At 53.4% G+C, this 47,751-nt stretch carries 49 protein-coding genes, 2 tRNA genes, 1 rRNA gene, 1 other RNA gene, 1 pseudogene and 1 other annotated feature (2 of these 55 only partly in view); of the genes and pseudogenes, 14 read left to right on the forward strand and 40 right to left on the reverse strand.

Annotated features, from left to right (window positions below; genetic code table 11):
- From ACAF76_RS21225 to ACAF76_RS21260, 8 genes are all read right to left on the reverse strand, one after another.
- Positions 1-452: the 5' portion of a stage 0 sporulation family protein gene (locus ACAF76_RS21225; protein WP_400161767.1), read on the reverse strand. Its footprint begins 364 nt before the window's first position; the window shows 452 of its 816 coding nt (coding positions 1-452); the start codon lies at positions 450-452; its stop codon lies beyond the left edge, outside the window.
- A gap of 3 nt (positions 453-455) precedes the next feature.
- The gene (gene holB / locus ACAF76_RS21230) at positions 456-1,436 is read right to left on the reverse strand and encodes a DNA polymerase III subunit delta' (protein ID WP_400161795.1); all 981 of its coding nucleotides are present in this window, start codon (positions 1,434-1,436) and stop codon (positions 456-458) included.
- Positions 1,437-1,448: 12 nt separating this feature from the next.
- Entirely contained in the window at positions 1,449-1,895 is a 447-nt protein-coding gene (locus ACAF76_RS21235; protein ID WP_400161768.1) for a YaaR family protein, read from the reverse strand.
- A gap of 103 nt (positions 1,896-1,998) precedes the next feature.
- Positions 1,999-2,328 carry a cyclic-di-AMP receptor gene (locus ACAF76_RS21240; protein ID WP_400161769.1) on the reverse strand — a complete coding sequence of 110 codons (330 nt, stop codon included), beginning with the start codon at positions 2,326-2,328 and terminating at the stop codon, positions 1,999-2,001.
- Positions 2,329-2,476: 148 nt separating this feature from the next.
- A complete protein-coding gene (gene tmk, locus ACAF76_RS21245; protein ID WP_400161770.1) occupies positions 2,477-3,118 on the reverse strand; it encodes a dTMP kinase in 642 nt (213 codons plus the stop codon).
- Between the two features lie 33 nt (positions 3,119-3,151).
- Positions 3,152-4,666, reverse strand: coding sequence for an aminotransferase class I/II-fold pyridoxal phosphate-dependent enzyme (locus ACAF76_RS21250; protein WP_400161796.1), 1,515 nt, complete (start codon positions 4,664-4,666; stop codon positions 3,152-3,154).
- Between the two features lie 71 nt (positions 4,667-4,737).
- Positions 4,738-4,920 (reverse strand): sigma factor G inhibitor Gin, encoded by a 183-nt coding sequence (locus ACAF76_RS21255; protein ID WP_400161771.1) that lies wholly within the window; start codon positions 4,918-4,920, stop codon positions 4,738-4,740.
- Positions 4,921-4,981: 61 nt separating this feature from the next.
- Positions 4,982-6,019 carry a hypothetical protein gene (locus tag ACAF76_RS21260; RefSeq protein WP_400161772.1) on the reverse strand — a complete coding sequence of 346 codons (1,038 nt, stop codon included), beginning with the start codon at positions 6,017-6,019 and terminating at the stop codon, positions 4,982-4,984.
- Between the two features lie 121 nt (positions 6,020-6,140).
- Here ACAF76_RS21260 and ACAF76_RS21265 point away from each other — a divergent pair, with 121 nt between their 5' ends.
- Positions 6,141-6,668 (forward strand): hypothetical protein, encoded by a 528-nt coding sequence (locus ACAF76_RS21265; protein WP_400161773.1) that lies wholly within the window; start codon positions 6,141-6,143, stop codon positions 6,666-6,668.
- A 24-nt stretch (positions 6,669-6,692) separates the two neighbouring features.
- On the opposite strand, the gene ACAF76_RS21270 is transcribed toward ACAF76_RS21265, so the two are convergent.
- From ACAF76_RS21270 to ACAF76_RS21280, 3 genes are read right to left on the reverse strand one after another with little or no spacing between them, the layout of a single operon-like run.
- On the reverse strand, positions 6,693-6,959 hold the full coding sequence (locus ACAF76_RS21270; protein ID WP_400161774.1) for a pro-sigmaK processing inhibitor BofA family protein: 267 nt from the start codon (positions 6,957-6,959) through the stop codon (positions 6,693-6,695).
- On the reverse strand, positions 6,941-7,204 hold the full coding sequence (locus ACAF76_RS21275; protein WP_400161775.1) for a DUF2508 family protein: 264 nt from the start codon (positions 7,202-7,204) through the stop codon (positions 6,941-6,943). Before ACAF76_RS21275 ends, ACAF76_RS21270 begins: the two co-directional genes overlap by 19 nt.
- Before the next feature lie 15 nt (positions 7,205-7,219).
- A complete protein-coding gene (locus ACAF76_RS21280; RefSeq protein ID WP_400161776.1) occupies positions 7,220-8,194 on the reverse strand; it encodes a lysostaphin resistance A-like protein in 975 nt (324 codons plus the stop codon).
- A gap of 156 nt (positions 8,195-8,350) precedes the next feature.
- Here ACAF76_RS21280 and ACAF76_RS21285 point away from each other — a divergent pair, with 156 nt between their 5' ends.
- Positions 8,351-9,067: a hypothetical protein gene (locus ACAF76_RS21285; protein WP_400161777.1), complete on the forward strand. Its 717-nt coding sequence runs from the start codon at positions 8,351-8,353 to the stop codon at positions 9,065-9,067.
- A 118-nt stretch (positions 9,068-9,185) separates the two neighbouring features.
- On the opposite strand, the gene recR is transcribed toward ACAF76_RS21285, so the two are convergent.
- From recR to ACAF76_RS21320, 7 genes are all read right to left on the reverse strand, one after another.
- A complete protein-coding gene (recR, locus tag ACAF76_RS21290; protein ID WP_400161778.1) occupies positions 9,186-9,782 on the reverse strand; it encodes a recombination mediator RecR in 597 nt (198 codons plus the stop codon).
- 29 nt (positions 9,783-9,811) lie between these two features.
- Positions 9,812-10,123: a YbaB/EbfC family nucleoid-associated protein gene (locus ACAF76_RS21295; protein WP_400161779.1), complete on the reverse strand. Its 312-nt coding sequence runs from the start codon at positions 10,121-10,123 to the stop codon at positions 9,812-9,814.
- Positions 10,124-10,148: 25 nt separating this feature from the next.
- Entirely contained in the window at positions 10,149-11,861 is a 1,713-nt protein-coding gene (dnaX, locus tag ACAF76_RS21300) for a DNA polymerase III subunit gamma/tau (RefSeq protein ID WP_400161780.1), read from the reverse strand.
- Positions 11,862-11,984: 123 nt separating this feature from the next.
- Positions 11,985-13,418 (reverse strand): ATP-binding protein, encoded by a 1,434-nt coding sequence (locus tag ACAF76_RS21305; RefSeq protein WP_400161781.1) that lies wholly within the window; start codon positions 13,416-13,418, stop codon positions 11,985-11,987.
- A 234-nt stretch (positions 13,419-13,652) separates the two neighbouring features.
- An RNA gene (ffs, locus tag ACAF76_RS21310) (signal recognition particle sRNA large type) lies at positions 13,653-13,917 on the reverse strand.
- Between the two features lie 106 nt (positions 13,918-14,023).
- The gene (locus ACAF76_RS21315) at positions 14,024-15,445 is read right to left on the reverse strand and encodes an HD-GYP domain-containing protein (RefSeq protein ID WP_400161782.1); all 1,422 of its coding nucleotides are present in this window, start codon (positions 15,443-15,445) and stop codon (positions 14,024-14,026) included.
- A gap of 306 nt (positions 15,446-15,751) precedes the next feature.
- Positions 15,752-16,390: a DedA family protein gene (locus ACAF76_RS21320; RefSeq protein WP_400161783.1), complete on the reverse strand. Its 639-nt coding sequence runs from the start codon at positions 16,388-16,390 to the stop codon at positions 15,752-15,754.
- A gap of 234 nt (positions 16,391-16,624) precedes the next feature.
- Between ACAF76_RS21320 and ACAF76_RS21325 the strand changes: the two genes are divergently transcribed.
- Positions 16,625-16,936 carry a DUF4870 domain-containing protein gene (locus tag ACAF76_RS21325; protein ID WP_400161784.1) on the forward strand — a complete coding sequence of 104 codons (312 nt, stop codon included), beginning with the start codon at positions 16,625-16,627 and terminating at the stop codon, positions 16,934-16,936.
- Positions 16,937-17,006: 70 nt separating this feature from the next.
- On the opposite strand, the gene ACAF76_RS21330 is transcribed toward ACAF76_RS21325, so the two are convergent.
- The 5 genes from ACAF76_RS21330 to ACAF76_RS21350 form a co-directional block, all read right to left on the reverse strand.
- The gene (locus ACAF76_RS21330; protein WP_400161785.1) at positions 17,007-17,396 is read right to left on the reverse strand and encodes a rhodanese-like domain-containing protein; all 390 of its coding nucleotides are present in this window, start codon (positions 17,394-17,396) and stop codon (positions 17,007-17,009) included.
- A 97-nt stretch (positions 17,397-17,493) separates the two neighbouring features.
- Positions 17,494-17,943: an arsenate reductase (thioredoxin) gene (arsC, locus tag ACAF76_RS21335; RefSeq protein ID WP_400161786.1), complete on the reverse strand. Its 450-nt coding sequence runs from the start codon at positions 17,941-17,943 to the stop codon at positions 17,494-17,496.
- 36 nt (positions 17,944-17,979) lie between these two features.
- Positions 17,980-19,269, reverse strand: a complete 1,290-nt coding sequence (locus tag ACAF76_RS21340) for an arsenic transporter (RefSeq protein ID WP_400161797.1) — start codon at positions 19,267-19,269, stop codon at positions 17,980-17,982.
- A 34-nt stretch (positions 19,270-19,303) separates the two neighbouring features.
- Positions 19,304-19,627: an ArsR/SmtB family transcription factor gene (locus tag ACAF76_RS21345; RefSeq protein ID WP_400161798.1), complete on the reverse strand. Its 324-nt coding sequence runs from the start codon at positions 19,625-19,627 to the stop codon at positions 19,304-19,306.
- A gap of 174 nt (positions 19,628-19,801) precedes the next feature.
- Entirely contained in the window at positions 19,802-21,169 is a 1,368-nt protein-coding gene (locus ACAF76_RS21350) for an MFS transporter (RefSeq protein ID WP_400161787.1), read from the reverse strand.
- 122 nt (positions 21,170-21,291) lie between these two features.
- On the opposite strand from ACAF76_RS21350, the gene ACAF76_RS21355 reads away from it, so the two are divergent.
- Complete coding sequence (locus ACAF76_RS21355) at positions 21,292-22,164, forward strand: LysR family transcriptional regulator (protein WP_400161788.1); 873 nt, start codon at positions 21,292-21,294, stop codon at positions 22,162-22,164.
- A gap of 70 nt (positions 22,165-22,234) precedes the next feature.
- Here ACAF76_RS21355 and ACAF76_RS21360 read toward each other — a convergent pair.
- Positions 22,235-22,323: transfer RNA gene (locus ACAF76_RS21360), tRNA-Ser, on the reverse strand.
- Positions 22,324-22,477: 154 nt separating this feature from the next.
- Here ACAF76_RS21360 and ACAF76_RS21365 point away from each other — a divergent pair.
- Positions 22,478-23,206: a pseudouridine synthase gene (locus ACAF76_RS21365; protein ID WP_400161789.1), complete on the forward strand. Its 729-nt coding sequence runs from the start codon at positions 22,478-22,480 to the stop codon at positions 23,204-23,206.
- Between the two features lie 60 nt (positions 23,207-23,266).
- Here the strand turns inward: ACAF76_RS21365 and tadA are convergent, their stop codons facing one another.
- Entirely contained in the window at positions 23,267-23,752 is a 486-nt protein-coding gene (tadA, locus tag ACAF76_RS21370; RefSeq protein WP_400161799.1) for a tRNA adenosine(34) deaminase TadA, read from the reverse strand.
- Positions 23,752-24,348 (reverse strand): nitroreductase family protein, encoded by a 597-nt coding sequence (locus tag ACAF76_RS21375; protein ID WP_400161790.1) that lies wholly within the window; start codon positions 24,346-24,348, stop codon positions 23,752-23,754. The genes tadA and ACAF76_RS21375 overlap by 1 nt, the downstream gene beginning before the upstream one ends.
- 170 nt (positions 24,349-24,518) lie before the next feature.
- Between ACAF76_RS21375 and ACAF76_RS21380 the strand changes: the two genes are divergently transcribed.
- The 4 genes from ACAF76_RS21380 to ACAF76_RS21395 all read left to right on the forward strand — a co-directional run bounded on the left by ACAF76_RS21380 (position 24,519) and on the right by ACAF76_RS21395 (position 28,498).
- Positions 24,519-25,016 (forward strand): ribonuclease H-like YkuK family protein, encoded by a 498-nt coding sequence (locus ACAF76_RS21380; RefSeq protein ID WP_400161791.1) that lies wholly within the window; start codon positions 24,519-24,521, stop codon positions 25,014-25,016.
- Positions 25,017-25,447: 431 nt separating this feature from the next.
- A complete protein-coding gene (glcT, locus tag ACAF76_RS21385; RefSeq protein WP_400161792.1) occupies positions 25,448-26,311 on the forward strand; it encodes a glucose PTS transporter transcription antiterminator GlcT in 864 nt (287 codons plus the stop codon).
- Between the two features lie 126 nt (positions 26,312-26,437).
- A complete protein-coding gene (locus ACAF76_RS21390; RefSeq protein WP_400161793.1) occupies positions 26,438-26,932 on the forward strand; it encodes a PTS glucose transporter subunit IIA in 495 nt (164 codons plus the stop codon).
- 126 nt (positions 26,933-27,058) lie between these two features.
- On the forward strand, positions 27,059-28,498 hold the full coding sequence (locus ACAF76_RS21395) for a PTS transporter subunit EIIC (protein ID WP_421617347.1): 1,440 nt from the start codon (positions 27,059-27,061) through the stop codon (positions 28,496-28,498).
- A gap of 55 nt (positions 28,499-28,553) precedes the next feature.
- Here the strand turns inward: ACAF76_RS21395 and ACAF76_RS21400 are convergent, their stop codons facing one another.
- Together ACAF76_RS21400 and ACAF76_RS21405 are read right to left on the reverse strand one after the other, a co-directional pair.
- Positions 28,554-28,751 (reverse strand): hypothetical protein, encoded by a 198-nt coding sequence (locus tag ACAF76_RS21400; protein WP_421617348.1) that lies wholly within the window; start codon positions 28,749-28,751, stop codon positions 28,554-28,556.
- Between the two features lie 37 nt (positions 28,752-28,788).
- Entirely contained in the window at positions 28,789-29,001 is a 213-nt protein-coding gene (locus tag ACAF76_RS21405) for a helix-turn-helix domain-containing protein (RefSeq protein ID WP_421617349.1), read from the reverse strand.
- A 192-nt stretch (positions 29,002-29,193) separates the two neighbouring features.
- On the opposite strand from ACAF76_RS21405, the gene ACAF76_RS21410 reads away from it, so the two are divergent.
- Positions 29,194-29,547 carry a helix-turn-helix domain-containing protein gene (locus ACAF76_RS21410; RefSeq protein WP_421617350.1) on the forward strand — a complete coding sequence of 118 codons (354 nt, stop codon included), beginning with the start codon at positions 29,194-29,196 and terminating at the stop codon, positions 29,545-29,547.
- Between the two features lie 13 nt (positions 29,548-29,560).
- On the opposite strand, the gene ACAF76_RS21415 is transcribed toward ACAF76_RS21410, so the two are convergent.
- Entirely contained in the window at positions 29,561-29,902 is a 342-nt protein-coding gene (locus ACAF76_RS21415; protein ID WP_421617940.1) for a winged helix-turn-helix transcriptional regulator, read from the reverse strand.
- A 185-nt stretch (positions 29,903-30,087) separates the two neighbouring features.
- Between ACAF76_RS21415 and ACAF76_RS21420 the strand changes: the two are divergent.
- The 3 genes and pseudogenes from ACAF76_RS21420 (at position 30,088) to ACAF76_RS21430 (ending at position 32,572) form a co-directional block, all read left to right on the forward strand.
- Positions 30,088-30,492 (forward strand): annotated as a pseudogene (locus ACAF76_RS21420) (DoxX family protein).
- A 198-nt stretch (positions 30,493-30,690) separates the two neighbouring features.
- The gene (locus ACAF76_RS21425; RefSeq protein WP_421617351.1) at positions 30,691-32,076 is read left to right on the forward strand and encodes a PepSY-associated TM helix domain-containing protein; all 1,386 of its coding nucleotides are present in this window, start codon (positions 30,691-30,693) and stop codon (positions 32,074-32,076) included.
- Positions 32,077-32,104: 28 nt separating this feature from the next.
- Entirely contained in the window at positions 32,105-32,572 is a 468-nt protein-coding gene (locus ACAF76_RS21430) for a FixH family protein (protein WP_421617352.1), read from the forward strand.
- Between the two features lie 155 nt (positions 32,573-32,727).
- On the opposite strand, the gene ACAF76_RS21435 is transcribed toward ACAF76_RS21430, so the two are convergent.
- The 10 genes from ACAF76_RS21435 to guaB all read right to left on the reverse strand — a co-directional run bounded on the left by ACAF76_RS21435 (position 32,728) and on the right by guaB (position 44,567).
- Positions 32,728-34,173 carry an IS1182 family transposase gene (locus tag ACAF76_RS21435; RefSeq protein WP_400162161.1) on the reverse strand — a complete coding sequence of 482 codons (1,446 nt, stop codon included), beginning with the start codon at positions 34,171-34,173 and terminating at the stop codon, positions 32,728-32,730.
- Positions 34,174-34,765: 592 nt separating this feature from the next.
- A tRNA-Arg gene (locus ACAF76_RS21440) sits at positions 34,766-34,842 on the reverse strand.
- Between the two features lie 135 nt (positions 34,843-34,977).
- Complete coding sequence (aceA, locus tag ACAF76_RS21445) at positions 34,978-36,267, reverse strand: isocitrate lyase (protein ID WP_400164353.1); 1,290 nt, start codon at positions 36,265-36,267, stop codon at positions 34,978-34,980.
- A gap of 60 nt (positions 36,268-36,327) precedes the next feature.
- Positions 36,328-37,938, reverse strand: coding sequence for a malate synthase A (gene aceB, locus ACAF76_RS21450; protein WP_400164354.1), 1,611 nt, complete (start codon positions 37,936-37,938; stop codon positions 36,328-36,330).
- A gap of 80 nt (positions 37,939-38,018) precedes the next feature.
- Positions 38,019-38,168 carry a hypothetical protein gene (locus ACAF76_RS21455; RefSeq protein WP_400164355.1) on the reverse strand — a complete coding sequence of 50 codons (150 nt, stop codon included), beginning with the start codon at positions 38,166-38,168 and terminating at the stop codon, positions 38,019-38,021.
- Between the two features lie 194 nt (positions 38,169-38,362).
- Complete coding sequence (gene serS / locus ACAF76_RS21460) at positions 38,363-39,643, reverse strand: serine--tRNA ligase (RefSeq protein ID WP_400164356.1); 1,281 nt, start codon at positions 39,641-39,643, stop codon at positions 38,363-38,365.
- A gap of 56 nt (positions 39,644-39,699) precedes the next feature.
- Positions 39,700-39,921: a binding site (T-box leader), on the reverse strand.
- A gap of 97 nt (positions 39,922-40,018) precedes the next feature.
- The gene (pdxT, locus tag ACAF76_RS21465; protein WP_400164357.1) at positions 40,019-40,585 is read right to left on the reverse strand and encodes a pyridoxal 5'-phosphate synthase glutaminase subunit PdxT; all 567 of its coding nucleotides are present in this window, start codon (positions 40,583-40,585) and stop codon (positions 40,019-40,021) included.
- 12 nt (positions 40,586-40,597) lie between these two features.
- Positions 40,598-41,482: a pyridoxal 5'-phosphate synthase lyase subunit PdxS gene (gene pdxS, locus ACAF76_RS21470; RefSeq protein ID WP_400164358.1), complete on the reverse strand. Its 885-nt coding sequence runs from the start codon at positions 41,480-41,482 to the stop codon at positions 40,598-40,600.
- Positions 41,483-41,601: 119 nt separating this feature from the next.
- Positions 41,602-42,900 carry a D-alanyl-D-alanine carboxypeptidase family protein gene (locus ACAF76_RS21475; RefSeq protein ID WP_400164359.1) on the reverse strand — a complete coding sequence of 433 codons (1,299 nt, stop codon included), beginning with the start codon at positions 42,898-42,900 and terminating at the stop codon, positions 41,602-41,604.
- A 206-nt stretch (positions 42,901-43,106) separates the two neighbouring features.
- Positions 43,107-44,567, reverse strand: coding sequence for an IMP dehydrogenase (guaB, locus tag ACAF76_RS21480; RefSeq protein WP_400164360.1), 1,461 nt, complete (start codon positions 44,565-44,567; stop codon positions 43,107-43,109).
- A 165-nt stretch (positions 44,568-44,732) separates the two neighbouring features.
- On the opposite strand from guaB, the gene ACAF76_RS21485 reads away from it, so the two are divergent.
- Positions 44,733-45,749, forward strand: coding sequence for a YaaC family protein (locus tag ACAF76_RS21485; RefSeq protein ID WP_400164361.1), 1,017 nt, complete (start codon positions 44,733-44,735; stop codon positions 45,747-45,749).
- A gap of 107 nt (positions 45,750-45,856) precedes the next feature.
- Here ACAF76_RS21485 and ACAF76_RS21490 read toward each other — a convergent pair.
- Positions 45,857-47,751 (reverse strand): 23S ribosomal RNA (locus ACAF76_RS21490); it runs 1,076 nt beyond the window's last position.

The raw sequence follows: 47,751 nt of genomic DNA on the forward strand, positions 1-47,751 counted from the left end.
TCGTCGCGAACGCCGATCTGACGAAGCTCGATGCGGGTGCGGAAGACAGAAGCGAGGTCCTTGACCAGCTCGCGAAAATCGACCCGCCCGTCAGCCGTAAAGTAGAAGATGATCTTGTTTCGGTCAAACGTATATTCCACATCCACCAGCTTCATGTCCAACTGGTGTTCCTTGATCTTCGTCTGGCAGACGGCAAAGGCGTTTTTCGCTGCCGCCTTGTTCTCTTCCACCTGCTTGGCGTCGCGTTCGTCGGCCATGCGAATGACTTTTTTCAGCGGAAGCACAACATCGGATTCCGCCACCTGCTTCTTCCCGATCACGACCTTGCCGTATTCGACACCGCGTGCAGTCTCCACAATTACGTTGCAATCATGTTCGATCGGCAGCCGGTCCGGGTCGAAGTAATATATTTTGCCCGCTTTTTTAAAGCGGACACCAACAACCTCATACAAGGGTTATCCCTCCTGGATGTGAAGAACCAACCGCTCAAGGGCCAACTGTGCATTGGCATTTCGCTCTATCCGATACTTCGTTTCCATGACCAAGTCGATCCCACGCAAGAGCTCAGCTTTTGTCCATATCAGTGCTTGTCCTTGCAGCACATCCTGTTGGTCGCTGTTGATGAGATGGGCATGCCTGCCTACTTGCACATACAGGATATCGCGCAGCCAAAGGATGAGCAAATCCAAAAAGAGGGGTAGTTCCTCCTTTAATTTGTCGCTCTTTTGCAACATCTCGTGGATGGTCAAGAGCGCAGACGAGTTGCTCTGTTTGCACTCCTTCACCAATTGTATCACTAGGTTCTTTAGCTGTGCAAACGATTCTGATTGGCTCAAAAGCAGTGCTTCTTCCACATTTGTCGTAATGTGGGAAGCGGTCCGCGCCATTCCTTCAGCCACTCCTGAAGCGTGAAGCTGCTTGGCGATCTCGTCTGCAGAGAGCGGAGAAAAGGGGACGATCTGACAGCGGGACAAGATCGTCGGCAGGATCGCATTGCTATGCTCGGTCAACAGTACCGCGAGGACGCCAGCCGGCGGTTCCTCGAGGAATTTGAGCAGGCTGTTGGCAGCCTGGGTCGTCATTTTATCCACGTGCTCGATGATGTATACCTTATGCCGCGACTCGACGGCCCGCATCGCCATCTCCTTTTGCAAGTCGCGAATCTGGTCGATCTTGATCGAAGCGCCGTCCGGAGCCAGAAGCCGCACATCCGGATGGTTGCCGGCATCGATGCGCCGACATGCAAGACAGGCCCCGCAAGCGTCATGCTCCCTTTCCTGACAAAAAAGGGACTTCGCCAGATGCAGGGCCATCTGCTTTTTGCCCGCGCCCTTTGGTCCCGTAAACAGGTAGGCGTGGGCAAGCCGATTGTTTTGCAGACTGTGAGAAAGCAATTCAGAAGCGCGGGGCTGCTGGGTAAATGTTGTCCACATGATGATGTTCTCCTGCTAGAAATAGAGATTGATCAGCATGCCGCGAATTTCGCCAATCCGTGCCAACAGATCAATCATCGGCGCCTGTTCGCTGAGCAGCTCGTCTGTCAGCTTCAACAGTTCCCCGTCCACTTCTTTCACGATCTTGTACAACCGGCTGCGGCCTCGACGGTTCATGCCGCGCCTGTCATCCAGCGCGATGCCGAACTTGACAGCCTCCTCCATAAACTGCTTGACGAGGTTTCTGTAGAGATAAAAGTCACGGATAGAACGCGAGCGGGCCAAAATCTGGCCTTGCTTGTCTATGTTGGTCAGCAATTGCGTAAGCCGCTCTTGCGACATACGGTCGTCTTCACCTTGAATCAACGTCCCGAAGTTCAACCTTTCCGCCTGGGAACTTCTGCGCTGGTCCGCTGTTTTCAACAAGTCCATGTTTGGCCTGAGTCCGTCGCCAATTTTCATACAACCACCTCCGTAGATACCGGTCGGGAGGGGTTCTCCCCCATGCCATCAAGTATATACTACCGTTGCCAAAAAAGAGAGAGAAAACAGCAACAAACCCGGATCAGAACGAGTGGAACGACTCTACATCGAGAACGAAGACGGCAGCACCGCCTACTTGCACTTCTAACGGATATGGCATAAAGGAATCAACCGCATTGCTGAGAGGAGAAACCGGGGTGACCATTTGCTGGCGCGACTTGCAGTTATGCGAAATGATGTCGATTACTTCCGGTACACTTTCGTCAGACGTACCGATTAAAAAAGTCGTGTTGCCAGCCCGCAAGAAGCCTCCCGTACTGGCTAGTTTTGTCGCGCGAAACCCTTTTTTCACCAGTTGTTGAGACAGGCGATTGCTATCTTTGTCCTGTACAACAGCGATTACCATTTTCATCGGCCATCACCCTTTCCTTCGTTTTTGATTCCCGTCTTTTTTCATTTGCTTCATTGTATGATAAACTTCTAGGCAGGTTACGGTCTTGTATGCCTTGCCAGTATATCTTTAGTATACAGCATGTCTTGCACAAAGCGGTACTGTCAGCTTACAATCTTGCGAGCAGAGCTGCAAGCGCGGCCTCGTACACCTCGTTCGGCGACTGTTCTGCGTCGATCACGACGAAACGCTCCGGGTCACGCTCCATCGCCAGCCGATACCCCTCTCGCACCCGCTCGTGAAAATGCAGGTCCTCCAAATCGAGGCGATTCACTTCCCTGTTCTTGGTCGCGTTGATCCGGGCCAGCCCGACTTCCGGCGTCACATCAAACAGCAGCGTCACATCCGGCATGCAATCTTCTACGGCAAAACGGTTGATCGCATACACCGCATCAATCCCCAGACCGCGGGCATGTCCCTGGTAGGCGAGGCTGCTGTCGATAAACCGGTCGCACAGCACGATTCTTCCCGCTTCCAGTGCCGGCAGCACTTTCTCCGCCAAATGCTGGCGACGCGAAGCCGCATACAGCAATGCTTCCGTCCGCTCGTCCATCTGGGTATGCGCCGGGTTCAAGATAATTTCCCGTATTTGCTCGGCAATGTCAATTCCGCCCGGCTCTCTCGTCATCAGCACGTCCATCCCGCGACGAACCAGCTCTTCGTAGAGGCGAGCCAGCACCGTTGACTTGCCCGCACCGTCACCGCCCTCTACCGTAATAAATGTGCCTCGTTTTCCTGTTGCCACACACATGCTCCTCCCACGCCCGTTGTCGGTAGTTCCTGTTTATGATTTGTACGCCAGCACCTGGATTGTCTGAAGCCGCTCATCCTGTACGCCATGAAAACGCGTGCTGCTCGCGCGAAGCTCAAGCAGCATAGACATGCTCTGCTCATCGATTCGTTCGCCCGGCACCAGAATGGGAATACCCGGCGGATACGGAACGACCATTTCCACGACAACCCGGCCCATCGCCTGTTCCAGCGGCAGCGTCTCCCGCGGCAGGTCGACCACCTCGTGCATCGGCAGCACGGTTTCCCTTATATAATGAGAGGATACGGTGCCAGCCTGGATGATGCGCTCTTTGCGCGACTTCACCCCGGGCTCGATCGACTCCAGCAAACGGGCCAGTGCATCGAGGTCGCGCGCGCTCGTCCCGGCGGAGGCTGCCAGCAGAACGTGACTGGTATCGGCCAATTCCGGGAAAATGCCGTGTTCCTCCATCATCTGCTGTACGGCAAATCCATCCAGATCATCCGTGAGCAGGTGCAAAAACAGCTTCAGCGGGTCCAGCGTCGCGTACACGCTGCTTTCCGACAGCACCGGCCACCTCATCCAGGACAGACGCGCCGTGCGCTCGCGCAGCTTGTCCAGCAGCGGCAAAAGCTGATCCCACTCCTGCGGCGCTTGTGTGACCAGATGGCGCCTCGCCAAATCGAGCGAAGCCATCAGCGGGTAAGAAGGACTGGAGGATTGCAGCATTGCCAAATGGCGAAACAGCCGTTCCCGGTCGATGCGCTTCCCCTGCACATGCAGCATCGACGACATGGTCAGCGCTGACACCATCTTGTGCGTCGACTGCACGGCTGCATCGGCCCCTGACTGCATCGCAGACAGGGGAAAGGCGGGATGGAAACCGAAGTGTGCCCCATGTGCCTCGTCGACCAGCAACGGAACGCCGTGGCGATGGACGACGTCGGCCATTTTTTTCAGGTCGATCCCCATTCCGTAGTACGTCGGATTAGTCAAAAACACGGCTTTGGCATCAGGATGGGCGAGCAGTGCCCGCTCCACATCCTCGCGCCGCACACCAGCCGCTGTCCCTGTCGCCAAATCGACGGCCGGGACGAGAAAGACCGGTTTCGCTCGAGCCAGCATGATGCCGTGATACACGGATTTATGGCAATTGCGCTGTACGAGAATCTTTTCCCCGGGGCGGCATACCGCCATGATCAAAGCGAGGTTGCCGACCGTGCTCCCGCCGATGAGAAACCGCGTCTCCTCGGCACCAAAAGCCTCGGCCGCAAGCGCCTGCGCTTCGGCGATTACACCCTGCGGCTGGTGCAGATCGTCCAGCCCGGAAATCTCCGTCATATCCAGCTCCAGAATCCCCTGATAACGATCCCTAGCGCCAGCGTCAAAGCTGTGCCCCATTTTATGTCCAGGAACATGAAACGAGTGTGGTCGGCGCATCGCATGCTGTTCTAGCCGCTCATACAAGGGGGCTCGTTTTTGCCGCTCCCCGAAATAGCTGTCGTTTCCCCTCACGCACGCTTCACGCCCTTTTTCTTTCCTCACGATTTTCCTTCATTTTAACATGAAATGGCACAGACTAAAAAAGGCATCGGCGGGTCCCGACACCTTTTTTGACACTACGCGTCTTTCTGCAACCAGATTCTTCTCATCTGGTGAATAAAGAACGGATACTTTTCATCCTGCACATCGGTCTTCACCATCTCCTGCTCACAGTGCCGACAGATAAACTGTTCACAGATGGCGATTCCGTCCTTTTGTTCCTCATCACAGACGATACAGCGCTGAGCAACTTTTTCCATAGTCGTGAACGCCTTCCCTTTTCCTCAATCTACCAACCATTATACCCCATTATAATCAACATCATTCCCAAATGTTCGTCTTTTCCCCAAATGATCGGTAATAGGTTACGTACAGGTTGGCCTCCCGGAGAGGAAAGCTGGCCGTTGCGTCTACTACGTTGCTTCGCCTCATGCACTGCCTGAGCCGATCCAGATTGAGGCTGGATATGACCGCATCGGCTTCTCCAATCACCAGCAAATCGGCATCCTCCAACGCTTGCTCGATGCTGGAGAAAACGGCGCAGTCGATCCCGTTCGCAAGTGACAGGTTGTTCGGAAATGGCTTGTCCTGCCCGACGTACAGGCGAACCTCCTTGCCCTTCAGCCAGCCTGTCGGCATCTGTTCCCACAAGGACGGTCGACCAAAAAGCGCCACCCGCTGCACGTTCGGCTTTTCCAGGAAGGGGCGAGTCTCGCGGTCCATCCAGCGACTGATGTGGGCTTGCTCCGCGCGCGCAGGATACAGCCACATCTGGCCGACCCGCTTGTCCAGCCCCATTGCCCGGGAAACCACCTGCAAGGAAATGCCCTGTTCATCGCACACGTCGCCCAGCTCGACAAAAAACTTCTCCTTGAGCGTGAGATAGCGCGGCAACTGGCGGCACACCTCGTCCACTTCCCGGCGAGCGCAGACCAGACTCTGCACACCTTGCTCGGCAAGCTGGCGGCGCAGCAGCTCGACGTAAAAACTGCCGGGCGAACCACCGATCAAGGCGCGTTCGTTACCGGCTATCAGCATCATCCGCAGCACTTCCCAGTTCCCTTTCCCTTCCCATACAGCAGCCAGGCGATCTGCCCAGCCATGGGGAAGATCGGCTCCGTAAGCGAGCAGGAGGCGGGGACGATCGGCCTTCAACGCTGCGATCTCTACCCAGTCTGGCAAGTCAGTCGGCCGGGTCAGCACGACTCCCTGGAACAACTCCCTGTCTTCAGCCGTTTCCCATGCGCTGGCAACGATGCCGCAAGCGGCAAGTTCGGCACCGAGCTGCTCAGGGACGGGATCTGTGGCTGCCAAATGAATCTTGTTACGACAGGCGACGTACATGTCTTCATCCTCCATCCGTCATCCTGTCTGTTAGCGTTCCCCAAAAATTGTCTGCCGTTACCCATCTCGCGCCTTTTACGCTGATGACCTGTATGCGATAATGGGACGTAGATCATCAGGTAAGGGAAGTGGCTTTGTGAAAGAATCAGCCAATCAGACCATCTATAGTTACAAGCTGTTGCACCGGTTCAGATGGGGCCTCGTCGGCTACCTGTTTCAATTGCTGCTGATCGGACTCTTGCTGATCGCCATTTCCATTGCTCTTTACACACCGGTCATCCGCCTGGTGGTCACGCTTGCCGTATTGCCGCTTATTGCGATCAGCCACCTGATGCTGTTTCGCCTCTATACTACGGTACGGAAGCTCACTCCGCAGACGACTGCCGATATGCTTGTCTCCCCGTGGTGGGGCTCCGGATACCGCTTTCCTGTATCGCTGTCGGTATACCGCAAAGGCGAGTCCGTCGTCCTGGCGGGCAGCCTGCTTCTGGCGGCAGCCGTTTTCGTCTGGATTCCGCTCGAATACGGGCTGACGCTGATCGGAGGAACCATCATCCTGGCCTTTCCGCGACTGGTTGCCTTGCTCGCATCCTTTCGGCAGTCCGATCCTTGCAAGGTCAAGTATGAAAACCGCGGGATCGCATTTCTGCTGACAAACGTGTAGCTTCCGGCACATATCCGGTCTTCATCACATGATCCATAGTTTGATCACGACCAGCGCAGCCAGCCCGGGCAAGCGCAAAAAGCCCGCCAACAATGCCGTAATCGGGTTGATCGGGATATGAAAGCTGGCCATCTCGCCGACGAGATTGGTGAAAAACAGCAGGATTGCCCCGATCACCATTTGCATGGCGGCAAACCCGACCCAGCGAATCGGCCCTGCCACCGATTTGCTGGCGGCAATGAGCAACAAGATTCCGGCAATCAAGAGTGCAATCACCCATTCTGTTGCCATACACGTCCCCCCCGTGCGTCATGTTCGCGGCTGCGCTCCCGTTTTACTTGCGAGAGCAGGTACATATAGCGTTTTTCCGTCAGTTGCAGATAGTAGATGGCATCGTCCATACTGCTGTCCGGTTCGTTGATCTCCACCAGATAGCGGGCGTGCTGCCAGTCCAGCCTGGCCCGATCGACGGACGCATCCAGCCCTCCCTGATTCCACTCGACGAAGATACGCGACTTTTTCCCCCACCAGCTCATCAGCCCATACACTCCTTACTGAAAATAATAGAGTACGCCAGACAGATTGTTGACGGCATGCAGGACGACAGCACCCCAAATCGACTGGAAATGATGCCGAATCCAGCCCAGCCCGATCCCGATGACCAATAATGGCGCAAAAAAGGCAACGTCCATATGCAGCAGGGCAAACCACAGGCTGCTGAGCAAAATGCCTGCGATCACCCCCAGCCGTTTGACCAGATACGTCTGTACTACGCCGCGGAACAACAGCTCCTCGGCAAACGGGACGAGCAAGCCAATGACCAGGATTGACGCCGCAATCGCCAGCAGGTTGTTTCCTTTTGCCTGGATCAGTTCATTTTCAATTTTCTGCTCTCTCTCCGATGTGAGAGACAGCCCGAACCAGTCGGCGACCGGCTTGGTGACGAGTACATCGAGGAATTGCGCGATCAGCACCAGCAGCACGAGCAGCACGAGGATCATGCGCCACAGCCGTACCGGCCGACGCAATCCGATTGCCTCCCCGCGCCCGCGAAACCAAAGCGGGATCACGACCAAAAGAAACAGTTGGAAGGAAGCAGACTCGAATGCCCCTCCTGCCGTTCCCTCCAGAAAAAAGGGTGTCTCGCGAAGCAACCCGTACACAAACAGCGATACGGCCTGGTAGATGTGCATCCAGGCGACGACATGCACGACGTCGTTGGCGCTCGGCGCATCGTCTTTCCACAGCCAGGAGCGTTCCCTTCGCTCTTGGTACAAGCCGACGAGATAGCGGACGGTGACGACGCAGCTTACGGCACACGTAAGCAGCACCACGAGCGAGAGCCAGACAGCAGGTTGATCGGCGATCGACGGGATCCACCGGCCGTCTGCGCCCTGTTGAAAACGAATCAGGGACATTTCCGCAGCAAACATGATCCAATAGCCGATAAACAGCAAGATTGCCCAAGGTGTCGACCTGCGCCTCGGCACATGGGTTTTCAGAGAGATTCCTGTTCCTGTCTGCATCTCCTCACTCTCCTATCTCCATCTCTATGTCTCGTCCACGAAAAAAAGTCCCGCTACTTTTTGAGGGGGGCGGCACATGCGTTTGCGTTATATAATAGTTGGTATATAATCCCTCCAAAACCGATCATAGGCAGGAAGGGAATGGAGGCGTATGACATGACCTGGTTTAAAGAAATACCAATGCCCCTCGATAACCATAGCCAGCATCGTACCCCGGAGGACTATAGCTATAGAATAAGACCGCTCCAACAGCAAGTCGCTCCCAATCCTCCCGATTATATCAATGATATTGTCTTGCAATGGGTCGTCGTGCCATTTCTTGTTATCGAACATGTGGTTTTCCACATTCCTGTCCATGACGCAGAATTAAAAGAATATACTTTTGCGAATCTGACACATCTCTTTGATCCCGTACGAGGATTTTTTGTCGATGGGGAACTACTTGAAGTTAGACTTGAGGGGTTAAAACAGCATACGAAGGATTTTTTTGTAAAAACTGTAGTCGATACAAATAAACTGGACCCTTTGGTGGCTGACTTTTATTTACGGGAGAACATGGAATTGGAACAACGGATTGACGTCAAACTGTATGAAATCGACATCAAAAAGTTTACCGCAATGACTACCTACCATCCCGAATCGAACCACAGTAGACTGTGGGATTTTCTCATGTGGACACACCCTTATCACGACGAAATCACCTTATTTCCTGTTCATTGGGTTTTTCATGATCTTCTCTTGGAGTCTCCGTTTCTGCTATTTCTATCTCGGTATGCTGATGAAATCGTGCTGACAGTAAACCAACACGATCAACACGTTCGAGCCATTACCTTTACGGGTAAACGTCAGTCAATCGGGGAATTGGTGCGTTAGATGGAATACGAATCACATCCAGAAACAAAAATGACCGCCTCGTCTGCCAAGATCAGAGGCGGTCATTTCTTTTTTGCCAAAGCAATTACGATTGTTGCGACAAGACGATCAGCCCTGGCTACAGCTCGCGCCGCCCCTCCAGCGCCTTGGTCAAGGTGACTTCGTCCGCATACTCCAAATCTCCGCCTACCGGCAAGCCGTGGGCGATTCTGGTGACACGGATGCCAAATGGCTTGATCAGTCGGGAGATGTACATGGCGGTCGCCTCCCCCTCAATGTTGGGGTTGGTGGCCAGGATGACTTCCTTCACCTGTTCGTCGCTGAGACGCTTCAACAGATCGGGAATCTTGATGTCTTCCGGGCCGATGCCATCCATCGGGGAAATGGCACCGTGCAGGACGTGGTAATACCCTTCAAACTCGCGAGTCCGCTCCATGGCCACGACATCCTTCGGCTCCTGCACCACGCAGATGATCGAGCCGTCCCGTTTTTTGTCCCGGCACAGGTGGCACGGGTCCAGATCGGTAATATTGTTGCAGACCGAGCAATAGTGAAGCTGGCGCTTGGCGTTGACCAACGCCTTGGCCAGATCCAGCACGTCATCTTCCTTCATGTTGAGCACATAAAAAGCAAGCCGCCCTGCCGTTTTTTGTCCGATGCCGGGCAGCTTCATAAATCCTTCGATCAATTTGGATACCGGTTCTGGATAGAACATCGATTGTTTACTCCTTCAACCTGCCTGGGTTAGAACAGACCTGGAATCTTCATTCCTCCGGTAAAGCGTCCCATCTCCTGGTTCATCAGTTCATCTGCCTTGCGCATCGCGTCATTGACAGCGGCCAGAACGAGGTCTTGCAGCATGTCTACATCATCAGGATCTACTACTTCCGGCTTGATGACGATGCCTTTTACCTGCTTGTGACCGTCTACTGTGACGAGGACTGCTCCGCCTCCAGCAGAGCCTTCGACCGTTTTTTCCTTCAGGCCTTCCTGGGCTTTTTGCATTTCTTCCTGCATTTTTTTCACTTGCTTCATCATTTGTTGCATGTTCTTCATGGGATTTCCTCCTTTTAGCGATCGTCTAGTCTTTCACTTCCACGAGATCTTCTCCGACCAGCTTGATGGCCTCGGCCAGGAATGGGTCCTGTTGCTTCGCTTCCGGGACCTCGCCTTGGACGGCGTGATTTCCGACAGACTCCCACTCTTCCTCCATTACGGAGAGAAGCTGCAGCGGTCTGCCCAGCACCATTTGCATGACCCGCTCGATGACGCCTTTCAGTTCGGGTTCCATCGTCTTGTCACAGTGTATGGGGCTGGCAAAGGTGACGACCACCGCTTCGCCCCCGGCTGCAACCGGTTTGCCGTTGATCAGCCATGCCTGGTATTGAATCTTGATTTTTTTCAAATCGGCGAGGATTTGGCTCCACGCCCCCTGTACTTGTCTGGTCAGCGCTTCATCCCGCGCCTTGGCGACTTCTCTGACCTTGTTCAGCGGCGTACGCGAGCCGCCACCAGCAGGCACCGACCTTCTCGGCTCCGTCCGTCGGGGCTCCTCCGCCTTGGGAGCTGCCTGTACGGCAACCTGCCCTTGCATGATCTGATTCAGGCGCTCTTCCAGAAAGCGGAGGCGATTGGTCAGGTCAGCCGGCTCCGCGCTCTCCTGCCTTGCGGGAGCAGACGCGGTGCCTTGCGTCATTGCCCCTGTCTGTTCGCCGGACTGACAGAGCTTCACCAGCGTCAGCTCTACCAGCACGCGGGCGTAGGTCGACCATTTCAACTGGGCCAGCGCCTGGTTGCAAATTTCAATTTTCGCGTACAGATCAGGCAGTGAATGTTGCTCTGCCACCTGGCTGAACTGGTCGTCGGTCAGCGTCCGCTCGACGATTTCTTCCAACTGTGGCGCTGTCTTGTAGAGCAGCATATCGCGGTAGTAGTACAGAAAATCATGTAAAAACTGCTCCGGGTCCTTGCCCTGGACCATCACCTGATCAAATTGCTCCATTACCTTGGCTACGTCCTGCTGCAAAATATGACTCGCAAGGATGGAAAAGTACGATTGGGCGATCGTACCGGTAATCTGCATCACATCGGTAGCCCGGACGACATCGCTGCCGTAGCTGATCGCCTGATCGAGCAGGCTGAGCGCATCGCGGGCTCCGCCTTCCGCCATCTTCGCCACCAGGGTGAGGGCTTGTTCCTCGACCTGGACGCCTTGGGACTGACAAATTCGCTGCAGCAGCCCGACCATCACCTGAAGCGGAATACGGTGAAAATCAAAGCGCTGGCAACGAGAGATGATCGTCGCCGGCAGCTTGTGCGGCTCTGTTGTGGCGAGAATAAAGATGACGTGGGCAGGAGGCTCTTCCAATGTTTTCAACAGCGCATTAAACGCCTCCGTCGTCAGCATATGCACTTCGTCGATGATGTACACCTTGTACTTGACGTCGCTCGGGGCGAATTTGACTTTGTCGCGAATGTCGCGAATTTCTTCTACACCGCGGTTGGAGGCCGCATCGATCTCCAGCACATCGGTTACCGATCCGTCTGTAATGGCCCGGCAGGTATCACACTGGTTGCACGGTTCACCATCCTGCGGCTGTTCGCAGTTGACCGCCTTGGACATGATCTTGGCGGCACTGGTTTTGCCCGTACCACGGGGACCATTGAACAAATAGGCGTGGGAAAGCCTGCCTTCGCGCAACGCATTGCGCAAGGTAATCGTCACATGTTCCTGTCCGACGACATCCTCGAACCTCTGTGGTCGGTATACGCGATAGAGCGCGGTATAAGCCATGTTCGTGTGACACTCCCCATCTGCACAGTCCTCTTTCATATCCTATATAGTATACAACATTGCTAGGAATCGCACAAAAAAAACGCCCCACCGAAGTGGGACAAGCGTACCTGTCACGCACACCTACAGATATGGCAGCAGGATGTGAAACGTAGTCCCGTACCCTTTGGAAGAGACGCGGATTTGTCCGCCCAGATCGTGAATGATTTTTTGGCAAACGGAAAGGCCCAGCCCTGTCCCCTCTTCTTTTGTCGTAAAAAACGGATCAAATATCTTGTCGATGATGTACAAGGGGATGCCGGGACCCGTGTCGTGAATGTCGATGCTCATCTTGTCGCCGTCCTGATCGATGTGATGGGAGATTTGCAATGTTCCCTGCTCGCCCATCGCTTCAATGCCGTTTTTGCAAATATTGATAAACACCTGCTTCAGCAATTCATTGTCACCGACGACCAGCGGCAGGTTGCCGCGAGACAAAAACTTCACATCGATGCCATACAGGATGGCCTGCGATTCCACAATGGGGAGAATTTCTTCAAAGACAACATTAAGGTCGACGATGGAATACTGCACGTCACGCGGCTTGCTCAACAGCAAAAACTCGCTGACGAGTGAATTGATCCGGTTGATTTCCGTAAGCATGATCTCGGTATACGTTTTTTCCCGATCCATGCCGCTTTCGCTAAACGACTGCAAAAACATCTGCAAAAACCCTTTGATCGAGGTCAGCGGGTTGCGAATTTCGTGGGCTGTGCCCGCTGCAATCTGACCGATCATGGCGAGCCGCTCGTTTCGTTCGATCTTCTGTTCAAAGGAACGAAGATTCGTGATGTCTTTAAACAGGACAAAGGCCCCGACAGTCTTCCCTGACTCATCCTGTATCGAGTTGGCATCGACGATCAACTCGTAGCGCTGGCTGTCGTTGCTCCAGAAGATCGGGACATTGTGCAACTTTACGCCGTCCAGCCACTCTTTTTTGATCAGCCGATGCTGCTCGGGGATGCCGGCAAACACTTCGTCGACGTGTTTGTTGAGAATGTTCAGGCGATCTGCACCGAGCAGCTTGCAAGCGCTGTGGCTTGCTTCGACGATGGTAGCGTCCGCATCCAGAACAAACAGACCGACGCTTGTATCATGCGTCAATTTGGCTACGATGCGTTCAGCCAGCCCAGCATTTCGCTCCTGTCCCAATTGAAACAGATAGATCAGGTAGTACATGGTCTCTTCCGCTTGCTGGACCTGCATCATCACGGCGGTCGTTCGCTCGACACCGTGCATGTCGCGCCACGTCACCTCAAAAGGGGAGTCGGATTCTGTTTCCTTTTCCAAGATCTCCTCGTACAACTGCTTCAGAGAACCGTTGTACGGCAGAATGACCTGAACAGGGTGACGGAGCAAATGTTCACGGGCATATCCGGTTACACGAAGCAATTGTTCGTTTACTTCCACGATACTACCCGCTTGATTCGCTACTAAAACGGCAGTAGGCAGTTGATGCACGAACCGCTGCACATGTCCGGCCGAACCGACGTGACCGAGCAAAAATGGTTGGCTCACAGCTTGTCCCCCCCTGACCTATGCACTTCATTCGTACAGGAAACACAGTTTTCCTGAATATGTATGAAAGTTCGTGAAAAATAGCAAAAAACCTGCCCTGATTCTGGACAGGTGTACAGGAAATCTTTCGCTAGTTCTCGTCAAAATACTACAAAGTAAAGGGAAACCAAATAAAAAAAGCGGCCTGCTTCCACGAGCGGAAACCAGCCACTTTGTTTACAAATCAATGAGGTACCGTGCACCTATCTTCGATACTCCACATCCGAGCGTTACTTATGGAAACGACTCAGACCAGGCAACCCTGCGGCACACGCGATGATCCACTTATGGCTGCTTCCTTCCGGACCTGACCAGGTTCATGGGTTCACGTTGCACAGGACCCGCTCCTCAACACCGTCGCCATAAGGCAGCCTCACATGAGAAGACCTATGATAGGAATTCAACCCTGCTATTGCGGATTGCAGGTTACAGGGCACCGCAACCTCCCCGTCTAGCACGGCACAATTAAGGATACCAAAGATAGCGATGGTTATCAAGGCGTAAAGCCATCCATTGCAGGGAAACGTCTCCTGTAGCGCGAAAGGAGGCGCGGGCAAGCCCCGTCCTTACCCGATTTCCCGCTCCTGATGCCTGGTGATCGCGCCGTTTTGGTAGGCCATGGCGAACACCGCCACCACATTCGGATCAAACTGGGTACCCGCACACCGCAAAATTTCCTCGAAAGCGACCTGTGCAGGCAAGGCCTTGCGGTACGTACGAGCTGACGTCATGGCGTCAAACGTGTCTGCGACAGCAAGAATCCTGCCGATCAGCGGAATTTCTTCTTCTTTTAGCTGTGCCGGATAGCCCTTGCCATCCCAGCGTTCGTGATGGTACCTGACACCCGGGCTGACGTGGGCGAGATATTCGATCTGCTCGACCAGATCGGCTCCTACCGTCGGGTGGCGCTTGATCAGCTCGTATTCCGCCTCTGTCAGCCTTCCTTCCTTTAAGAGAATGTGATCGGGAACCGCCACTTTGCCAATATCGTGCAGCAACCCGGCGTAACGCAAATCATCACGGGGCAATAGCCGCTTTTGTTCCTCGTCCATTTGATCGTAAATAGCCAGTGCATACTGGGTAACGCGCTCTGTATGACCCGCCGTATAGCGATCCTTCATCTCAACCGCCAGATAGAAGCTGCGAACGATAGCCTCCAGCCCTTCCGGTATCAGCGTATTCTGGGGAGAATCAGCAGACTGCGAAGATTCGCCGTCGCGACCGGCAGACCCGTTCCTCCCTTTTTGGAACCGGACAAACTGGAAGAATACGTAGCCCGCTACACTGAAAACAATGACAGGAATCGCAATCATCAGCAGCCTGAGACTCAGCAGGTCCGCTTTGACAACTGCCCCGGGCGTCAAATTGTAAAAGATGTACCCGTTTTGCGGAGAAACGTATTGAAACGCAATCATCTCGGTGTCCCCCTGTACGAAGGAGGAAATGCCCGCAGCATCGCGATGATTGAAATTCCGCATCATCTCCCGGTATTCAGGAATCTGCTCCACCTGTTTTCCGAGCAGGGTTTCGTCTGTATGATAGATGATTTTCCCGGCAGGTGTAGCGAGCATTTGTTGCTTGTTTTGTTCTGTTGGCCCCAGGCTGAGGAATGTGGATAGCAACGGCAGATTGATTTCCGTCAACAACGTAGCGAACGCCTTTCCGGATTCATTTACGACCCGCTGCGAAATAAAGATGGACGGAAGATCTGATGGGGCAATGTCATATGCCAGCCACAGAGTGTCCTCTCCTTTCAGTTCCAGAGGTTCGATGCGAATTTGCTTCGGCGTCCACTCGGGCTGCTCCCCGTAAGATGTAATGCTTCCGTCGTCCCAGACCAAATGAGCATTGTCCACGACTTGATGCAGCGTACCGATTGGAGCGAGAAGCTGGTGCAGAGCCCTCGCGTCGTCACGGATCGCTTCCGCATGTCGCACAGGAGAGCTTTCCGCCATGATGGTCGTCCCCATTTGCAGTTCCAGAAACAAGTCGGTTACATCATCAGCGTTCAAGGCGAAGGAACTATTTATACTGTCTTGGTAATGGGCGATTACAGCCTTTTCCGCTCTCTCATCCAAGAAAGAATAGATGTACAGAACAGCCAGAAGACTACAAAGTAGAAATAGCCCAAAGAGTCGAAACTTGATTTTGGGTGACACCAGCCTCTTCCTTCTTTCTGTCTGCGCCAGGTGGAGCGGTTTTTTCTCAGCAATGCCGGGAAACCTCTCAATCATTGCATCCTTATTCTATTTCCACTTTTACAAAGAATGTAAACCTGTCATGGCTCGGTTTTTCTATCCTTCGGTCTCCTGTCTCGTCTTCCGCGCCTGCTGTTTGCCTTTCCAAACCTTGTAGCCGTATGCACCCGCTGTCCCGGCAAGCACGACCGCGATGCCGACAACAGCCGCTCCCTGATTGAATACCGAGCGGAATCCTTCCAGAACTTCTACATTGTCTCCAAGCACATAGCCGGCAACGAACAAGACGATGCTCCAGACCAAACCGGTCGTATACGAAAACAGCGCATATTTTCGAAAACTCATTTTCCCGATGCCGACCAGATAGGGGACGACATGTCGGACCACCGGGAAAAAATAGCTGATGCACAAAGCGAAGCTGCCATAGCGGTCCAGCAGTTGCTGGGCGCGTGCCAGATGCTTGTCCATCCCTTTTTTGCGGCTGAGCCAGTTGAGGGCGGGCGCCCCCAGCATCCTTCCCAGCACATACCCTACCGACAGACCGGAGACAACTCCCAGATAGGTGGCGATAAACGCAGGGACAAAGCGCAGCACTCCGAGAGAGGTCAGTACACCGGCAGACAGCACGATCACCTCGTCCGGGATCGGCATCCCGACAATTCCCAGCCACAACAGAAAAAAGAGAGCAGGATATCCGTACTGGCTCACGGAGTCACTTAATAAGTCCAGATCCATATGGTTGTTTTCCTCCTAAGCAGGATGTTAATTCATGTGAACATCCGTGGGCAAATTTTATATGACAATCATAAATACTGTTTTCAGCGGGAATCAATTACTCGTACTTGTTAAAAAATTTTGCAATTCCGTCTCCAGGCGGAGAAAAAAATAAAGCGAATGTTGGTATCTGGACATTGGTTAGATGAGATACAATAAAATCAAATTTCTTCGCCAACGTAAGGAGGACCTTCTATGGATCATAAAGGAGTGAAAGCCATCACGCATGCCAGTGCGTTTTTTGCACCGTTCCTGGTGCCGTTGCTCGTCTGGCTGCTGATGCCGGAACGAGAAATCAAAAACATGGCGCTGCAGGCATTGCTGTTTCACGTGGGAATCGGCATTCTGATTAGTATTTCCGGGATTTTTTCGTATATTTTAATCGGTATTCCATTCTTGATCATCTTTGCACTTGTCGGCATCTACTACCCGATCAAAGGAGTCATCTACTCCCTGCAAGGCCGACCCTTTCACTACCCCATCATCGGCTCCCTGATCGGGCACTAGTGCTTTATAAAAAGACCAGCATCTCTCGCGCGGGACGAAACTCCGTGGAGACTACTGGTCTTTTTTGGTTTTATCTCGATTTCAATTTGCCCTTCCAGGCCGCAATGCCGCCTCGCAGATGGGACAGGTTGGTGTAGCCGTGCCTTCTTAAAATACGCCCCGCCTGTTTGCTGCGGATGCCTGTACGACAATAGAGCAGCACTTCGTTTTTGGGCGATATTTCCTTTACCCGACTGTTTAGCTGAGACAGTGGAATATTGATGGCAGACGGGATGTGCCCGTTCTTGTATTCATGCGGCTCCCTGACATCCACCACCAGTACCCCGCTTCTTTTGCTTGCCTTCTCCTGAAACTGCTCGGCATTGATGGTTTGCAAGCCTTTTACCGGCATAAAGCGGACGGTCAAAAAGTAAGCGAGCAAAGCATATGAGGCAACTAATAGTATCATAACGAAATCCATTCGTGTCCATCCCCTCTCATGCTACGCGCCGATTTCTATGAACAGTATAAACGATCCGGTTTCCATCGAGAAACCCGTTTTTTGCCTTGTCCCGTTTTCAGGAAGTAGCGCGTTTGCTTCCCGCCTCGCTGACAAACTGCTCGATTTTTTGTTTGATCGCATCCCGCACTTCCCGGAAACTGTTCATCACTTGTTCTTCCGTACCGGTCGCCTTTGCCGGGTCGTCAAAGCCCCAATGCTGCTTGATGACCTGCGGGTTGGCGATCACCGGGCAGTGCTCGTCGGCGTGTCCGCACAAGGTAATGACGTAATCAGCCCGGTTCAAGGTGTCCGCATCGATTACATCAGAACTTTGGCTGCGAATGTCGATCCCGGCTTCGCCCATGACTTGCACAGCCCGGGGGTTCAGACCATGAGCTTCCAGACCCGCGCTTTTGACCTCGAAGCAGTCATTGCCCAATGCTTTCAAAAAACCTTCTGCCATTTGGCTGCGGCACGAGTTTCCTGTACAGAGAAAGTAGACGAGCGGGCGTTTGCCATTTTCCATTTCGATTCCTCCTCATTGGTGAAAGATAAGCACAGACTAGCTGACGATGATGAGCCACAGATACAGACCGAGCAAAGTGACCAGCAGAGTCGGAAGCGTCAGGACCACACCCGTCTTGAAGTATTGTCCCCACGTAATCCGCACCCCTTTTCGCGACAGGACATGCAGCCACAAGAGCGTCGCCAGCGAACCGATCGGCGTAATTTTCGGCCCGAGATCACTGCCGATGACGTTGGCGTAGATCAGCGCTTCACGCAAGGCTCCGGCAGTATCCGTACCTTGTATCGCCAGCGCACCGATCATTACGGTCGGCAGATTGTTCATAATCGAAGACAGAATGGCGGCGACAAAGCCCATGCCCACCGTTGCCGCCAACAGGCCCTGGTCGGCAAAGCTCTGGATCAGTTGTCCCAAGGCATCGGTCAACCCGACGTTGCGCAGCCCGTACACGACCACGTACATCCCGATCGAAAAGACGACGATCGACCAGGGTGCTTCCTTCACTACCCTTTTGATCGTGATCGCCTGGCTGTTTCGCGCAGCGAGGAGGAAGAGAATCGCAGCCAGACCCGCCGTAGCCGATACTGGAATCCCCACCATTTCATTCATCAAATACCCGATCAACAGGACGGCGAGAATGACCCAGGAGAGGCGAAACAGGCGGTTGTCCCTGATCGCCTCGCGCGGCTGTCTCAATTGCTTCAGGTCGTAGCTTGCGGGAATCTGTTTTCGATAATACAGGTACAAGACGAGCAAGCTCGCTCCAAGTGCAAAGAAGTTGGGAACAATCATCCGGGAGGCGTACTCCAGAAAGCCGATTCCGAAGAAATCAGCCGAGACGATGTTGACCAGATTGCTGACGATCAGCGGCAAGGAAGTCGTGTCAGCGACAAACCCGCTCGCCATGATAAAAGGCAGAACCATCGATTCCGGCAACTGCAAGGCGCGCACTTGCGCCAGCACGATCGGCGTGAGAATCAGCGCCGCTCCGTCATTGGCAAAAAAGGCGGACACGGCAGCTCCCAACAGTACGACGTATACAAACATCCGCCGCCCGTCTCCTCTGGCCAATCGCGCCATGTGCAAGGCAGACCATTCAAAAAAGCCGATTTCATCCAAAATCAGTGAAATGAAAATAATGCCGACAAATGCCAACGTAGCATTCCAGACAATTCCCGTCACTGTCGCCACGTCTTCCAAGCTGACAACGCCGCACACAAGCGCGAGAATCGCCCCGCCCGTGGCCGACCAGCCAATGCCAAGTCCTTTTGGCTGCCAGATGACGAAGGTAATCGTCAAAACAAAGATGAAAAATGCCAACCACATCAACAAGCAGGTTTCTCTCCTCACATATCTGTCTTTATTCGCAGGTCACAAGCAGTCCTTGTTGGGCCAGCTTTTCAAATTCTCCCGAGTAGTCCGGCAGATTCCCCAGCGCCTCCTGAACTTGCCGGAGCCGCTCGTCGTTCAAGGCGTAAAATACCCACTGCCCCTTCCTGCTCTCCACCACAAGCCCGGCCTGTTTCAGACGGCTCATGTGCTTTGATACCGCAGGCTGGGATATCTCAAAAATCGGCACCAGCTCACAAATGCAGCAGCTTCTGTGGCGCAACAGGCTGACGATTTTCAGCCGGGTAGGGTCGGCCAGCGCCTTTAATGCTGTAACCAACTGTCGGGAATCCATCTGCATGCGATGTCCTCCTTCCTTTTGTACACTCCTTCAAACATAATAATATAGCTATTTGGTTATTTCAAAAGGTTTTTCCACGACTTTTACTGGGAAACTCCTCTTAAAAGACCCGCTGGAACACGAGATCGCTGCTCCGGCGGGCTTGGAAAGCATATGGCGTATAGGAGATCAGACAGTATGTTTGTCGGGGACAGCCTGCCTGTCAAACCGAAGGCGGTACAGCAGCAGCAATCCGATCTGCAGTAAAGCCAGCACAAGGTAGAGGTTGCTGTAGACGGATGCCTCGGGGTACATATGCAGCGGGTTCCAGGCTGTTGCAGCGTCACCTTCCGCAACTCTGCTGTAAATGCCCGTGACGACGGCTCCGGAAAGAAACGTAAGCATCGTCAACAGCCCCATGCCTACACCCGTTTGCTCTTTGGGCAGAGTGCGGGAAATCGCGTTGTTCAAGGAAATCTGCATGAACATTTGCCCCACTGTACCAAAAATCAGAAAAACGGCGATCCATCCGGCCGACACCCCACTATAGATCGAGAACAAGGCAAAACAGAAGACGAGCAATCCGACGGCTACGCTGAACAAAAACCGGTTGCCTTTGGAATCGGCCAATCTGCCGCCGCGTCTCCCCAGTATCGCCGACACGACTGCCGCCGGTACCATGGCAAAGCCGATCAAACCGGACTCTAGCCGATTGACATCAGCGAGCAGCAGCGGTGTCAGGAAGGGGAGAGCGTACCCGATACCCACAGCGAGCACGGAAAGCGACAACCCGAGTGTGTACCGCTTGTTTTCAAACAACTGCAAGGAGACGAACGGTTCGGACGCCGTGCGAATCCGCAAGAAAAAACAGCCTGCGCACAACGCGCCGCCGACCAACAGCAGCCAGGTCCCGTTCGTGACGGACAACATCAAAAACGCTACCGTACCCGCCAACAAAAACGCGCCCCACCAATCAATCGCTCTTCCCTCTCCCCGCTCATCCCCCAAGTATTTTCGGTACAAGGGCAAGGTAAAGAGAATCAGCAGCGGTACACAAAACAGCCAGCGCCAATCGACCAGGCTGACCAAAAGCGCGGATACGACAGGCCCGAGTGCATTGCCCACAGCCAGCCCCGTCGCCGAGATGCCCAGAGCCCGGCCGCGGCTCTCCGGCGGGAAGTAGCGAACCGGAATGAGCATCGCCGTGGCGGGAATGACCGATGCCCCTGCCGCCTGCAAGCTCCGCCCGGCAAGGACCATCCAGAACGTCTGGGCGCTGAGTCCAACCAACGAGCCGACCATAAACAGGCAAAGCCCGAATGTGATCAGATTTTTCAATTTGTAGGAATCCGCCAGTTTGCCGTAGATGACGGACCCGATCGCGTACACCAGGATGTAGCTGGAGGTGACCCAGCTTACTTGCGAATATGATAGCGCGAAATCAACACTGATTTTTGGAAGTACGATATTGAACATCATCGCGCTCATCGAAGAGAGAACCAGTGTGAACGCCAGGACGCGAATCAATTTTTCCCCGACTTGTGGCAATACAGCCATGATTGCCTTCCACTTCCTTTCATTGTTTCTGGAAGTAGTATAGAATCAAAACTAAATAAATGAAAATATATATAAAAATATGAAACGATATACTTCAGTATATGAATAGAGGGGAGAAGCGTATGGAACTTTTGCAATTGCAGTATTTTCAAACGGTTGCCAAACATGAGCATATGACCAGGGCTGCGGAAGAGCTCCGCATTGCCCAGCCTGCCCTGAGCAAGACCATCGCACGGTTGGAGGAGGATTTGGGCGTCCCGCTCTTTGACCGGCAAAATCGGCAAATCCGGCTCAATGCCTATGGAAAAGCGTTTCTGCAAAAGGTGGAAACGGCGCTGACAGCACTGGAGGAAGGAAGGCGGGAAGTCGCAGACCTGGCCGGGGGTGAGCGCGGCAGAATTCATCTGGCGACCAGTACGCTGGAACGGTTGTCCAAGCCGTTGGCCGACTTTCGTGAACAGTACCCGGATGTCCACTTCCGCATCACTCAGGTTGCCCCTGCAGCGATGGAGATAATGCGGCGGCTGCTGGAAAAAGGAGAAGCAGACCTTTGTTTTGCCCCTGTATCCATCCAGCGGGATGGCATACAGGAGCTGCCCGTCCTCAGAACGGAGGTATGTCTGGCTGTCCCGCCCGGTCATTGGCTGGAGGGAAGGGAGAGTATTCATTTGCAGGAAGTCGCGGAGGAATCTTTTATTGAATACAGAGAAGGGCATCCATTCCGCAAAACCAACGACCAGTTTTACCGGGAGGCCGGGATTCAGCCGACGATCGTATGCGAGGTAGAGGAGCCGGCGGCCTTATCCAGCCTCGTGCTCGCTGGGCTGGGGGTGGCGTTTGTGCCCATGTGCGCCAAGGATAACCCGCCTTTTCACGTGCTGCGGATCGACGGCCTCGTCTGCGAGCGCGTCTTCACCGTGGCTTTCCCGGAAAAACGATATCTTTCCCTGGCCGCACGAAGATTTCGGGATTTTCTCGTCGGGTATTTTGACTGAGCACAAAAAAAGCGGCTCCCCTGGTCGCGAACGGACTCAGGAAAGCCACTTGGGTATCCACATATACAAGCGGAGAGAGTGGGATTCGAACCCACGCACGCCTCACGACGCCTAACGCATTTCGAGTGCGTCCCCTTATGACCACTTGGGTATCTCTCCATATGTTTGGCAGAAACATAATTTAGTATAGCAAAACACCTAGAAAAATGCAACCCTTTTTAAGCTGCCCTTGATTTGCTGCCGCCAATAGGCCAAACTAGAATGAGTATGCAAAAAAACAATCCGTATTACGATAAGGAAACGAGGAACATAGATGAAACGTGAACGTCTCGACAAAGTATTGGCCAACATGGGGCTGGGTACGCGCAAGGAAGTAAAGGCCCTCGTCAAGCAGGGAGCCGTCGTGGTCGACGGAGTCGTCGCCAATGATCCGGGCATGCACGTGGTCGCCGAGGAACAGGAGATTCTCGTCGATGGCGAACCGCTCAACTACAAGCGCTGGGTGTACGTTCTGATGAACAAGCCGCCCGGCGTCATTTCCGCGACGGAAGACAGCATGCATGAAACCGTCGTCGATCTGCTGCCTTACGAATGGGCGATCAAAGTCCACCCGGTAGGCCGCCTTGACATCGACACGGAAGGGCTTTTGCTGTTGACCAATGACGGGCAGCTCTCGCACAGCCTGCTTTCCCCAAAAAAGAAGGTCGAAAAGGAATACTTCGCCCGCATCGACGGCAGAGTGACCGAGGAGCACGTCGCGGCATTTGCCAAAGGCGTGGAGCTGGAGGACTTCACAACGCTGCCAGCAAAGCTGGAGATCCTCTCCTCCGGTGAAAACTCGGAAATTCGCGTGACGATCATGGAGGGCAAATTCCACCAGGTAAAACGAATGTTTGCCGCTTTTGGACTGCATGTCAGCTACTTGCAGCGCGTGCGGATGGGCCCGCTCCACCTCGACCCTTCCCTGGAGCCCGGGGAATACCGGGAATTGACCGAGGAAGAGCTGACCATGCTGCAGCAGCACGTAAAAGGAAACCAGTAATCGAAAACACCGCCCTGCACATGCTTCGAGCAAAAGTGCCGGGCGGTTTTTGGTTGCTGTTTATTCAGCAATAGACTCGCTTTGCCGCTTTTTGCGCAAATTCCGGAAAAAATCTTTTAACATTTGTCCGCACTCATCGCCAAGCACGCCTTCGACGACCGGAACCTGGTGGTTAAAGCGCGGTTCGGCGAGCAGATTCATCAAGGTGCCGGCACAGCCTGCCTTCGGGTCGGCCGCTCCGTACACGACCTGCTCAATCCGGCTTTGTACAATGGCGCCGGCGCACATCGGGCATGGCTCCAGCGTCACGTACAGCGTACAGCCGATCAGCCGCCACCCGCCCAGCCGCTCGCTCGCTTCGCGGATCGCGATCATTTCCGCGTGCAAGGTCGGGTCCTTTTGTGTCTCCCGCAAATTGTAACCGCGGCCGACGATTTCCCCGTCACGGACGATAACTGCTCCGATCGGCACTTCCCCGATCGCTGCCGCTTTTTGCGCTTCCTCCATCGCTGCTCTCATAAAAATTTCATGCTCGTGCATCTCCATCACTTTGCCGAAAAAGCCCCTTCGTAGACAAGCTCTGACAACGGGACGCGCTGAGTCGGTTGTTCCCTCTCTTGCAGTGCCTCCGGCAAAGCATCTTTTTCCCCCGGATGCCCGATGGCAATGACGATTTGCGGCTCAAACCCGTCGGGAATTCCCAGCACTTCACGCGCTTTGTCGCGGTCATACCCGCCCATGGCACGCGTGACCAACCCTTTGCGTGTCGCTTCCAGCGCCAGATAGCCCCATGCTGCACCTGCATCAAAGGCGTGTGTGCGAAGAGTCGTCCCGCGGGAGCTGACCGTCTTGGAGACGAGCAGTACAAGGACAGGCGCCTGTTTGCACCAAATCAGGTTGCCTTCGTTAATAAACGAGTAAAAGCGCTCCTTTTCCTCCGCCGTACGGGCGATGACAAACCGCCACGGCTGTTCGTTGTTGCCGGATGGCGCCCAGTGCGCCGCTTCCAGCAAGCTGTAGAGCACGTCGTCAGCTACCGGGTCAGGCCTGTACGAGCGCGCAGACCAGCGATTCAAAAAAAGAGGGTCAATATCATATGCTGCCTTGCGATGTTCCTGGACTTGCGGCAAAACATGTTCCATGTTGCAAAACCTCCCCATGCACAAAAATGAAATATGTATCGGTTTTTTCGGTGTACTTCCCCGCCAGTCGGAAATGTCCCAGGGGGGTCACATACTCTCTGTGAGATTACATACATTAATAGTGTACCTTACAAAAACAACACAGAGATCCTCAATCTGGAGGGATACGAGTGGGATTATCTTCAACCAGCAACTCGTTCGATTCATTTTACAGTCCAACCAGAGGGAAAATCGCGAAAGACGACGTGTTTTCCCAGATCGCACAAACCATTTCGTCTTCACTCGGTCCTTTTGAGGTCATCGTGGGCGCCGATTCCCAATTGAAAAGCCGCGGAACGTATTTTGCACTCGTCATCTCGGTGATCCGGCCCGGACATGGCGGTACGTTTTTTTATCACAAATTCCAGGAGCATCACTACCCGTCCTTGCAGCAGCGCATCTTCCAGGAAGCCATGTATGCAGTCGGACTGGCTACCGAGGTGAGGGAATACCTTCGCGACCGTCAGTATGATACGCCTGTACGGCTCCATTTTGACATCGGCACAAAAGGACCTACCCGCAAGTTTATCCAATCCTTGCTGGCCTTGGCAGAAACCAATCATTTCCGTGCCGAAATCAAGCCAAATTCGTTTTGCGCCTCGACGATTGCCGACCGATTCACGCGCTGATGGGCACGGTCCGCCAGCGATTGCCTCATCGGGACCCCGTCTTCCCTGCTGCCAATGTATTCGCGGCTTCGCCATGAATTCCTCTTCGCTCGTACACTCTGCCAACGGACAGACTGCTTTTCCCTTGCTGTATCAGCTTGCAAAAAAGATTGCGGAAAACTGTCCTGATCCGGTAAGAAGAACCGTCGGCACCACAATGCGGTCGCGCATCCTGACGAGGCTCGCCCGTGGTTTTCTGACAAACAAAGATTCCTTTTTTTATAATGATTGACAAAAATAGAGATCTCACACTATGATCATAAGTAAATTGAAACGCTTTCAAATGGCATGTTACTGGTCATGCAGGCATGAGCCGTGAAAATCTTTTGGATCAAAAGGTTTTTTCGGCTCTTTTTGCTGGATTCGTTTTTGGATGAAGGTGGTGGTCTGGTTTGTTGAGGGCGGAGGATAACCCGTTTACCATTACGCGTGTTCTCAACCATAATGTGATCCTCGTGGAAGAAGCGAGTACGATGCAGGAGGTTGTGCTGTTCGGAAAAGGGATCGGCTTTGGCAAGAAGCCTGGAGAGACGTTTTCCGGACAGGACCCGCGCGTGGAAAAACGATTCCGGTTGGAGGGTGAAAGTCAGCAAAAGCAGTACAAAACATTATTAAACCAGGTAGACCCCGCTGTTGTCGGTATTGCCGAGGAAATTATTGCCCTTGTCGCCAAAGAGTGCCCACTGGCAAATGAGCACATTCATCTCGCCTTGCCCGACCATATCCAGTTTGCCCTGTACCGCCTGCAAAATGGTCTGGAAATCGTAAACCCGTTTTTGTTTGAAATCCAGACTCTCTACCCCAGAGAGTACGAGCTTGCCGCACGTGCTGCCGCCATGATCGCACACACATTCCATTTGCAGGTACCCGACAGTGAAATCGGCTTTTTGGCACTGCATATCCACGCGGCGATTCACGCCACTCCTGTCAACCAAACTGTGCAAGTGACCACCCTGCTGCAAAACCTGGTGGAAATGATCGAGCAAAGGCTGCGTTATCCCATCGCCAGAGGCTCGGTAGACTACATCCGGCTGATCACCCACCTGCGCTTTGCCGTAGAGCGCATCCGTCAGCAAAAGACGATTCAGAACCCGCTGCTCGACCGGATTCAAAGCATTGCGCCGGAAGCCCATCAGTTGGCGGAAGAGCTGGCCACATTCCTGTCCGAGCGGCTCTGCGTCCCTGTGCCAGAGGACGAGGTCGGCTACATGGCCTTGCATCTGTATCGGCTGTTCCAACAGCAAACTATCGAGTAAGAGCATGACCCGCGTGTTACTAGCCCGACTAGGCATGAGCGGATGCGTGCAGCTTTGGCAGATCGCCGATGCTGCCGCAGCCGCCTCATGCCTGTTTTTGTTTGGAACACAACAAAGGAGGAGCTTATGCCAAATTTTTTTACCCGCAACAAAAACCAGCAAGTGACACTTCTTGCCCCTCTGACCGGCAGCGTGATTCCGCTGACCGAGGTGCCCGATCCCGTGTTTTCCCAGAAAATGATGGGCGATGGCATTGCCATTTTGCCGACGGAAGGGCTTCTCGTGGCACCGACAGACGGTGTCGTGAGCCACTTGTTTCCTACCCATCACGCCATTGTCATCAACAGCATCGACGGTCTCGACATTTTGCTGCATATCGGGATCGATACGGTGAACGCCAAAGGAAACGGCTTTCTCCCCCACGTCAGCACCAATAGCCAGGTAAAGGCGGGCGATCCGCTCATCTCGTTTGACCTGGATACGCTGCAAACATTCGGCTGCCCGCTCGTCACCCCGATCGTCATTGCCAATTCGGAGCGAGTCGATCACATGCAGCGATCCGACCACAAAACGGTCAACGCTGGCCTCCACCCGCTGATGACGTTGCGGCTCAAGCCGTAATCTCTTGCCTGGTGCGACGGCCTACGGGTGACAACGGGCTTGCCCGGTACGCTCAGTAGAGCCTCTCTTCCCGCTTTTGCCAAGAGGGGCGATCTGATAAATATCCCATGCTAAGGAGGTTTTGCCATGCTTGCATTCTTGCAAAGAGTCGGCAGGGCGTTCATGCTGCCCGTCGCCACGCTGCCCGCAGCGGCACTGCTGCTCCGTTTCGGGGCGATCAACTACGAGACGGAGTTTCACATGGGCCCGACAGTCGGAGGATTTCTCAACCAGTATGTCGCTCCTTTCATGCTCGCCGGCGGTTCTGCTATTTTTGATAACTTATCTCTGATCTTCGCCGTCGGTGTCGCCATCGGGTTTGCAGGAGACGCAGTTGCCGCACTGGCCGCAGTCATCGCCTACAAGGTCTTGATCTCTGTACTTGCCAATGTTCCCTTCGCGATGCCGTTTATCGCCGATGATGTGAAGCTGAACATGGGCGTGATCGGGGGGATTCTCGCAGGCGGAGTAGCGGCTTATTTCTACAATCGCTACCATATGATCAAGCTGCCGGACTGGCTCGGCTTTTTTGGCGGCAAACGCTTCGTTCCGATCATCACTTCGCTGTCCATGGTCGTGATCGGATTGATCTTCGGCATCATCTGGGGACCGATCCAGGCGGTTCTCGACAGTGTCGGCAACTGGATCGTCAGCCTTGAGGCGGTCGGTGCCGGGTTGTTCCTGTTCTTTAACCGGCTGCTCATCCCCTTTGGCCTGCACCACGTGATCAACGCAATCGCCTGGTTCCAGATCGGGACGTTTACCGACGCGTCTGGCAATGTCGTCAACGGCGACATGACTCGCTTCTTCGCCGGCGACCCGACGGCAGGCATGTTTATGACCGGATTCTTCCCGATCATGCTGTTTGCGCTGCCTGCCGCTGCCTTGGCGATTATTCATACCGCCAAGCCGGAACACCGGAAAATGATCAGTTCGATCTTTATCGGTACTGCACTGACTTCCTTTTTGACCGGGATTACCGAGCCGCTGGAATTTGCCTTTATGTTCGTCGCCCCGCTTCTCTACGTCTTGCATGCTGTCTTGACCGGGATCTCCGGCTATCTGGTGACGGCACTGGAGATCAAACACGGCTTTGGCTTTTCAGCCGGATTAATCGATTACGTGCTGAACTTTCCGCTGTCCACCAATGCGTGGCTGATTATCCCGATCGGCCTGGGCTTCGCTGTCGTCTACTACTTCCTTTTCCGCATCCTGATTGTCAAACTGAACCTCAAAACGCCGGGGCGGGAAGATGAGCTGGTCGATACCCTCGACTCCGGCGGGCCTGGCACGATGCGGGATAAGGCGGAACAAGTGCTTGCCAGCATCGGCGGCCGGGACAATATCGTCAGCGTGGACGCCTGCATCACGCGCCTGCGTCTGGTGGTGAAGGACGAATCGCTCGTCCAGGACAAAGCGCTCAAGGACCTGGGAGCTGCCGGTGTCATGCGCCTGGGGCAGGGCAATGTGCAGATCGTCTTCGGCACCCAATCGGAGCTGTTGCGCGAAGAGATTTTGCGGCTGTGACGGAATACAACAAAACGGGCCTTACGTTTCAGGCCCGTTTTTGATTTGTCTCTGGCTACCCCGTGCGCTGAGCCTCTGCGACGAGCAGCATCGTCTGCTTTGTCTGTGCTTCAAGCTGCTTTTCAAAAAGCTGGAGCCGCATCAGAAAGTCGTCACATGCCGCCATGCTTTGCGGAGCCATCATTTCCAACTCATAGCGAATCGTTTTTTTCCAGATCTCCAACTGCCGGACATTTGCTTCCTGTGACTTCACCCCATCCCCTCCTCACCCATACATCGAATTTGCCGAATCAGCAAATCAGACCATAAAACAAATCCCGCAGCTCGACACCCAGCTTTTGTGCCAGTACAGGCATATGCTCCGCCTTGAAGCCATACTCCCCTCGTTCGTATTTCAGATACGTAGAAGCGTTTTTAAACCCCAGCAGTTCTGCCATTTCCTGCTGTGTATAGCCGCATTCCACTCTCCGCTTGGCGATGAAAGACAAATTGACTCTCTGCATGTTCTTTCGTCTCCTTTGCGAAACTAGCAAATTATGACAATTCCTATATTACCGTTTCTATTTTAGCAATGTCAATATGTGTTTTGTCGTTTCCGCAAACCTGTTTTTTCCGTTTTGGAAACTTGTTAAAATGAATTTGCCAATATGTACAATCTCCGATCATTCCTACACGGTAAAAAAGGTGGTCCCGGCATGACGGTAATCGGAAAACGAATCAAATGGCTTCGCGAGCAACAAAAGTGGTCCCAAATCCAACTCGCCGAGAAGCTGGGCATCCATAATACTGTGCTGTCACGTATCGAATCCGGTGAGAAAAAAGGCGTCGATCATCACCTGATCTCCGACGTCGCTGACCTGTTCGGCGTCTCGACCGACTTTCTTCACGGGAAAACGGACAATCCGACGCCGTTTTGGAAAAACGCCTCGGTCCGCGAAGAATCGGCGGCGTTTCTCGATCTCGACGGTTTGAGCGAGCAGGAAGTCGAAGAGGTCAAGCGCCACATCGAATTTTTGAGATGGAAGGCCAAGCAGGACAAAGGCATGTAAAAAAACCCCTGGATCAGGGGTTTTTGTCATGGTCGGCGGCATCCAGCTCGACCCATTGATACGACCAACTTTCAATACCTTTCAATACAGATTCCAAGGCCTGCCCTTTCGGCGTAAGCGAATACTCGACGCGAACAGGAGCCGCATCGGTGTACACTTGACGATGGACCAACCCTTCCTTCTCCAGATCCTTCAGCCGTTCTGAAAGAAGTCTTCCGCTCACCGGCAATGCCCCCTCCAGCTCACAAAAACGCTGTGGTCCCTCCAGCAACTGGTACAGGATAAGCCCTGTCCAGCGCTTGCCGAGAAGCTGCATGCCTTTTTCAAATCTGGGGCAAAGAGAAGACTGTTTCATCGAAATCACCTCATTCTCCTCCAGTATACCGCTCTTTGTCGATTCCATCAAAATCAATTGCATCCAAACATATTTCATCGGATAGCTATCGAAAAATCGGACAGGGTTGACAGATGGATTAATCAATGTATACTTGCTTATGAAAAGTAACCTTGTTACGAAATGAAATATGGAGGTATTGATACATGACGCAACGCTATGAATGGAGCTTGCTCGTACTGCGAGTGATCTCCGGAATCACCTTTCTGATTCACTGAATTGCCAAATTTCAAATGGGTCTGGACAATGTCGCCGGCTTTTTCGGGAGCATGGGAATACCAGCCTTTTTCGCATACCTGGTCACGTTCCTGGAAACATTCGGCGGTCTTGCCCTGATTCTCGGGCTGGGCACACGTCTCTTCTCCGCGCTGTTGGGGATTGTCATGGTCGTGGCGATCTTCAAGGCGAAGCTTGCCGCCGGCTTCATGGGCAACGGCGGCGCTGGCTACGAGCTGGATCTGGCGCTGTTGGCAATGTGTGTGGCGCTGGTGCTGTCCGGCAGCTCCCTGTACAGTCTGGATCGTGCCCTGTTCGGCAAAAGAGGCTCCTGAACGAAGAGTAGCGGGTCAAAAACCTCAGGTCTACGAGCGAACCTGAGGTTTTTTCTGTCAAGCATAAGACATTGCACAAGCCATTTTCCACAATTTCCAAAAAAAATAGCCAGTTATGGTCATATTCGCGCTTTGCCAAACCCCGTATACTTTTTGTTGCAAGGAAAGCGCAGTGACCAAGGAGGCCAACGTCACACAATGAAACATGGACAGGCAGAAACAAACCCGCAGCCAACCACATCCGCTGCGGAACAAAGCAAACCTTCTTTGTACCAAACGCTCTGGAGATGGCATCTGTACGCAGGGCTGGTGTTTGCTCCCTTTTTATTGATTCTGGCGGTTACGGGAGCCGTGTATCTGTTCAAGCCGCAGATTGAGCAATCCATCTATCATCATTTGTACATCGTTGAGGCGCAACAGGATAAATGGACAGCCACCAGGCAAGTAGAGGCCGTACTCCAGCAATACCCGGGAGCGACCGTGACGAAATACCGTCCGGGCGAACATGCGACGCGCTCCGCAGAGGTAAAAATCAACTGGAACGGTGAGCCGATTACCGTATTCGTGAATCCGTATACCGGGGAATTGATCGGAGCGCTGCACGACGATGAACGGATCATGGACAAAATTGAGGAGTTTCACGGCGAACTGATGATGGGCACGGTCGGCGACAGGATTGTCGAGCTGGCCGCTTGCTGGTCGATCATCCTCGTCGTGACAGGAATCTATCTGTGGTTCCCCAGAGGCAAAGGCAAGCTGTTCGGCGTCCTGCTGCCCCGTTTGCATCGCGGACGAAAAACAGCACTGCGGGATTTGCACGCCGTACCCGCCTTTTGGGTATCTGCCGGAATGGTCTTTTTGGTCATTACTGGCTTGCTGTGGTCGGGGCTGTGGGGGAATTTCGTGCAAAAGCTCAGTACCAACGCCGGTGTCGGTTACCCTCCTTCGATCTGGGTAGGCAGCGCCCCGTCCTCCACGCTCAAGACAAAAGAGATAGCGGAGGTTCCGTGGGCAGCCGAAAATCTCGATGTGCCCGCTTCGACTCCGCAGGGATATGTGCCCGTCTCGATTGACGATGTCATGTCGGTTGCTGATCGTCTCGGCATTTACCCTACCTATGAGGTGTTTTATCCCAAGCATGAAACCGGCGTCTACACGATCTCGGTCTTTCCGCCGAAAGCGCGGGACGAGGCAACTGTACACATCGATCAGTACACGGGGGCGGTTCTGGCCGATTACCGCTACGAGCACTACGAGCCGATCGGAAAAATCATGGCCTGGGGCATTACTGTCCATAAAGGCTGGGAGTACGGGTGGCCCAACCTGATCGTCAGTCTGCTCGTTTGTATCGGGATCGCCGGAATCGTGGTCAGCGGCTTTCTCATGTGGTGGAGGCGAAAGCCGGACGGCCAGATGGGAGCGCCCAAGGCATTGCCGATGAAAAAGCAGAAAGGGTTTCTCGCGCTCATGGTCGCATTCGGGATCTTGTTCCCGCTCGTCGGGGTGTCCTTGATCGTCGTCTATCTGTTCGATCGCCTCGTCGTCCAGCGAGTCCCCGTTCTCAAAAGAATTCTAAACGCGTAAGGAAGCTAGGAAAAGGCGGTATCCACCAGTGAAAACATATGTACAGGTTCTCTTTGTCCTATTGCTAGGCGTACTGCTTGCTGCATGCTCGTTGCGCGAGGATGCAGCGAGTCTCTACAAGCAAGAGCATGTTTTGCAGATCGACATCATCCTGCCGGACCCGGTCGTTCTGCATGAATCCCAGTCGTACCAAGCCCGCTTGGAGCAGAACGGCAGCATGGTGGGGGATGCCCAGGATGTCTCCTTTACCTTTTGGAAATACGGCACGCCTGAGCAGACCGAGGAAATCGTCGCCCGCAACGAAGGAAACGGCATCTACAGCGTAGAGAAAGCGCTCGAAAGCGACGGGCTTTATTTCGTCAAAGTACACGCCACCGCCAATGGCTCCACGGTGATGCCGACAAAGCGCTTTGCTGTCGGGGAGCTTTCCCCAGAGGAGGAGGCTTCGTTGCAGCCAGAACACCAGCACCACCATGGTCATGACGGGCATCATTAGGGGTTGGCGAGGGGAGGAGCCGCGGATCGATCTCGTTTTTCAAGAGAGAATACCTGGTTGGGAAAGGGGGAGGAAGACGGCGGCGGACCCCCCTGGGTTGTAGATGAACACTTTGCAAGCGTGAACGTCGTATAAAGCCACTCTTATAGAGTGGCTCAGATTGCAGACAAACTCCCTCGCTGAACGAACAGCAGAGGGAGTTTGTTTAATAATTTGATGAAAATACCGAAGGTGTTTTGATCGTTCACCTTTTGGCGACCTGATTTCCATAGCCAGGTCGCCATTTTTTTCAAGTTCATGGCAGCGAAAACAAGCATCGCCTGCATCGTGACCTTCTCCAGTCCTCGTAAGGTCGTCCAACGCATGCCATGCTTTTCCTTCATATCAGCGAATACACGTTCAATCGTTTCTTTCCGTTTGCTATAGATTTGTTTGTTTTCCTCGGTATGCCGGAGGTGGTCTACCTCTTCGAGGTAATCAGCCCAGATGTGGCGACTCACTCTCTTTGTGTAGTCTTTACTTTCCGTGCATTGTTTCAAGAACGGACAACTTCGGCAAACTTGAGAATTTGATCGATAGATACGGTACCCATCCTTGTTTGTTGTCTCATATGTTAAGATTTGCTCGTTCGGGCAGATGTAGCAGTCGAAATATTCATCATACACATATTCGTGCTTTTTAAAAAAACCTTCTTTGGTGCGTGGTCTTGTGTAGGGCATAACGGGGCGAATCTGGTCATCAAGGAGTGTTTTACTGATGTAAGGCGTCTTGTATCCCGAGTCCACTGCCACAGCTTGAGGCTGTGCAAACGTCTTTCGCACTTGATTCAAAACATCCTCAAAAACCTGACTGTCATGCACATTGCCTGGCGTTACCTTGGCACCAAGCACAAATCCATTTCGATCACATGCTGTATGAAAACTATAAGCAAATACACGTTCCTTTTCCCCTTTTACAAACAATCCGCAATCCGGGTCAGTTGTGCTGACTTTCACCTCCTTCTTCGAAGTTTCTGTCTTTTTTTCAAGGGGCTTCTTTCCATGTGCAATACGATCCTGATTGATTTCTTCGTCCAGCAGCTCTTGATATTTCTTCGCTTGTTCTTCAACGATTTCTTTCACGTATTTATGCTTATTCGCACTGGCTTTTACATGCGTAGCATCAATGAAAAGCACATCAGGCTTCACGAATCCATGATGAACCGCCTCCTCCAATATTCGAAGGAAGATCGACTCGAAGAGTTGAGTATCCCGAAAACGGCGAACATAGTTCTTGCCTAGGGTCGTGAAATGGGGAATGGGCTGACTGAAATCATAGCCAATAAACCACCGATAGGCAACATTGGTTTCGATCTCTTTAATCGTTTGTCGCATGGAACGAATTCCAAAAATATATTGGATGAAAGCAATTTTAACTAAGACTACAGGGTCAACACTGGGTCTGCCATTGTCATGACAGTAGAGGCTTTCCACCAAGTCATAGATGAACGAAAAGTCGATTGCATTTTCAATTTTTCTTACGAGATGATCTTCTGGCACCAACTCATCTAGCGAGAATGCAGATATCTGATAACGCCCTTCGGCCTCTTGCTTATTAAGCATAATGCCACCTCTAAAAAATAACTTTTGAAAACGTAACATGTTCTATATTCAACAAAAAAGCCTGCAGACCCTGTTCCTTACGGAACTTTGTCTACAGGCTGAGCCACTCTTATAGAGTGGCTTTTAGCTATTATGGCGTCCCCGAGAGGATTCGAACCTGTGACCTACAGTGTAAGAATTATACGCGGTTCGTCTTATCTTCCTCAAACAGAACGGTTTTCTGCATCGGACATCCACGTCAAATTAACTTAATAAAATATCGTAAAACATATTACAAATAGTACACCAGCAACAGCCACTGTTGCCCAGATTATAGATATTCTTATTTTATTTACACAATAGTTTTTAAGAGCTACTATTCCGAAGAGAACAATAAGCCCAATAAAAAAAATATACAATGGAACAAAGAAGAATGTTTCTTGGAATAAGAAGTATACTATCAATCCTAACCAGACTACCGTATATATTCTCTGAATTATCGAAAACTTCTTTTCCATTTGAAACACCTCTACTTATGAGGACAAAAGGAGAGGGAGCGATTATAATCTCTCTCCCCCATATCCATGAATTAATTTTTTGAGCTGTTTTTCAATGGTGTCCCCGAGAGGATTCGAACCTCCGACCTACAGTTTAGGAAACCGTTGCTCTATCCTGCTGAGCTACGGGGACACAGATTTTTATCGTTTACTTTCTCCATTATAAAAAGAGTCGCAGCGTTTGGCAAATGGGGGACTAGCACAGACAAGCGCTAGTCCCCCGCATTTTTCCGATCTTGTGTAGCCCGGGCTTGGGCTGAACTTCCCGTCAGCTATGGGTAAACTGTTCTTCCTCCGTCGACCCGGTCAAAGCAGTCGTGGACGAATTGCCGCCAGCGATTACCTGTGCCACCTCGTCGAAGTAGCCGGTTCCGACTTCGCGCTGATGGCGTGTCGCCGTGTAGCCGTGCACCTCGCTGGCAAACTCCGCCTGCTGCAGCTCGGAGTAGGCGGCCATGCCGCGATCGCGGTAGCTGTGCGCCAGTTGGAACATGCTGTGGTTCAGCGAGTGGAAGCCGGCCAGGGTGACGAACTGGAACTTGTAGCCCATCTCGCCCAGCTCGTTCTGGAAGCGGGCGATGCTGTCCTCATCCAGCTTTTTCTTCCAGTTGAAGGACGGCGAGCAGTTGTAGGCCAACAGCTTTCCGGGGAACTTCGCATGAATCGCTTCGGCAAAGCGGCGCGCTTCCTCCAGGTTTGGCTCCGATGTTTCGCACCAGATCAGATCGGCATACGGCGCATAGGCAAGCCCGCGCGCGATCGCGGCGTCGAGTCCGCCACGCAAGCGGAAAAATCCTTCTGCCGTACGCTCTCCGGTGAGGAACGGCTGATCCTGCTCATCGATGTCGCTGGTGATCAGGAAAGCGCCGTTGGCATCGGTACGGGCGATGATGACGGTAGGAACGCCCATCACATCGGCCGCCAAGCGAGCGGAGATCAGGTTGCGGACCGCCGCCTGGGTGGGGATCAGCACTTTGCCGCCCATATGGCCGCATTTTTTCTCCGACGCGAGCTGGTCTTCGAAGTGAACCCCTGCCGCACCCGCCTCGATCATCGCTTTCATCAGTTCAAACACGTTGAGCGGTCCGCCAAAGCCTGCTTCCGCATCCGCTACGATCGGAGCAAACCAGTACGTGTCATTGCGTCCCTCGGACTGGTCGATCTGATCGGCGCGCTGCAACGCCTGATTGATCCGTTTGACCACATGCGGCACGCTATTCGCCGGGTAGAGGCTTTGATCGGGGTACATCTGCCCCGACAGGTTGGCGTCTGCCGCGACCTGCCAGCCGCTCAGGTAGATCGCTTTCAACCCTGCCTTGACCTGCTGGATCGCCTGATTTCCGGTCAGCGCGCCCAGCGCCTTGATATGCTGCTCCGTACGAAGCAGCTTCCACAGTCTTTCCGCCCCAAGTCTGGCCAAGGTATGCTCTATCTGCACACTGCCGCGCAGGCGAACGACATCCTCAGCCGTGTAGCCGCGCGTGATCCCCTTGAATCGCTCCCCCTGCCAGATTTGCTCCAACTGCTCAATTGCTTCCTGCTTGTTTGCGTTGCTCATCGTTGTTTCCTCCACTCTTTTTTTATGTGTATTTGCGAAAACGCGCTCGGGGTGTTTCCGTCAAGCCAGGTAGCGATACCCCGGCAAGGTCAAAAACTCTTCAAACGCGTCCTCTGTCACCAGCTTCAAAAACAGCTCTCCGGCCAAGGCAAATTTGCCCTGCTCATAGCGCTCCTGACCGATCTCTTGTCTTTGCGCCTGCATCTCCTCGCTCACCCATTGCTGCACCATGGCAAGAGTGATCGTACGCCCATCCTCGAGGACGCCGCGCGGATGCCTGATCCACTGCCACACCTGGGCACGGGAAATCTCCGCCGTGGCCGCGTCTTCCATCAGGTTGTGGATCGGAACTGCACCAGACCCGCGCAGCCAGGCTTCGATGTACTGGATGCCCACATTGATGTTCGTGCGCAAACCCGTTTCCGTGATCTCCCCTTGGGGAACCGCGAGCAGATCAGCGGCGGTTACGTGTACATCGTCGCGTTTGTACTCGATCTGGTTGGGCTTTTGCATCAGTCGGTCAAATACCTCCATCGCCACAGGTACAAGACCGGGATGGGCTACCCACGTCCCGTCATGCCCGTCGTACGCTTCCCGCTCTTTGTCGGCCCGCACCTTCGCCAGTGCTTCCTCGTTTTTGACCGGGTCGTTTTTGACGGGAATCTGCGCCGCCATCCCGCCGATGCAGGGGGCGTTGCGCCTGTGGCAAGTCTTGATCGCAAGCGACGTATACGCCTTCATAAACGGCACCGTCATCGTCACCTGGGCGCGATCCGGCAAGATCACATCCGGATGATTGCGGAATTTTTTGATATAACTGAAAATATAATCCCATCTGCCGCAATTCAAACCGGCGCTGTGCTCCCGCAGCTCGTACAAAATCTCATCCATCTCGAAGGCTGCCAGAATCGTCTCGATCAGGACGGTGGCCCGGATCGTACCGCGCGGAATGTGCAGCTCCTCCTGGGCAAACAGGAACACATCGTTCCACAGCCTTGCCTCCAGGTGACTCTCCAGCTTCGGCAAGTAAAAATACGGGGCTGTCTGCTTCGCCATCAGCGGTCTTGCGTTGTGATACACGTACAGCCCAAAATCAAACAGGCTGGCCGATACCGGTTTGTCGTCGAGGAGCACATGCTTCTCTTCCATATGCCAGCCGCGGGGCCGCACCTTCAGCACTGCCGTCTTTTCATTGAGAACATACCGCTTTTTTTCCGGGCTGACGTAGGAAATGTTCCCGCGAACGGCGTCTTTCATGTTGATCTGCCCTTGTATCGTGTTGGCCCAGGTAGGGGAATTGGCGTCCTCGAAGTCGGCCATAAATACGCGGGCCTTGGAGTTTAGGGCATTGATGACCATTTTGCGGTCACCAGCCGGACCGGTAATTTCTACGCGGCGATCGAGCAGATCAGCGGGCAATGGAGCGACTGTCCACTCTGCGTTGCGGATGGAAGCTGTCTCAGGCAAAAAATCGGGAAGCTGTCCCGCGTCAATCTGCGCCTGCCGCTCCTGCCTTTTTGCCAGCAAAGCCAGGCGGCGATCGCCAAAGTTTTGTTCCAGCTTCATCACGAATTGCAGCGCTTCCGGTGTCAAAATCTCTTGATAGGCAGGCAGCATCTCGCCAACAATGCTGATTTTCCCCGGAAAAGAATGAGTGGGGGACGTACTCATGGGTAAGAACCTCCTCTCTTAAAACCACTTATTGTTATGATACATATAAAAAAACAATCCGTTATTATAGTACAGCATACTCAAAAAAATTTGTTACTCCACATTCCCGCTTCCACTGCAATGGCTGCAACTGACATGCCCATTCCCCCGGCAGTGGCGGCAAACGACTCCGTCGGTTTCAACGCCAACACCTCCGCAGCACAGGCACGTTTGCTCACCGTTTCCGTCACAACGATAGCAATCCATTCTCATCCCCTCCTTTTCTGTATTAAAACAACAATGCCAAGATTTGAAATTATTGTATAACAGAAAATAACACAGTGCAACAGATTTTTTTGAAAAATATTTCTGTTTTATAACACAAAAAAGCAGCCCTGCCAATGAGACTGCAGGCTGCTTGCTTTTTACGCTAACAGGTTTTTGCTTATTTGGGCGCGATTTTCGTAAGGCCGCCCATGTACGGACGCAGTGCTTCCGGAATCGTAATGGAGCCGTCCGCTTCCTGGTAATTCTCCAAAATTGCTGCCACTGTCCGTCCGATCGCCAGACCCGATCCGTTCAGTGTATGGACAAATTCTGGCTTGCTCTTGGCATCACGGCGGAAGCGGATATTCGCCCGACGTGCCTGGAACGCTTCGAAATTGGAGCAGGACGAAATCTCGCGGTAGGTGTTGTAGCTCGGAATCCATACTTCGAGATCGTATTTCTTCGCTGCCGTGAAACCGAGATCGCCGGTGCACATGCTCAGCACGCGGTACGGCAGACCGAGCAGTTGCAGCACTTTTTCCGCGTCCTTGACCAGTTTTTCCAGCTCTTCGTAGGAATCCTCCGGTTTGACGAACTTCACCATCTCGACTTTGTTGAATTGGTGCTGACGAATCAGCCCGCGTGTATCACGTCCGGCAGAACCCGCTTCCGAGCGGAAACATGCGCTGTACGCCGCGTAGTAGAGCGGCAGGCTCGCGGCATCGAGAATTTCATCGCGGTGCATGTTGGTGACGGGCACTTCCGCCGTCGGGATCAGGAAGTAGTCCGGTCCATCGAGCTTGAAGGCGTCTTCCTCGAACTTCGGCAATTGTCCGGTCCCGGTCATGCTGGTGCGGTTGACGATGTACGGAGGCAACACTTCCTCGTACCCGTGTTCCGTCGTATGCAAATCAAGCATGAAGTTCATCAGCGCGCGCTCCAGACGGGCGCCCGCTCCTTTGTAAAAGACAAAGCGGCTGCCGGTTACTTTCGCCGCGGTCTCGAAGTCGAGGATGCCCGCTTGAGCAGCGAGATCCCAGTGCGGCTTCGCCTCGAAGTCAAACGTCCGCGGTTCGCCCCATGTCCATGCCACCACATTGTCGTCTTCGGAAGTCCCAACCGGGGTGCTTTCGTGCGGCAGGTTGGGCAGACTGAGCAAGATTTCCTCCAATTGGCTGTCCAGTTGACGCAGTTCTTCATCGAGCTGCTTGATGCGCTCGTTTACTTCCTTCATCTCAGCGATCAGGCTGTCGGCATTTTCCTTGTTGCGCTTCATAACCGCTACCTGTTCGGATACGGTGTTCCGCTTGTTTTTGAGCGTTTCCGCCTCCTGAATGATCTGGCGTCGCTTTTCATCGACCTCCACAAACTGATCCAAAGCAGAAATATCTTCGTTTCGATTCGCCAAGCGACGCTTTACCTCTTCCAAATCCTGTCGCAGCACTTTTACATCCAACATGAGCGAAACCTCCCACACAACATTCTTTCAGATAAAATAAAAACACCCGTCCCCTGGTAAGGGACGAGTGTGAATACCCGCGTTGCCACCCTTGTTGATCGATGCGCTGTTTCAGACGCATCCATCCACTCTTCCGTCATAACGGGACGGCTGCCGGGCAAGTTGGTACCTTGCCACTCCGAGATGGATTCCTTTCGCATCGCTGGTTCGGTTTGCACCAGACACCGACTCTCTAAGCCAGACGACTGCGAAGTACTTGTTCTCATCATCGCTTTGCACGATTTCACGTATACAACTTCTAGTCTTAACTGTACTACAAGTTCTATACCCGTGTAAAGTAGCAGGCGCCGGCGCAGACAGGCTAAAAGTGAGGTTCTACTTTTTGATCATGTCGAGGAAATACTTGTGCAACCGCGTATCTTCCGTCAACTCCGGATGAAAGGCGCAGGCGAGGTAATGGTCGACTCTGGCCGCGACGATTTTGTCTTCGTACTTCGCCAGCACATCGCCCCGATCGCTCACTTCGACGATGTAGGGCGCGCGGATAAAGACGGCGGGATAGTCCGCTCCGACGTGGGCAATCGGCAGGAGCGCTTCGAAGCTGTCCTTCTGGCGGCCAAACGCATTCCGCTCCACCTTGATCTCCATCAGGCCGAGGTGATGCTCCGCTTGTCCCTGAATCTCTTTGGCCAGCAAAATCGCTCCGGCACAGGTGCCTAAGATCGGCTTTCCTGCATGTCCGAACCGTCTGACTGCTTCCATCAGGTCGTACTTGTGCATCAGCTTGCTGATTGTCGTGCTTTCGCCGCCGGGGATGATCAACCCGTCGAGGTCCAGGAGGTCTTCCACCTTTTTGACCGCTACCGCCGTCGCGCCCAGCTTCTCCAGCATGCTCCTGTGTTCGGCAACAGCTCCCTGCAGCGCCAATACGCCAACTTTCATCGCACTCATCCCTTACCAGCCGCGCTCTTGCATGCGATCAGCTTCGCGGATTTTGGAGATTTCGATCCCCTGCATCGGGCTGCCCAACCCTTTGGACACGCGGGCGATCAGTTCGTAATCGGTGTAGTGAGTTGTCGCTTCGACGATAGCACGGGCGAATTTTTCCGGATTTTCCGATTTGAAAATGCCCGACCCGACAAACACGCCATCTGCCCCAAGCTGCATCATCAGCGCCGCATCGGAAGGCGTCGCTACGCCACCTGCGGCGAAGTTGACGACGGGCAGCTTGCCGTTTTTGTGTACGTACTCCAGCAGCTCATAAGGAGCTCCCAGGCTTTTTGCCTCTGCCATCAGCTCGTCGTAGGACATCGCCTGGACTTTGCGGATTTGCGCCATCATCGTGCGCATGTGTCGCACTGCCTCGACGATGTTTCCTGTACCCGGCTCGCCTTTGGTACGGATCATCGAAGCCCCTTCTCCGATCCGGCGCAGCGCTTCGCCGAGGTCACGCGCACCACATACGAACGGAACCGTGAACTCCTTTTTATTGATGTGGTACAAGTCATCTGCAGGAGTCAGCACTTCGCTCTCATCCAGGTAGTCTACACCAAGTGATTCCAGGACGCGGGCCTCCACAAAATGGCCGATGCGCGCTTTTGCCATTACCGGGATGGAGACAGCATTGAGCACTTCTTCGACAATGCTCAGATCAGCCATGCGTGCTACACCGCCCGCAGCACGGATATCGGAGGGGACGCGTTCCAATGCCATTACCGCGACGGCGCCTGCCGCTTCAGCGATCTTGGCCTGCTCTGCGTTTACGACGTCCATGATTACGCCGCCTTTTTGCATTTCGGCCATCCCTTTTTTCACACGGTCAGTTCCTACTTGTACCATCGTTCTACCCCCTGTAGAAAAAATAAGAACCATAACTGTTATGTGGTGTTATGGTTCAAGTTACGCTCATTGTAAACCAAAGCGCATAGGGATACAACTATTTTCTTTTGATTGGATGATTAGCTGCCGCTGCTGAACAGGCCGCTGAAGAATTCGATGATGCTGCGGAAGAACAGGCGAATCCAGCTTGCTTCCTCCACTTCCTGTGCAGCGACGACATCGACTGCTGCGCGTTCCAGGTCTTCCGGCTGCAAGTAGTCGGTCTCGGCTACGCCCTCTTCTTGCAGGACCAGTTTTCCGATTGTCTGGTCTTTTGCGATTGGCGCAGTCAACTGAGAAAAGGTGACGGAAGGTGTGTACGCAGGCTCGTCCCCGATTTTGGCGAGCATGGTGACTTCTTTGCCAGTGACAGCCGGCACCGTCACTTCGACCCCGCCGGTTACCGGAGCTGTTTCAAATCCGGCAATCGAGGCTCCCTTGTCCATCACTTTGGTAACCTTGTAGTTGCTAAAGCCGTAATCGAACAGCTTTTTCGTTTCAGCAAAGCGCTTCAGTTCGCTCTCTGTTCCCATTACGACGCTGATCAGGCGCATGCCGTCACGCTCGGCGGTTCCGGTAAAGCAGTACTTCGCTGCGGCTGTGTATCCTGTTTTTAACCCGTCTACCCCTTCGTAAAAACTGTTCAAACCCGGAAGCATCCAGTTGTAGTTGGCTTTTTTCAGTTCTTGCGGCTTGCCTGCACGGAAGGTAAAGCGCGGAATTTTGGAAACTTCCAATGCATCTGGAAAATCGCGGATCAAGGCGCGGGCGAGAATCGCGGAATCGCGGGCAGACATCAGGTTTTCAGTCTGGTCTGTTTCTACCGAGTACGGACCCAGTTCATTGGCCGGCAATCCTGTGGACGTGACAAAAGACGTTTGGGTCATGCCCAGCTCTTTTGCCTTTTGGTTCATCATTTGTACGAAGTTTGGCTCGCTTCCGGCAATTTTTTCGGCGAGCAATACTGTCGCATCGTTGGCGGAGACGACGGCCATCGCTTCATACAATTCCTTGACTGTAAAGGATTCTCCCGCATTCAGGTAGACGCCGCTCGCGTCGGAGATTCGTGCGACATAAAATGCGTATTCGCTAACGGGCACCACGTCGTCCCAACTGATTTTCTTTTGTTGAACAGCTTCCTGCACCAGGTACTCGGACATGATTTTACTCATGCTCGCCACGGGGAGCGGCTGGTCCGGATTTTGGCTGTACAGGACTCTACCTGTAGAGGCTTCTACCAAAATGGCAGAACGCGCTGCCAGGTCCAAATTGGCCGTCTGTGCCTCTGCTTGCGGAGCCATTCCACCCATTGCTCCAACAAGTACAGCGGCTGACAGGACAAGCCCTTTTAGACGCTGTGTCCATCTGTTTCGCTTCATCGTTATTTCTCACTCTCCTGTATCTGTCGTTTTTCTTTGTTGCATCTGGCTCCATAGCACATACACACATCTGTAAGTGTACCATAGGAAGCATGTGCGCTTGAAGCTTGTTCCGTCACAGTTCTAGCGTCAAATACTAGAAAAAGCCCCCAGACTCCCGAGGGGAGTGGGGGCGTATGACTATCGAACTATTTGTCAGTCTCGTATTAGGAGAAAGAGTAGTTTGGCGCTTCTTTGGTAATCTGTACATCATGCGGGTGGCTTTCGCGCAGCCCGGCACCGGTAATGCGGATAAACTGGGAGTTCTCGATCAGTTCATCGATTGTTTTCGTACCGCAGTAGCCCATACCTGCACGCAAGCCACCAACCAGTTGGAAGACGACGTCGGAGAGTGGACCTTTGTACGGTACACGGCCTTCGATGCCTTCTGGTACCAGCTTTTGTTCGTTTTCCTGGAAGTAGCGATCTTTACTGCCCGCCTTCATCGCACCGATCGAGCCCATGCCGCGATACACCTTGAAACGGCGTCCCTGGTAAATCTCGAACTCGCCCGGGCTCTCTTCCGTACCGGCAAACAGGCTTCCGATCATAATCGCCGATGCACCTGCGCCAATCGCTTTTGTCAAATCACCGGAGTATTTAATGCCGCCATCGGCAATAATTGGAATATTGTACTGTCGTGCCACTTTTGCACAGTCGTTGATCGCCGTAATTTGCGGAACGCCAATCCCTGCGACGACGCGAGTGGTACAAATGGAGCCAGGTCCGATCCCGACCTTGACCACGGATGCTCCTGCCTCAATCAGTTCGCGGGTAGCTTCGCCTGTAGCCACGTTTCCGGCCACGATTGTCAGTTGTGGGTAGGTTTTGCGGATTTCTTTCACGGTGTCGATCACGCCTTTGGAGTGGCCGTGCGCCGTGTCGACAACCAGTACGTCGATTCCCGCTTCGACCAAGGCAGCCGCACGTTCAAATGTATCGCCGGAAACTCCTACCGCTGCCCCACACAGCAGACGTCCGTGCAGGTCTTTTGCCGCATTTGGATATTGAATGTTTTTCTCGATGTCCTTGATCGTAATCAGACCACGAAGAATGTTCTGCTCGTCCACCAGTGGAAGCTTTTCAATTTTATGACGCTGCAGGATTGCTTCTGCTTGCTGCAAGGTAGTTCCTACAGGTGCCGTCACCAGGTCGTCTTTCGTCATAACGTCCTTGATCGGGATGGAGAAATCATGGACAAAACGCAAGTCGCGGTTGGTCAAAATTCCGATCAAATGATTCCCTTCATCCACAATCGGTACACCGGAGATGCGGAATTTCCCCATCAGAGCATCGGCGTCAGCCACAGTGTGATTCTGAGTCAGGGAAAACGGATTGGTAATTACACCGCTTTCCGATCGTTTTACGCGGTCTACCTCGCTTGCTTGTTGTTCGATCGTCATGTTTTTGTGGATGATCCCGATGCCACCCTGACGAGCCATAGCGATTGCCAATGCCGATTCCGTAACCGTGTCCATGCCTGCGCTGATAAGAGGAATATTTAGCGTAACCGCCTCGCTCAGCTTGGTTCTCAAATCTACATCTCTGGGCAGCACTTCCGACTTGGCTGGAATGAGCAACACGTCGTCAAACGTCAAACCTTCTTTTGCAAACTTGTCTTCCCGCACTGTAACATGCTCCTCTCGGCGAATAGTTTAAGACAGTTTAACAAACGGCATAATTTACTGTCAAGGAATCCGTACATTGTTCGTGTATCAAATCGATTATACAGATTAATCAAAAAATAGAAGTGGAAATAATGCGTTTTCACGAAAATTAAACAGGTGATCTAGGTGGACAACTCTTGGAAATTGCTCCAGTCGCTGGAGGCGGAACCAATCGCGAAACATTATTTGAGCCGCTGTTATAAGAACAAAGGTTTTTCTCATCCGGAGCGTCTTGCGTTCCAACAAAGCTCACGGTTCAGCTACCTGTGGAGACAAGCTCGCCTCTTTTACCTGACGGCTGAAACCGCCGATCTGAGTGTTCAGCCGCTGCTGCTTTTTTATGGCTGTGCGCATTTGCTGAAGGCGATGCTGATTACGCAGGAGCCGTCGTATCCGCAAAACAGCAAGGTACTGCAACATGGGGTGACTACGCGGAAAGTAAAAAAGAGTTCTTATCAATTGACGGAAGATGAGGTGCGGCCACAAAAGGAAGGGCTTTTTCCGCTCCTGGCCCGCAGCTTCGCGCTCCACCCGATGCAGGACCGTTATCTCGTACACGAGCTGTTTCTGTCCATCGCCCCGCTCAGTCGGATCTATGCCTCTGTCACGGACACAAAACCTGTCTGGATACCGGTTGCAGCGGCTCCATTCATCCGCCAAGACGAGGAACACAACGGATCATCCTGGGCTTGCCTGACATTCCCGGAAACGGCGGACGGGCCGTTGGCGTATTCTCCGGAGACGTTGCTCCAGTATATCCGCCGCTTTTCATCCAGCGAACCTGTGCTTTCGGAATGGCAGTGGCGAACCGGGGAGTCCGACAAACAACTGCTACTCCCACAGTGTGCCCTTTCTCGGCTGGAACAACACCCTTTCTTTGACCGGGAAGGTGACACATTGTATTTTTGGAATGATCCAACCGATACGCCGCCGCTTCCTGCCTGGGCGAGCCATTACTTGCTGCTGTATGTACTCGGAATGCTGTGCAGATACGAGACTGAGTGGTGGGGAGAGCTTACGATGTCCCACGGGTTGGCCGAACGGTATCTGGTCGAGCGCTTTTTGGATTACCACGTCACCGCCTTTCCTGCTGCGCTCAAAATGCAAATAGAGCGGAGTACAGGTGTATCCATTCTGACCTGAACAGGTTCTTGTTTCCTTTCTGGGACAAACAAAAAAAGCCATCCGCAATGGATGGCTTTAGCCTTGTTCCTTCAAAACTGGATCTGCATGCATGCTATGGATTGTGTGTGGATAAGTCCTCGACCGATTAGTATTCGTCAGCTCCACGCGTTGCCGCGCTTCCACACCGAACCTATCAACCTCATCGTCTTTGAGGGGTCTTACCAGCTTGCGCTGTGGGAAGTCTCATCTTGGAGGGGGCTTCACGCTTAGATGCTTTCAGCGCTTATCCCTTCCGCACATAGCTACCCAGCTGTGCCACTGGCGTGACAACTGGTGCACCAGCGGTGCGTCCATCCCGGTCCTCTCGTACTAAGGACAGCTCTCCTCAAACTTCCTGCGCCCGCGACAGATAGGGACCGAACTGTCTCACGACGTTCTGAACCCAGCTCGCGTACCGCTTTAATGGGCGAACAGCCCAACCCTTGGGACCTACTTCAGCCCCAGGATGCGATGAGCCGACATCGAGGTGCCAAACCTCCCCGTCGATGTGGACTCTTGGGGGAGATAAGCCTGTTATCCCCAGGGTAGCTTTTATCCGTTGAGCGATGGCCCTTCCATGCGGAACCACCGGATCACTAAGCCCGACTTTCGTCCCTGCTCGACTTGTAGGTCTCGCAGTCAAGCTCCCTTCTGCCTTTACACTCTACGAATGATTTCCGACCATTCTGAGGGAACCTTTGGGCGCCTCCGTTACCTTTTGGGAGGCGACCGCCCCAGTCAAACTGCCCACCTGGCATGGTCCTCTCGCCCGATGAGGGCGACGAGTTAGAAACTCCGTACATCAAGGGTGGTATCCCACCGACAGCTCCACAGAGGCTGGCGCCCCTGCTTCAAAGCTTCCCACCTATCCTGTACATGATGCACAAAGTTCCAATACCAGGCTACAGTAAAGCTCCATGGGGTCTTTCCGTCTTGTCGCGGGTAACCTGCATCTTCACAGGTATTATGATTTCACCGGGTCTCTTGCCGAGACAGCGCCCAAGTCGTTACGCCTTTCGTGCGGGTCGGAACTTACCCGACAAGGAATTTCGCTACCTTAGGACCGTTATAGTTACGGCCGCCGTTTACTGGGGCTTCGGTTCAAAGCTTCGCTTGCGCTAACCCATCCCCTTAACCTTCCAGCACCGGGCAGGCGTCAGCCCCTATACTTCGCCTTGCGGCTTCGCAGAGACCTGTGTTTTTGCTAAACAGTCGCTTGGGCCTTTTCACTGCGGCCCCCTCGGGCTCAGCCCGCCCGACACCAGCTTACGCTCGCGTCGGGCGGGGACCCTCACCCTACCGGGGCGCCCCTTCTCCCGAAGTTACGGGGCCATTTTGCCGAGTTCCTTAGCAAGAGTTATCCCGCGCACCTTAGGATTCTCTCCTCGCCTACCTGTGTCGGTTTGCGGTACGGGCACCTTGTTCCTCGCTAGACGCTTTTCTTGGCAGTGTGAAATCAGGGACTTCGGTACTTGAATTTCCCTCGCCATCACAGCTTGTGCTTGACAGTGTGCGGATTTGCCTACACACCACACTTGCTGCTTGGACGGCCATCCAGTAGGCCGCTCACCCTATCCTCCTGCGTCACGCCATTGCTCAAACGGTACAGAGGTGGTACAGGAATATCAACCTGTTGTCCATCGCCTACGCCTTTCGGCCTCAGCTTAGGTCCCGACTAACCCTGGGAGGACGAGCCTTCCCCAGGAAACCTTAGGCTTTCGGTGGACAAGATTCTCACTTGTCTTTTCGCTACTTACACCGGCATTCTCACTTCCAAGCGCTCCACCGCTCCTTCCGGTACGGCTTCACCGCTGCTTGGAACGCTCCCCTACCCAGTCCGTAAGGACTGCCATAGCTTCGGTGATACGTTTAGCCCCGTTACATTTTCCGCGCAGAGTCACTCGACCAGTGAGCTATTACGCACTCTTTAAATGGTGGCTGCTTCTAAGCCAACATCCTGGTTGTCTGGGCAACTCCACAT

It is taken from the genome of Brevibacillus sp. TJ4, assembly GCF_044627595.2.
In the GTDB taxonomy this organism is placed as follows: domain Bacteria; phylum Bacillota; class Bacilli; order Brevibacillales; family Brevibacillaceae; genus Brevibacillus.

Coding starts and splice junctions, on each gene's coding strand:
- ACAF76_RS21235 (WP_400161768.1), bottom strand. CDS start 1,895: ATGAAAATTGGCGACGGACTCAGGCCAAACATGGACTTGTTGAAAACA.
- ACAF76_RS21240 (WP_400161769.1), bottom strand. CDS start 2,328: ATGAAAATGGTAATCGCTGTTGTACAGGACAAAGATAGCAATCGCCTG.
- tmk (WP_400161770.1), bottom strand. CDS start 3,118: ATGTGTGTGGCAACAGGAAAACGAGGCACATTTATTACGGTAGAGGGC.
- ACAF76_RS21255 (WP_400161771.1), bottom strand. CDS start 4,920: ATGGAAAAAGTTGCTCAGCGCTGTATCGTCTGTGATGAGGAACAAAAG.
- ACAF76_RS21260 (WP_400161772.1), bottom strand. CDS start 6,019: ATGGAGGATGAAGACATGTACGTCGCCTGTCGTAACAAGATTCATTTG.
- ACAF76_RS21270 (WP_400161774.1), bottom strand. CDS start 6,959: ATGGCAACAGAATGGGTGATTGCACTCTTGATTGCCGGAATCTTGTTG.
- ACAF76_RS21275 (WP_400161775.1), bottom strand. CDS start 7,204: ATGAGCTGGTGGGGGAAAAAGTCGCGTATCTTCGTCGAGTGGAATCAG.
- ACAF76_RS21280 (WP_400161776.1), bottom strand. CDS start 8,194: ATGCAGACAGGAACAGGAATCTCTCTGAAAACCCATGTGCCGAGGCGC.
- ACAF76_RS21285 (WP_400161777.1), top strand. CDS start 8,351: ATGACCTGGTTTAAAGAAATACCAATGCCCCTCGATAACCATAGCCAG.
- recR (WP_400161778.1), bottom strand. CDS start 9,782: ATGTTCTATCCAGAACCGGTATCCAAATTGATCGAAGGATTTATGAAG.
- ACAF76_RS21295 (WP_400161779.1), bottom strand. CDS start 10,123: ATGAAGAACATGCAACAAATGATGAAGCAAGTGAAAAAAATGCAGGAA.
- dnaX (WP_400161780.1), bottom strand. CDS start 11,861: ATGGCTTATACCGCGCTCTATCGCGTATACCGACCACAGAGGTTCGAG.
- ACAF76_RS21320 (WP_400161783.1), bottom strand. CDS start 16,390: ATGGATCTGGACTTATTAAGTGACTCCGTGAGCCAGTACGGATATCCT.
- ACAF76_RS21325 (WP_400161784.1), top strand. CDS start 16,625: ATGGATCATAAAGGAGTGAAAGCCATCACGCATGCCAGTGCGTTTTTT.
- ACAF76_RS21330 (WP_400161785.1), bottom strand. CDS start 17,396: ATGGATTTCGTTATGATACTATTAGTTGCCTCATATGCTTTGCTCGCT.
- arsC (WP_400161786.1), bottom strand. CDS start 17,943: ATGGAAAATGGCAAACGCCCGCTCGTCTACTTTCTCTGTACAGGAAAC.
- ACAF76_RS21340 (WP_400161797.1), bottom strand. CDS start 19,269: ATGTGGTTGGCATTTTTCATCTTTGTTTTGACGATTACCTTCGTCATC.
- ACAF76_RS21345 (WP_400161798.1), bottom strand. CDS start 19,627: ATGGATTCCCGACAGTTGGTTACAGCATTAAAGGCGCTGGCCGACCCT.
- ACAF76_RS21350 (WP_400161787.1), bottom strand. CDS start 21,169: ATGGCTGTATTGCCACAAGTCGGGGAAAAATTGATTCGCGTCCTGGCG.
- ACAF76_RS21355 (WP_400161788.1), top strand. CDS start 21,292: ATGGAACTTTTGCAATTGCAGTATTTTCAAACGGTTGCCAAACATGAG.
- ACAF76_RS21365 (WP_400161789.1), top strand. CDS start 22,478: ATGAAACGTGAACGTCTCGACAAAGTATTGGCCAACATGGGGCTGGGT.
- tadA (WP_400161799.1), bottom strand. CDS start 23,752: ATGGAGATGCACGAGCATGAAATTTTTATGAGAGCAGCGATGGAGGAA.
- ACAF76_RS21375 (WP_400161790.1), bottom strand. CDS start 24,348: ATGGAACATGTTTTGCCGCAAGTCCAGGAACATCGCAAGGCAGCATAT.
- ACAF76_RS21390 (WP_400161793.1), top strand. CDS start 26,438: ATGCCAAATTTTTTTACCCGCAACAAAAACCAGCAAGTGACACTTCTT.
- ACAF76_RS21395 (WP_421617347.1), top strand. CDS start 27,059: ATGCTTGCATTCTTGCAAAGAGTCGGCAGGGCGTTCATGCTGCCCGTC.
- ACAF76_RS21405 (WP_421617349.1), bottom strand. CDS start 29,001: ATGCAGAGAGTCAATTTGTCTTTCATCGCCAAGCGGAGAGTGGAATGC.
- ACAF76_RS21410 (WP_421617350.1), top strand. CDS start 29,194: ATGACGGTAATCGGAAAACGAATCAAATGGCTTCGCGAGCAACAAAAG.
- ACAF76_RS21415 (WP_421617940.1), bottom strand. CDS start 29,902: ATGAAACAGTCTTCTCTTTGCCCCAGATTTGAAAAAGGCATGCAGCTT.
- ACAF76_RS21425 (WP_421617351.1), top strand. CDS start 30,691: ATGAAACATGGACAGGCAGAAACAAACCCGCAGCCAACCACATCCGCT.
- ACAF76_RS21435 (WP_400162161.1), bottom strand. CDS start 34,173: ATGCTTAATAAGCAAGAGGCCGAAGGGCGTTATCAGATATCTGCATTC.
- aceA (WP_400164353.1), bottom strand. CDS start 36,267: ATGAGCAACGCAAACAAGCAGGAAGCAATTGAGCAGTTGGAGCAAATC.
- aceB (WP_400164354.1), bottom strand. CDS start 37,938: ATGAGTACGTCCCCCACTCATTCTTTTCCGGGGAAAATCAGCATTGTT.
- serS (WP_400164356.1), bottom strand. CDS start 39,643: ATGTTGGATGTAAAAGTGCTGCGACAGGATTTGGAAGAGGTAAAGCGT.
- pdxT (WP_400164357.1), bottom strand. CDS start 40,585: ATGAAAGTTGGCGTATTGGCGCTGCAGGGAGCTGTTGCCGAACACAGG.
- pdxS (WP_400164358.1), bottom strand. CDS start 41,482: ATGGTACAAGTAGGAACTGACCGTGTGAAAAAAGGGATGGCCGAAATG.
- ACAF76_RS21475 (WP_400164359.1), bottom strand. CDS start 42,900: ATGAAGCGAAACAGATGGACACAGCGTCTAAAAGGGCTTGTCCTGTCA.